The organism is Thermodesulfobacteriota bacterium (assembly GCA_036397855.1).
Lineage (GTDB): Bacteria > Desulfobacterota_D > UBA1144 > Nemesobacterales > CSP1-2 > DASWID01.
Genome location: DASWID010000067.1, coordinates 1 through 50,269, shown reverse-complemented (window position 1 = coordinate 50,269; position 50,269 = coordinate 1). Strand labels below are relative to the sequence as shown.

General features: G+C 39.7%; 50 protein-coding genes. 36 read left to right on the top strand and 14 right to left on the bottom strand.

Annotated elements, in window-relative coordinates; genetic code table 11:
- The first annotated feature begins 9 nt into the window (after window positions 1–9).
- The gene (locus VGA95_05305; protein HEX9665962.1) at window positions 10–144 is read left to right on the top strand and encodes a helix-turn-helix domain-containing protein; all 135 of its coding nucleotides are present in this window, start codon (window positions 10–12) and stop codon (window positions 142–144) included.
- 62 nt (window positions 145–206) lie between these two features.
- Here the strand turns inward: VGA95_05305 and VGA95_05300 are convergent, their stop codons facing one another.
- Together VGA95_05300 and VGA95_05295 are read right to left on the bottom strand one after the other, a co-directional pair.
- The gene (locus VGA95_05300; protein ID HEX9665961.1) at window positions 207–1,535 is read right to left on the bottom strand and encodes a hemolysin family protein; all 1,329 of its coding nucleotides are present in this window, start codon (window positions 1,533–1,535) and stop codon (window positions 207–209) included.
- Window positions 1,536–2,115: 580 nt separating this feature from the next.
- Window positions 2,116–6,366, bottom strand: a complete 4,251-nt coding sequence (locus VGA95_05295) for an isocitrate lyase/phosphoenolpyruvate mutase family protein (protein HEX9665960.1) — start codon at window positions 6,364–6,366, stop codon at window positions 2,116–2,118.
- Between the two features lie 255 nt (window positions 6,367–6,621).
- On the opposite strand from VGA95_05295, the gene VGA95_05290 reads away from it, so the two are divergent.
- The 4 genes from VGA95_05290 (at window position 6,622) to VGA95_05275 (ending at window position 9,096) form a co-directional block, all read left to right on the top strand.
- A complete protein-coding gene (locus tag VGA95_05290) occupies window positions 6,622–6,981 on the top strand; it encodes an RNA-binding protein (GenBank protein ID HEX9665959.1) in 360 nt (119 codons plus the stop codon).
- Window positions 6,982–7,352: 371 nt separating this feature from the next.
- A complete protein-coding gene (locus VGA95_05285; GenBank protein ID HEX9665958.1) occupies window positions 7,353–7,781 on the top strand; it encodes a PPOX class F420-dependent oxidoreductase in 429 nt (142 codons plus the stop codon).
- A 40-nt stretch (window positions 7,782–7,821) separates the two neighbouring features.
- Window positions 7,822–8,598, top strand: a complete 777-nt coding sequence (locus tag VGA95_05280) for an ADP-ribosylglycohydrolase family protein (protein HEX9665957.1) — start codon at window positions 7,822–7,824, stop codon at window positions 8,596–8,598.
- Window positions 8,599–8,745: 147 nt separating this feature from the next.
- Window positions 8,746–9,096: a DUF3147 family protein gene (locus VGA95_05275; protein ID HEX9665956.1), complete on the top strand. Its 351-nt coding sequence runs from the start codon at window positions 8,746–8,748 to the stop codon at window positions 9,094–9,096.
- 546 nt (window positions 9,097–9,642) lie between these two features.
- On the opposite strand, the gene VGA95_05270 is transcribed toward VGA95_05275, so the two are convergent.
- Window positions 9,643–10,062 carry a hypothetical protein gene (locus VGA95_05270; GenBank protein HEX9665955.1) on the bottom strand — a complete coding sequence of 140 codons (420 nt, stop codon included), beginning with the start codon at window positions 10,060–10,062 and terminating at the stop codon, window positions 9,643–9,645.
- 513 nt (window positions 10,063–10,575) lie between these two features.
- On the opposite strand from VGA95_05270, the gene VGA95_05265 reads away from it, so the two are divergent.
- Window positions 10,576–10,842: a hypothetical protein gene (locus tag VGA95_05265; GenBank protein ID HEX9665954.1), complete on the top strand. Its 267-nt coding sequence runs from the start codon at window positions 10,576–10,578 to the stop codon at window positions 10,840–10,842.
- Here VGA95_05265 and VGA95_05260 read toward each other — a convergent pair.
- A complete protein-coding gene (locus VGA95_05260) occupies window positions 10,837–11,799 on the bottom strand; it encodes a DUF1152 domain-containing protein (protein HEX9665953.1) in 963 nt (320 codons plus the stop codon). The two genes, VGA95_05265 and VGA95_05260, sit on opposite strands and share 6 nt — an antisense overlap.
- A gap of 908 nt (window positions 11,800–12,707) precedes the next feature.
- On the opposite strand from VGA95_05260, the gene VGA95_05255 reads away from it, so the two are divergent.
- The 5 genes from VGA95_05255 to VGA95_05235 all read left to right on the top strand — a co-directional run bounded on the left by VGA95_05255 (window position 12,708) and on the right by VGA95_05235 (window position 17,535).
- Window positions 12,708–13,196, top strand: a complete 489-nt coding sequence (locus VGA95_05255; protein HEX9665952.1) for a gluconokinase — start codon at window positions 12,708–12,710, stop codon at window positions 13,194–13,196.
- A 187-nt stretch (window positions 13,197–13,383) separates the two neighbouring features.
- Window positions 13,384–14,790: a H(+)/Cl(-) exchange transporter ClcA gene (gene clcA, locus VGA95_05250; GenBank protein ID HEX9665951.1), complete on the top strand. Its 1,407-nt coding sequence runs from the start codon at window positions 13,384–13,386 to the stop codon at window positions 14,788–14,790.
- Between the two features lie 219 nt (window positions 14,791–15,009).
- Window positions 15,010–15,927 carry a hypothetical protein gene (locus VGA95_05245; protein ID HEX9665950.1) on the top strand — a complete coding sequence of 306 codons (918 nt, stop codon included), beginning with the start codon at window positions 15,010–15,012 and terminating at the stop codon, window positions 15,925–15,927.
- A gap of 357 nt (window positions 15,928–16,284) precedes the next feature.
- On the top strand, window positions 16,285–16,887 hold the full coding sequence (locus tag VGA95_05240; GenBank protein HEX9665949.1) for a DUF1461 domain-containing protein: 603 nt from the start codon (window positions 16,285–16,287) through the stop codon (window positions 16,885–16,887).
- Window positions 16,888–17,067: 180 nt separating this feature from the next.
- The gene (locus tag VGA95_05235) at window positions 17,068–17,535 is read left to right on the top strand and encodes an FAD-dependent oxidoreductase (protein HEX9665948.1); all 468 of its coding nucleotides are present in this window, start codon (window positions 17,068–17,070) and stop codon (window positions 17,533–17,535) included.
- A gap of 35 nt (window positions 17,536–17,570) precedes the next feature.
- On the opposite strand, the gene VGA95_05230 is transcribed toward VGA95_05235, so the two are convergent.
- Window positions 17,571–17,852 carry a DUF427 domain-containing protein gene (locus VGA95_05230; protein HEX9665947.1) on the bottom strand — a complete coding sequence of 94 codons (282 nt, stop codon included), beginning with the start codon at window positions 17,850–17,852 and terminating at the stop codon, window positions 17,571–17,573.
- A 192-nt stretch (window positions 17,853–18,044) separates the two neighbouring features.
- Here VGA95_05230 and VGA95_05225 point away from each other — a divergent pair, with 192 nt between their 5' ends.
- From VGA95_05225 to VGA95_05190, 8 genes are all read left to right on the top strand, one after another.
- Window positions 18,045–19,856, top strand: coding sequence for a M28 family peptidase (locus VGA95_05225; protein ID HEX9665946.1), 1,812 nt, complete (start codon window positions 18,045–18,047; stop codon window positions 19,854–19,856).
- Window positions 19,857–20,077: 221 nt separating this feature from the next.
- On the top strand, window positions 20,078–20,494 hold the full coding sequence (locus tag VGA95_05220) for an Rrf2 family transcriptional regulator (GenBank protein ID HEX9665945.1): 417 nt from the start codon (window positions 20,078–20,080) through the stop codon (window positions 20,492–20,494).
- A 36-nt stretch (window positions 20,495–20,530) separates the two neighbouring features.
- The gene (gene sufB / locus VGA95_05215; GenBank protein ID HEX9665944.1) at window positions 20,531–21,967 is read left to right on the top strand and encodes a Fe-S cluster assembly protein SufB; all 1,437 of its coding nucleotides are present in this window, start codon (window positions 20,531–20,533) and stop codon (window positions 21,965–21,967) included.
- A gap of 71 nt (window positions 21,968–22,038) precedes the next feature.
- Window positions 22,039–22,809, top strand: coding sequence for a Fe-S cluster assembly ATPase SufC (gene sufC / locus VGA95_05210; GenBank protein HEX9665943.1), 771 nt, complete (start codon window positions 22,039–22,041; stop codon window positions 22,807–22,809).
- Window positions 22,810–22,823: 14 nt separating this feature from the next.
- Complete coding sequence (gene sufD / locus VGA95_05205; GenBank protein ID HEX9665942.1) at window positions 22,824–24,164, top strand: Fe-S cluster assembly protein SufD; 1,341 nt, start codon at window positions 22,824–22,826, stop codon at window positions 24,162–24,164.
- Window positions 24,165–24,266: 102 nt separating this feature from the next.
- Complete coding sequence (locus tag VGA95_05200) at window positions 24,267–24,653, top strand: iron-sulfur cluster assembly scaffold protein (GenBank protein ID HEX9665941.1); 387 nt, start codon at window positions 24,267–24,269, stop codon at window positions 24,651–24,653.
- Window positions 24,654–24,722: 69 nt separating this feature from the next.
- Complete coding sequence (locus VGA95_05195) at window positions 24,723–25,037, top strand: non-heme iron oxygenase ferredoxin subunit (protein ID HEX9665940.1); 315 nt, start codon at window positions 24,723–24,725, stop codon at window positions 25,035–25,037.
- Window positions 25,038–25,061: 24 nt separating this feature from the next.
- On the top strand, window positions 25,062–26,315 hold the full coding sequence (locus VGA95_05190; protein HEX9665939.1) for a cysteine desulfurase: 1,254 nt from the start codon (window positions 25,062–25,064) through the stop codon (window positions 26,313–26,315).
- A 43-nt stretch (window positions 26,316–26,358) separates the two neighbouring features.
- Here the strand turns inward: VGA95_05190 and rho are convergent, their stop codons facing one another.
- On the bottom strand, window positions 26,359–27,675 hold the full coding sequence (gene rho / locus VGA95_05185; GenBank protein HEX9665938.1) for a transcription termination factor Rho: 1,317 nt from the start codon (window positions 27,673–27,675) through the stop codon (window positions 26,359–26,361).
- A 297-nt stretch (window positions 27,676–27,972) separates the two neighbouring features.
- Between rho and VGA95_05180 the strand changes: the two genes are divergently transcribed.
- The 5 genes from VGA95_05180 to ruvB all read left to right on the top strand — a co-directional run bounded on the left by VGA95_05180 (window position 27,973) and on the right by ruvB (window position 32,037).
- Window positions 27,973–28,965, top strand: a complete 993-nt coding sequence (locus tag VGA95_05180; GenBank protein ID HEX9665937.1) for a hypothetical protein — start codon at window positions 27,973–27,975, stop codon at window positions 28,963–28,965.
- 103 nt (window positions 28,966–29,068) lie between these two features.
- Entirely contained in the window at window positions 29,069–29,815 is a 747-nt protein-coding gene (locus tag VGA95_05175) for a YebC/PmpR family DNA-binding transcriptional regulator (GenBank protein HEX9665936.1), read from the top strand.
- Window positions 29,816–29,820: 5 nt separating this feature from the next.
- A complete protein-coding gene (gene ruvC, locus VGA95_05170; GenBank protein ID HEX9665935.1) occupies window positions 29,821–30,366 on the top strand; it encodes a crossover junction endodeoxyribonuclease RuvC in 546 nt (181 codons plus the stop codon).
- The gene (ruvA, locus tag VGA95_05165; GenBank protein HEX9665934.1) at window positions 30,350–30,937 is read left to right on the top strand and encodes a Holliday junction branch migration protein RuvA; all 588 of its coding nucleotides are present in this window, start codon (window positions 30,350–30,352) and stop codon (window positions 30,935–30,937) included. The genes ruvC and ruvA overlap by 17 nt, the downstream gene beginning before the upstream one ends.
- A 77-nt stretch (window positions 30,938–31,014) precedes the next feature.
- Window positions 31,015–32,037 carry a Holliday junction branch migration DNA helicase RuvB gene (gene ruvB / locus VGA95_05160; GenBank protein HEX9665933.1) on the top strand — a complete coding sequence of 341 codons (1,023 nt, stop codon included), beginning with the start codon at window positions 31,015–31,017 and terminating at the stop codon, window positions 32,035–32,037.
- A 296-nt stretch (window positions 32,038–32,333) separates the two neighbouring features.
- Here ruvB and VGA95_05155 read toward each other — a convergent pair whose 3' ends face one another.
- Window positions 32,334–32,888 carry a hypothetical protein gene (locus tag VGA95_05155; GenBank protein ID HEX9665932.1) on the bottom strand — a complete coding sequence of 185 codons (555 nt, stop codon included), beginning with the start codon at window positions 32,886–32,888 and terminating at the stop codon, window positions 32,334–32,336.
- A gap of 51 nt (window positions 32,889–32,939) precedes the next feature.
- On the opposite strand from VGA95_05155, the gene VGA95_05150 reads away from it, so the two are divergent.
- From VGA95_05150 to VGA95_05115, 8 genes are all read left to right on the top strand, one after another.
- Window positions 32,940–33,974 (top strand): hypothetical protein, encoded by a 1,035-nt coding sequence (locus tag VGA95_05150; protein HEX9665931.1) that lies wholly within the window; start codon window positions 32,940–32,942, stop codon window positions 33,972–33,974.
- Between the two features lie 582 nt (window positions 33,975–34,556).
- Window positions 34,557–35,324: a protein TolQ gene (tolQ, locus tag VGA95_05145; GenBank protein HEX9665930.1), complete on the top strand. Its 768-nt coding sequence runs from the start codon at window positions 34,557–34,559 to the stop codon at window positions 35,322–35,324.
- An 11-nt stretch (window positions 35,325–35,335) separates the two neighbouring features.
- Entirely contained in the window at window positions 35,336–35,797 is a 462-nt protein-coding gene (tolR, locus tag VGA95_05140) for a protein TolR (GenBank protein ID HEX9665929.1), read from the top strand.
- Window positions 35,794–36,861, top strand: coding sequence for a cell envelope integrity protein TolA (tolA, locus tag VGA95_05135; protein HEX9665928.1), 1,068 nt, complete (start codon window positions 35,794–35,796; stop codon window positions 36,859–36,861). The genes tolR and tolA overlap by 4 nt, the downstream gene beginning before the upstream one ends.
- Window positions 36,862–36,920: 59 nt before the next feature.
- Window positions 36,921–37,550, top strand: a complete 630-nt coding sequence (locus VGA95_05130; protein ID HEX9665927.1) for a histidine phosphatase family protein — start codon at window positions 36,921–36,923, stop codon at window positions 37,548–37,550.
- An 85-nt stretch (window positions 37,551–37,635) separates the two neighbouring features.
- Complete coding sequence (gene argS / locus VGA95_05125) at window positions 37,636–39,315, top strand: arginine--tRNA ligase (GenBank protein ID HEX9665926.1); 1,680 nt, start codon at window positions 37,636–37,638, stop codon at window positions 39,313–39,315.
- 4 nt (window positions 39,316–39,319) lie between these two features.
- A complete protein-coding gene (locus VGA95_05120) occupies window positions 39,320–40,075 on the top strand; it encodes an SPOR domain-containing protein (GenBank protein HEX9665925.1) in 756 nt (251 codons plus the stop codon).
- A gap of 67 nt (window positions 40,076–40,142) precedes the next feature.
- On the top strand, window positions 40,143–40,826 hold the full coding sequence (locus VGA95_05115; GenBank protein ID HEX9665924.1) for a CDP-alcohol phosphatidyltransferase family protein: 684 nt from the start codon (window positions 40,143–40,145) through the stop codon (window positions 40,824–40,826).
- Window positions 40,827–40,956: 130 nt separating this feature from the next.
- Here VGA95_05115 and rplS read toward each other — a convergent pair whose 3' ends face one another.
- The 6 genes from rplS to ffh all read right to left on the bottom strand — a co-directional run bounded on the left by rplS (window position 40,957) and on the right by ffh (window position 45,157).
- Complete coding sequence (gene rplS / locus VGA95_05110; GenBank protein HEX9665923.1) at window positions 40,957–41,340, bottom strand: 50S ribosomal protein L19; 384 nt, start codon at window positions 41,338–41,340, stop codon at window positions 40,957–40,959.
- Window positions 41,341–41,361: 21 nt separating this feature from the next.
- Complete coding sequence (trmD, locus tag VGA95_05105; GenBank protein HEX9665922.1) at window positions 41,362–42,654, bottom strand: tRNA (guanosine(37)-N1)-methyltransferase TrmD; 1,293 nt, start codon at window positions 42,652–42,654, stop codon at window positions 41,362–41,364.
- Window positions 42,655–42,697: 43 nt separating this feature from the next.
- A complete protein-coding gene (rimM, locus tag VGA95_05100; protein HEX9665921.1) occupies window positions 42,698–43,210 on the bottom strand; it encodes a ribosome maturation factor RimM in 513 nt (170 codons plus the stop codon).
- Between the two features lie 16 nt (window positions 43,211–43,226).
- On the bottom strand, window positions 43,227–43,466 hold the full coding sequence (locus VGA95_05095) for a KH domain-containing protein (GenBank protein HEX9665920.1): 240 nt from the start codon (window positions 43,464–43,466) through the stop codon (window positions 43,227–43,229).
- Between the two features lie 62 nt (window positions 43,467–43,528).
- Entirely contained in the window at window positions 43,529–43,771 is a 243-nt protein-coding gene (rpsP, locus tag VGA95_05090; protein ID HEX9665919.1) for a 30S ribosomal protein S16, read from the bottom strand.
- Between the two features lie 51 nt (window positions 43,772–43,822).
- Complete coding sequence (gene ffh, locus VGA95_05085) at window positions 43,823–45,157, bottom strand: signal recognition particle protein (GenBank protein ID HEX9665918.1); 1,335 nt, start codon at window positions 45,155–45,157, stop codon at window positions 43,823–43,825.
- A 232-nt stretch (window positions 45,158–45,389) separates the two neighbouring features.
- Between ffh and VGA95_05080 the strand changes: the two genes are divergently transcribed.
- On the top strand, window positions 45,390–46,304 hold the full coding sequence (locus tag VGA95_05080; GenBank protein ID HEX9665917.1) for a hypothetical protein: 915 nt from the start codon (window positions 45,390–45,392) through the stop codon (window positions 46,302–46,304).
- A gap of 174 nt (window positions 46,305–46,478) precedes the next feature.
- Here VGA95_05080 and VGA95_05075 read toward each other — a convergent pair whose 3' ends face one another.
- Window positions 46,479–47,024 carry a hypothetical protein gene (locus tag VGA95_05075; GenBank protein ID HEX9665916.1) on the bottom strand — a complete coding sequence of 182 codons (546 nt, stop codon included), beginning with the start codon at window positions 47,022–47,024 and terminating at the stop codon, window positions 46,479–46,481.
- Window positions 47,025–47,430: 406 nt separating this feature from the next.
- On the opposite strand from VGA95_05075, the gene VGA95_05070 reads away from it, so the two are divergent.
- From VGA95_05070 to VGA95_05060, 3 genes are all read left to right on the top strand, one after another.
- Window positions 47,431–48,183, top strand: a complete 753-nt coding sequence (locus tag VGA95_05070; protein ID HEX9665915.1) for an MBL fold metallo-hydrolase — start codon at window positions 47,431–47,433, stop codon at window positions 48,181–48,183.
- The gene (gene purB, locus VGA95_05065; protein ID HEX9665914.1) at window positions 48,180–49,487 is read left to right on the top strand and encodes an adenylosuccinate lyase; all 1,308 of its coding nucleotides are present in this window, start codon (window positions 48,180–48,182) and stop codon (window positions 49,485–49,487) included. The genes VGA95_05070 and purB overlap by 4 nt, the downstream gene beginning before the upstream one ends.
- A 97-nt stretch (window positions 49,488–49,584) precedes the next feature.
- Window positions 49,585–50,160 (top strand): hypothetical protein, encoded by a 576-nt coding sequence (locus tag VGA95_05060; protein HEX9665913.1) that lies wholly within the window; start codon window positions 49,585–49,587, stop codon window positions 50,158–50,160.
- The last annotated feature ends 109 nt before the right edge of the window (window positions 50,161–50,269 follow it).

Genomic DNA, 50,269 nt, shown 5'->3' with positions numbered 1-50,269 from the left:
TATTATGAAATGAGCAAGGATAAAAAAGAGGCTATGGCACAAGCATATTTATATGGACGTTATACAATGAAGGAGATAGGTAAGTATTTTGGGGTTCATTATTCGACTGTGAGTAGGACAGTAAGGAGTTATGAAAATTTATAAAATGATGCGTGATTGCAAGACCTGACGCCGTTCTTTTATTTATTTTTCAAGGATTATTGATGTCACGCACGCTTTTCTCCATCTGAGACCTCTGCGATTTCATCACGTCTTAACCTTCTAATCCGGACTCTACGTACCCTTGTCGGATCAGCCTCTAGCACGGTGACCTCATGCTCCCCCAATACAGCGCTCTCATTCACTGTGGGTATATGACCCAACATTTCAATCAGCACCCCTCCAATCGTATCGGCATTTGAATCAGATAATTCAATTTCCAGTTTTTTTTCAATTTCGTCAACGGTGCAAGCAGCATCAACCTCAAAGCTGTCAGCTCCTATCTTCATTATTGATGGAGCTTCACTATCAAACTCATCCTGTATTGGACCTACCAGTTCCTCAAGCACATTTTCAAGCGTAATCATTCCTGATACAACCCCGTATTCATCAACAAGAATGGCCAAAGCTGTGTGTTTTTTTTGAAACTCGCGAAGTAATGCATCGAGTGCAAACGTTTCTGGAAGAAAAGTAGGTTTGCGAGCAACATCGACGAGAGCTTTAAGCTCCTGCTTCCTTGCAAGAGTCTGGAAGATATCCTTAACATGTACAATTCCAATAATATGATCAAGATCACCATCGCATAGAGGCAAGCGGGTGTGGCCAGACTCTGACGCAATTCGTAGCTTTTCCTCCATTGTATCATTCTTATCCAGATAAATGATCTGGTCCCTGGGTAGCATATATCGACGAGCAATTTTATTTTCTAAATCCAGCACATTTTCCATGATCAGCCGTTCCCCTAGAGTGAGGTGACCCACTGCTGCTGATTCAAGTAGGATTGCCCTTACCTCATCCTCCGTATGTACTTCACCGTGCTCCGAGGTGATCTGGATGCCAATTACCCTCAGCATCAAATTACTTATTGTGTTGAGGACCCAAATAAATGGTTTGAAAATCTTATAAAAAATGGCCAATGGCATTGATATCGTAAGCGCGGTCCGCTTATACTTCTTTATGGCTAAAATCTTGGGCACCTGCTCACCAAGTGTAATGTGCAGCAGGGTAATTATGATAAAAGCAATCGGGAAAGCTACAAGATGTACCCTGTCTTCTGGAATACCCAGGGAGTTAAAAGCAGGTTCAATCGATCTCGCGACTAACGGTTCGCCAACCCAACCCAAACCTAAACTGGCAAGGGTAATCCCAAGCTGACAAGCCGATAGATAGGCATCTAAATTCGCAACAATCTTCTCTACAAGCTTAGCGGTCTTACTTCCCTTACGCGCTAAGATTTTTATTTCTTGAATTCTAAGCTTTACGAGAGCAAATTCGGCAGCGACAAAAAATCCATTCGCGGCAACTAGTAAAAAAACTAAAAATATTTTCCAGAACATCTTACTCCTATATCCTCACCCAATGAAATGAATTCATGGTTTTCAAAAAATATAAATCTAAATATTCAACTGAAAATAATGAATGAAAAGATGGTCACATTTCAATAGTGTAGCATCAATCCGTGGAAATTCTTACCTTTAGAGACCCTATAGATATTTTATAAACTTTAAAAATCATACTCACTGAAATTTCCTTGACATTCATTCTAAACAGTATTTACTCAGGCTAACTTATTAAATTTACAACATATTATAAATCGCTAGCAATATCATTAAATGATATCAAATGGTCGAATTAACTCATAAGGTATCTTTGCGGAAATCGAAGGAATGAACCAAATAACGACCCCAAAATAAATACATTTACCAGATATAACCAATTTAGTAGTTGACACAAATCGACTATGCAAACTCACACGAAACTAATGAGTGTGGGAAATAAGGGATAACTCCAATTCCGAGTACTCTCAAAACTTTAAAAAAAGATCTGCCTTTTACTTAATAATATATCATTTATTTATTACGCATTTATAAAAAGCCAAACGGCTGCGCTATGCATTGTAAGGTGCCCGCACGATTCTCAATTCTTCTTTATTTTCGGTCTCTTCGCTTTTGATCTTTTTGTAATAAGGTTTTTTAGTTCGATCAGGTCAGGATTAAGCAGCTCTTTTACGCGGTCAGTATTGACTCCAGCTACAATAATATCACCTATTTCAGTGTTGACCTCGTCATAAATGCCTAAAGCTTTCATGCCCTTTGTTTGCTTCTGATTATCATCGGTGGGGTTAACATAATGTACCGAATCACTCTTATACCGATGAATCAAAAATAAATGGATTAATGTCATTAAACGCTTTTTACGGAAATCCTCATTAAATGTATTTTGATCTCTAACAGAAAGAATATTCTTGCCTCTGAGATCCTGTATTGATGCAAACACCGCATTAGCCATCTTATTTTTTGATTCATCTAGAATAGTCAATTCCAATAAATCCGAGCCGGCTTTGTGCGGCCGTAGTTCAACGCGCAAGGCCCCTGCAATTTTATAGTGTTCCGCCCAATGCTCAAGCCAACCTTCCAGAAGTTTGGGTGGAACCTCTGTCTGGACCAAATGCTGATACTGTGTGGATCCCTTTCCCATAGCCTTGGTTGTTGCGGTGCGTCCGGAAGTAGCCATAAGGGCACCATCGGCACGAGGTCCACCAACATAGGTTTGAGGTGTCTTATAGGGTGAATCGAGTAACCTGAACTTTCGTTGTAAGCGGGCCAGTGCAAGCATCCCATCTTCTAGTAAAGCACTTGCAAATTCTTCAGCCGCCAGTCCGTCTATTTGATGACCTCCATATGTGATGAAGTTAAAGACAAACCCGAGCTTCCCCAACTCTTTGGGGAAGTTTACCATTTCGTCATCGCTCATTCCCGTTGTGTCCCAATTAAATGAAGGTGACAAATTGTAGGCCAACATCTTATCTGGATATACACTGTGGATAGCTTCCGCAAATTCTGTCGCATCGGCTAAATCAGCCGTTTTTGTCTCCATCCAGAGGATGTCAGCAAAAGGGGCTACAGCAAGTGATTTTGCTATCGCATACTCGACTCCACCCTGGATCTGATAATAACCCTCGGGTGTTCTAGACAATTCACAATCCCACGAAGCTTCTATGCCCATTGACCTGGCTTTTTCACGGGCTTCATGAAATGAAACCTTCTTAGCAAATTCTAGCCATTCGTCAATTGTCAAATCATGTTGCCTTCCTTCTTCGATTTGAAAATCCATCAAATCTGCTACTGCTTCCCCGAATGTCTTAAGCCCTGATTCGACTTCCCATGTTTCGACGAACTTGGTCGCAACATTATCCAATGGCTTGGTGATGCTCCTTTCCCTGCCATCCTTTAAAGCTTGTACGTTTTCATCTATGTATGACATTAATCCCACCTGCTTAAACCACTCGTACGCCTCTTCATATTCGAAATCGGATATTCTGTATAGAAAGTGACCATTAACATCTTTTATTCCCTTCTCATTAAAAATTTTCAAAATTGCAAGATAACAATTCTTATAACCAGGCAGATTTGTTTTTGTAGCACCTAGAATAAAAGCATGATCCCGTTCATCACCTCTTTTATCTAGTAATGCGGCTGCTTCAGCGTCGGTTCGAGCAACAATGATTCCCGGTACCTTCATAACATCAAGTTGGAATCGTGCGGCATTCAGCCTTTTGATTTGTTCATCAACAGGTACGAGAACCTTACCGCCCTGATGCCCACATTTCTTTGTGCCTGGTTTTTGATCTTCGATGTGGTAACCTGCGACACCCGCTTCTACAAATCTCCTGATCAGGTTTCTGACATGAGCATCACCCCCATGTCCTGTATCGGCATCTGCAATTATAAAAGGCCTGTAATCAAATTTTGGAGTGGTCTTTCGTTCCTTGTCTGTCATTCTGGATCTGATGAATTTCTGATTCTTATCTGCAGAAAGGAGGGCTCGAACAAGTGTAGCTGCCTCATCCGGCACCTGACTGAGCGGGTAACTTGCTAAATCTGGACCTGGATCCTCGGTTGTCGATCCTTTGGCAGAAGTTGCCCAGCCCCCTAAGTAAATCCCCGCTATACCTGCCCGCTTCAGCATAACTACTTGCCCAGGAGAATATGGACCAAATGTTGTAATCTGCTCTCGTCTTGAGAACAATTCCCTTAAAAGACTATGGAATTCTTCAGATGCATTTCTTGCAATCGGGTAATCAGTTTCAATCGTCCCACGCTGCTGCACAACTTGACGGGCTGAATAAAGGCGGGTGATTCCTCTGAAGCGAGGGATCTTGAACCATTTCTTGGTCTCGAGAACCTCTTTTTCAAATGATTCCATTTCGTCTTCTGAAATGGTTTCAGTTTTTCTAGTAGGGATAAAATCTAAATTCTCGGTAATCCTGGTGCCATCTTCTTTAAATGTCTCCGTATACTGTCTAATTCTCCTTTTAGCTTCAGATAAATCATGATTATTTAGATTAATATTCAATAAATCGATATACCAGGGGGCTTTGACTTCATCTAAAACGTAGGTTTCAACAATCTCCCTGGCGATCGGTAAGGTTGTTCCCTTTGAATCGTCGTGAACATCTTTATCTTTTGCATTTTGAAGTTTTTCGTATTCTTCTGCTACCAACCTCCAAAATATATCGACTGTAAAAACGTCTCCCGCTTTTAACCCCGTTTCCGAATCGTCTTCGGTTAGTTTCGCACTTTTGTGAATCCATTCCCACAAGATGCTGAGACGAATTTCTCCTGTGGCCATATCTTCCATCAGATACAATATGTCATCATTACTGAAAAAGTCAGCTGGCTTTAGCGCTGCTGCCTGAAATCCCTGACCAAATGCATTTCCATATTGCAAACCAACGCTCAAAAGATTTCGAGCTCCCCTAATCGTTCTGGGTGCTGGTTCAAGAAGCGTCAGACCATCTGAGTCCTCCTGAGTATAGGTTAGAGGGGGGAAAGGTCTACCAAGTTGGTTGTCCTCACCAACCTTTTCCCAAACTGGTCGAATAATATGAACCATCCTCCAATGTGCTACCCATTTACCACTTGCACCTTCTTTCTGTTCACGCACGGCACCCTCAACTGCTTTCTTCATACCGCTGGTAACGCCTTCTTTCGAACCCACAGGAATGTTGGGCTCCATTCCACCCTGCCAAAGCGCAAAATTCCCATTAATATCGGGTGTGTTTACAGCCCTCCGCACCCTATCTTCGTAATTTCTCATGTAACCATAGGTCATTGTAATGGATTCAATGTTGGGATTCATAAAATCTATGTCCCAGGCCATAGCATCAGCGACGCTATTAATGTAATCCCATCTTCCTGTATTAAATCCAACGAAATGTTTGCCTAAAGCAGCCCTAATCTCCATCAACTGAAATGTTGCTTCAAGTTGTTCAACAAGAACATAGACTTTGATTGTGCCAACAGGGAGGTCAAGATATTGTTCAAGAGCTGACATCATTTCATTCCAAAGCGCCGCTTCCTCAGCAGTCTGGATTTTAGGCAGATACAATACTATGGAGGAACCCGATTTCATTAAATTCTTATAGTTGTTTACAACATAAAGTGTCATATCGACGATTGACGCTGAAAGGGCCACACCATTTTCATCACGGATATGTCTATCGTCTAAATGTAATCCCCGGCAGCGGAATATCTTTGTCGTAAAGTTTAATTGCTTCTCCCAATCTTTTATGATCTCTCTCTCGAAAAATCCCGATGACCATTCGTTCATCTCCTTTGCAACCTGCTCAGCCACCTCCAAAAAAATTGGATCTTTTTGTATTGCCAATTTTAGGTTTCTTTGATTGTCTAACGACATGGATGTAATTTGTCCCAAGGCATCTTCCCCATCAAACATCCAGCCATCAGCGCCCGAGAGTAATGCATACGCGACATTCCGTATGCTTTTTCCGGTCGGAGAGTTTGGTTTTGCAGCGGGGCCTGTACCCTGAATCCACTGTCGCTGTAAATCTTTTGGAATCTCTGAACCAACGAACTTCCCGTCTCTTGCGTCTTGCACCTCGATGTTCGTTCGAGGAATGTAGTCATTCGGATCCAAAAACTTAATTCTCTCTCTATTTCGAGCTCGTTCTGCCCTTCTATCGATTCTTTTTGCCATGACTATCTTTTGATCCCAATTAAATCTAGCCAATGATGCCAAAGCGGTCATAACATCAGGGGTATATACATCAGGGTAGGAATTCTCGAGATCATCGCGAATTTCTAATTTTCCATACCCGCTGATGACCTTAAAGGATCGATTATTTGTTTTACGAACGATACTCATCACCTGTTCTCCTCACTTGTCTTGTATCATTTTTCTGACTTTGAATAATAAGGCCAATAATTATACAGATTATACCGATTATTGCCAAATAATCTTGTTATTAAGTGTATGTTATGAGGAGTTTGTTTGCAAACATCGAATCTTTGATGCTGACTCATTAATACTATTTTCAGCCGAAACTAGTAGTTATAGATAAAATCACATATAATAGTTATGCAAATTTAAACTTAGAAACTGTTGTATAAGGAGATACGAATGAATATTTATGTAGGAAATTTATCATATGAGGTCACTGAAGCGGACTTACGGTCCGCTTTCGAAGAATTTGGGCAGGTCACGTCAACCTCTATCATAAAAGATAAGTATACTGGAGAATCAAAAGGATTTGGATTCGTCGAGATGCCATCTTTGCAGGAGGCTCAAGCTGCTATCAGTGCCCTAAATGGGAAAGAGTTAAAAGGAAGAGCAATTAATGTAAATGAAGCCCGTCCACGCACAGAAAAACGTGTTGGTGACCGAGGAGGCAGAGGAGGCTTTGGCAAGGGAGGAGGAGGCAGAGGAGGCTTTGGCAAGGGAGGAGGAGGAGGAGGCAGAGGAGGCGGCCGTCGATATTAATTAACTGTCAACAATAGTTCTCGCTATATCATATAGGGCTACGTCTAAATAATCGCTCAAGGGCGGCTTGAAAAACTAACTAGCCTCTCAGGTTGGTTAGACTCAATTCATTGCCTCAAGAGCACCGAGATGGTGAATTTCCATCTCAATTTATTAAATACTGCTGAGCATCAAATATTCTATAAAATTAGTGACCTAGCGGAAATCGTCAAAATTCCTTCCTATAAGAACTGTTATTAGAACATCGAACGTGCAGTATTATATTTTTACCGAGACCGAGAATCTAAAGATATATAATTTGTTATGATCTTAATAATCACCAAATCTCGAATTAGTGTTTAATATACCTCCCCAGGGAGGTTATCGATAATATGCAAGAAATGACCAAAAATGAATACAGAGAATTTATGTTAATAGGAACGAAAACTCTGAAGATTGCGACCGTAAAGAAGGATGGTAGTCCGCATGTAGTTCCCATCTGGTTTGATCTTCATAATGGGAATATAGTTTTTACAACTGGTGGAGATTCAGTTAAAGCGAAGAATATGAGGCGTGATCCAAGGGTAGGTTTAACCGTTGATGATCAAACCCCACCATATGCCTTTGTTCAAATTGAGGGAATAGCTACCTTTTCAGAAGACCTGAAAGAAATGTTGTACTGGGCTACTCGTATTGGCGGGAGATACATGGGTGACGATCAAGCCGAGGCCTTTGGTAAACGAAACGCTGTTCCTGGTGAGTTACTGGTCAGGGTTAAGCCAAGTAAAATCATTGCCTACAAAGATGTAGCTGCCTGGTAGTAAAGGTAATTAATATACTGTAAACGGAGAATGAAAAATCTTGTTAGGAGCAATAGCAGGCGATATAATCGGTTCTGTCTTTGAGAGTAGACCTATAAAGACCACCGATTTCCCCCTTTTTTCGCCTCGCTCAAGATTTACAGACGATACGGTATTAACGGTAGCAGTCGCTCATTCTATCATAAATCACGTAGATTATTCTACATCATTAAAAACCTTCGGAAGGAAATACCCTGATGCTGGTTATGGCATGAGCTTTTACGACTGGATATTCTCTCATGAGAGTAGACCTTACAATAGCTGGGGGAATGGCTCCGCCATGAGGGTAAGCCCCATAGGATTTGCCTGTAACACTGTTGATGAAGTATTGAGAGAAGCTAAGAGGAGTGCCGAAATTACGCATAATCATCCCGAAGGTGTGAAAGGTGCTCAGGCTACGGCACTTGCCGTATTCCTTGCAAAAGAAGGACGGGATAAGGGAGAGATTAGACAAGAAGTCAGCAACAGGCTTGGTTATGACTTGAACCGCAGTTTAGACGAAATCAGACCCCATTATAGTTTCGACGTTTCATGTCAGGGGTCTGTCCCGGAATCGATTATAGCTTTTTTAGAGTCTGAAGATTTTGAAGACGCAATTAGGAACGGTATTTCACTGGGAGGTGATAGCGACACGATAGCTTGCATAGCCGGAGGTATTGCTCATGCATTTTACAAGTATATTCCGGAAGAGATAGTCTCAAAGGTAAGAGAAAGATTGCCCGATGAGTTTTTATCGATCCTAGACAGATTTAATTCAAAATATCATCTAAAAAGATGATACAGCCTTTTTAAAAGACACTAATCTCAAGGGATATGCATTTTTAAAGTGATGTCCTGGTTACAGAAGTCCTGAAAAGTTAATTTTTCGTAAGAACATATTATTACTTCTTTGAGCTTATATGATGTTAGAATAACTACTGATCAAATGCTTTATTACATCGTTAAAGTTCTTATCACAGCAATTTTGGTTGTTGCGATCTCTGAGGTATCGAAGCGTAGTTCGCTTCTCGGTGGAATTCTTGCTTCGCTCCCTATGATTTCTATCCTCGCCTTCATTTGGCTTTATATCGATACGAAAAGTGTGGAAAAGATATCCGAACTCTCGACCAGTATTTTTTGGCTGGTAATCCCTTCTTTGTCACTTTTTATAGCACTGCCGCTTCTACTTAAATCCAAAGTTAACTTTTATGCAAGCCTCATAATTTCGTGTGCAATTATGGCTTCACTATATTTCACAATGATTTCCGTCTTAAAAAGATTAAATATAAACTTTTGATTGTCACTACTGTAGATGTCATGTAATTAACGGACAAGATTTCCGGATTTCAATCTTAATCCTCTTTTTCATAATTCCATCTAGAACTAAATAGTATCAATCGGCATTCCAAAAATTGCCTTAAGAATATAACTATATTAATCATGCTTAACCATGTCCTGACGATAGGTCAGTATCTATTCCGCATCAAGACAAAGAAATTAGAAATAAATTATGGATTCTTGATCGATATTTTGCTCTCTAATCTTTTAGCTCGAGAATATGAGCGTTAATTTACGGGAGAAGATATTTAAGCCTTCTTTACAATAGTATTCTTAAGATACAGATTTATGGAACGAACCGCTATCTGATCATCAACGATTCTATCGACTATATAACTTCCTCTTATAATCGCGATTTGTGTGCTCGATTAAATTCAACAGACAACAGTAGCGCCGACATCCATTTGGTTACTTGGGGTCCATCCTTGTAAGATTACCCTTGAAATGATTCGCCTGCGAGATGCAGACGCTACTCTTTATCCCTACAGATATTTTCGAATTCTGATTATACTCTGAATGAGTTCAGATAATCGTCGAATAACGAAAAAGCCTTCTCAACATTTTTATGCGTAAGATCACGTGTTTCCCTTGTAAGCTTATCAGACATGCTTCTTACAGCATTTATATATTCCTTCTGAAAAGCTACGATACGGTCAACTCCGTCATCTAAAGCCTTTGAATTCCCATTTCCAAAAGGATTAACTTCCTTTGGTAGGTTTGAATAGAATTCCTTCAAGGATTTTACATAATCCTTTTCAGCATTTATCAAATAATCAACCTGGCTATTCAAAGACTTGACATTTTCTTCCCAGAGGGATACGGCAAATTCAAAGCCGTTCAGGCAACTTTCTTTCACGAGACCGGTAAGCTCTTTTACCGGATTCGTAACGTCCTTGGATCTTTGAGTTTCCTTTTTCTCTGCCATTTATGGCCTCCTAAATAATTTATTTTAAGCTTAATATAACAACTCTCAACGATTTGTCAAGGATTTTCTTCGCAAATGCAAAATAATATAAATCCTAATTATATTGCGATTATTGAACATTGAGAGTATGCCCATTGATAAATTACGCATCTGCTAATTAACTCGCCTCATCAATGCGAAGGAAATTAACAGTAAACAATTCATATTTTTCTACCCCCATCTAACTATGAAAATCTTCAAGAGATGAAATCTCCAATAAAACCCATTTTCCCATTGACTATCCCTACAAAGATTCCTACAATTATAAGATGAGGTCTTCGCCAAGGAGACCTTAAATTGTTTTATATCGTCAATATGTCCGATTGGTATGTACGAAACGTGATGGACTGAACAACTTTCTTGAAAATTTCTCAATGTTGAAAGTATTTTTAATCCTCTGATATAGAAGTTGTGGAGGTCTAAGATTCTGCATCTTAAATTGATCGGAGGCATAGATACCTGACTGAAGAGAATTTGCTGTATAAAATAGAGGCCCTGTTTCGAGAAGCTGGAAAGGCTCATCATGAGGCTTTTATTAAAACGGACGGCACAGATCCTGAATGGCCTCTTTGGTATGCAGGTTATCTATTAAATAAACTCGGAAAATTGCTAAATGCCAAATTCACAAAGAGCGAACTTATCTACTTAATCGTATCGGCTGATAAGGAGATGTCTTTGATAGCACCGGGTGCAGACTGGCCTAGCTATTACGCTAATTTTTTTGTTGATAGATACTCATAATATAGGACCTGACCCATAACATAATCTCTCCAACTCGTAGTCGAGTTCGGTTTTAAGGCCTAATTTGTGAAGAGCCTCGTTTGCTTCAGCAAGGCTTCTACATTCAGAGACGGTCCTGGCCGGTTTCGATATTTTCTCAAAGACAACACTAGGAGTTAAATAGAAGGTGATGGTGGAAATAATGGATAGGGATACACTTCGCCTGCCGCTTCTGATGGTAGTTCTATCAAATATTCCCTTTGCAGCTTCTACAGGCAGACGGCTAGCTTCGGTAGGCACAATTTCAACTACCTTCTCGAGTTCTTTCAGTGTTTCATGTGTGATACCCCAGCTTCCGAGAAGACCTCCCTCCTTCGCTATTTTTCTAATAGATTTTTCTAGTTCAGGCATGGTGAGTTCACCGTCGCAGCCAAATCCAAAAACTCCCATGATGGTATCTATTCTTTTTTCTAGTTCTGAAAGTGAGGCGGTCATTATTGCATCCGCGAGTGGGCTCATAATCCCTGGCTCATTTCCAAATGCAATGGCGTCACCACCAACGTCAATCCCAACTATCAAATCTGCATCTAGCTTTTCAGCAGCATCTAATAGTCCATTAACAACTTCTTTCACGCCATAGTTAACATCAACTAACAATGTTTCCTTACCGTAAATTTCCGATATCCTGGACTCGGCGAATTTCACGCCAGTGCTTGTAGTTGTTTTATGGTTTGAATACCAAACTGTATCGTTTATCTTCCTGGCATTCCTAGTTTCATTGAATTTCCTAGGGCCGGGAACAGGATCTATTACAGATCTTTCCCAGGAAAGGCCGCCCATAACATGTCCAACTCCGAAGTTTTCCAGTAATTTTGCAGTAGGAATCGTACCAACAATGTCTCCACCACCACCGATACCTAGAAGTATAGCCCTTCTAGAGCTCTTAAGAATTGCCTCTAATGTTCTAGTTTTGCTCAATTCCGCTCTTTAAGTTCTGAACCTCTCTTAAAATTACATATTGTTAATAGTGAGTTAAGATAAGGCAAGTATTATACCCTTGTCTCTCGATAATTAAATAAATGATTAACATTATCAAGGGTGCTGGATTTTTAAGAATATTTGTCTTTTCAGATCTATATTTGGGAATGTAATCAAACTGATATTGAATCGGGACTTCGGCTTTTCGAGGAGCAAAAAGAGTATATGATCGGTGAATGCAGGGTCCTTCGTAATACCTAGATGGTCGGAAAAAGAAACGTGACATTTGACCATACAATAGGTGATTGGAGTCTAGGTTGCCCGGAATTACAATCACGGGATTACTGTATCTGTGTGACTCCATTGCGGGTCGAGTATATAAATTGCCCAAATCGGGAGCCTTGTATTCGACCCCGCAGCTGATTAAATAAACACAAACAATTAGGGATAGAATTCTGTTACTCTGCATTGAGTTCAGGCCTGCTAAAATAATTTTCCTAAAGTAAAACGTTGGAATTATAATTCTGCCGAATTTAACTTACCATCATATCTGCCTTTTGATATTTGTATTTTGAAATATTAGATTTAGTAGAATCAAGAAAGGATTCAAAATTGAACAATGCCTATCAATGGTTAAAGATAAATACGAACTTTTCGACTATTAATTCATACTGAAACTAAAAGGAGATAACCTTGGATGGATCGATAGAAAAAATTCTAATGTTCACCGGTCATTGCTGTAATTATTTGATGATGGTAATTGAGACGAGTGCAAACAACTAAGATTTTGGTGTACAATCACGTTAGCAGATTTTGAATTTAATGCTAATGATAATATTTGCTCTTCAATACTAAAGCTTATATTGAGAGTTATAAAATATTAAGAAAAGAGTTTTGGGATACATGACATGGTCATCATTATAATGGGTGTAGAAGGAACCGGTAAAACAACTATTGGGAAAATGCTCGCAGAAAAACTCGGCTGGAAATTCTATGACGCAGACGATTACCACCCGGTAGCCAACATAGAAAAGATGCGAAATGGCATACCGTTGGATGATGAAGAGAGGCGGCCCTGGCTTAATGAGATTCGTAACTTGATTAACTCTTCTTTGAATGGTAATGAACCATCTATTATTGCTTGTTCTGCTTTAAAAAATTCTTATCGCGAATTCTTAAAACAAAGCAAAGAACAGATAATATTCGTTTATTTAAAGGGCGATAAGAATACAATTTCCAAACGGCTGGCTTCGCGCAAAGGACATTTCGCCGGAACTCAACTACTTGAAAGTCAACTAAGAACACTCGAGGAACCCGAAGGTGTAATTACTGCAGATATTTCAAAGCGCCCCGAAGTCATAGCCGATTCCATAATTGAAAAATTAGAACTATTATAGTCATAGAATTATCTATTATTTTGTTATAAGTGGTTAATGGCTTTGTAACCATTTGTGAACATTGTATTTATTTACTTGTCTTAGGCCCGACCATCGATTTATAATGGTAACTACGATTGTGATTTTCGTTTATCTTACTGAACAATCGAGTCTTGATGTGGTTTAAAAGGAGGATTGGAGGATCCCCATGCCAGATATATACAATAATAAATCCGCGCAATCACTAACATATGATTCATCTACTCAACCTGATAAGGGACGACGAGCCTTAAAGAGATTCCTCGAGGCGGAAAAGAGGAATACCCCTGTACTCTTTTGGGCCCTTCTGGTTGGGAGCCTTGCTGGATTAGTTGGCGCTGTATTTCAAATCATATTGATCGAAATCACAAGGTGGAGGATATCGCTTATAGGCTGGGCTGAAAATTATGATTTCATAGCTTGGGGTCTCCCGATTTTATTATCGGCGGTAATGGTTTATGTTGCCCTGCTTATAGTTCGAAATTTTGCACCGGAAACTAGCGGAAGCGGTGTTCAAGAAATAGAAGGAGCATTGGACGAGGAAAGGCCTCTCCGTTGGAAACGTGTTCTTCCGATAAAGTTTCTTGGAGGGATATTTGCGCTGGGCGGAGGCATGGTTCTAGGTAGAGAAGGTCCAACAATACAGATGGGTGGTAATATAGGAAAGATGATGGGGGATCTGTTTAAGGTGCCTAAGGATGAACTACATATATTGGTAGCAGCGGGAGCCGGTGCCGGCCTTGCGGCCGCATTCAATGCGCCTTTTGCTGGTATCCTTTTTGTTATAGAGGAGATGCGACCCCACTTTAAATTCACCTTTCTTTCGTTTCAATCCGTTATGGTTGCTTCAGCGATGTCTGACATAGTTCTTCGTAGTCTAATGGGGCAAGGGCCGGACATAGTGATGCCTCAATATCCATCCCCAGCATTGTCTTCTCTCTGGGTTTTCCTTATTTTTGGCGCCATCTTTGGACTTTTTGGATATCTATTTAACCACTTATTGATCGTATCACTCAACTTCTTCGCAGGATTGCGTGGCTGGTTATATATGTTTACAGGGCTTATTGTTGGTGCAATTATAGGTCTTTTGGGATGGCTCTTTCCCAACACAATAGGAGGGGGTTACGATGTAATACCTAAGGCGATTCAGAACACATTTCCAGTAATGACCCTCTTGGTCCTGTTTATAGCCAGATTTGGAACTACGGCTTTCAGTTATGGTTCCGGAGCCCCCGGTGGCATTTTTGCACCGATGCTTGCTTTAGGGACACTTTTCGGTCTGTGGTTTGGCCATTTCACTCATGAGCTATTTCCGGCTCACGTCTTACATCCGGAAATTTTTGCCGTTGCGGGAATGGGTGCGCTATTTTCTGCCACCGTTCGAGCCCCTTTAACAGGAATTGCATTGACTATCGAGATGACACTGAATTATTCACAAATTCTGCCCCTTATCTTGACTTGCATGTCGGCTACCATAGTTGCCCAGGGCTTGGGAGGAAGACCAATATACACAATTCTTTTACATCGAACCCTGAAACTGGCCAAATCAAAGACTAACCAGGTTAAAGAGGGGTAGTAGGATATTTAGAGCTGAAATGATAGAAGTATTGACATGATTTATATTGATATAATATACTTACAAGGATAAACGATGTTAAACTAGCAATTTAATAGTGTAATAATTGATTTTCCCATTACATATATGATCTAACAATGTGATATATTTAGCTTAATAGAATATTTAATTTTAGACGAAAGGCAACCGGTTCTGAAAAACAGGAGTAATAACATGATCATGAATAATAAGTTCCTATTTCTTAATTTGGTATTTTCGTTGGTCATTATTTGTCCAATTATCAGTTACGGTCAGAGTCTGGAGAAACGGGTTAGTAAGCTTGAGGAAAAAATCTTAACCCAGCAGAAACAATTAGAGGAAGCCTATAACACGATATCAAAGCTCCAGGAAGAGTTGAATTCATTGAATGCAGACCTGGGTACTTTTCGTAATTTGAAAGGATACGTGAGGCTAGTTCCTGGAACTATGGAAGGGGTTAGGGGACCAAATTTGATTTTCGAAGGAGTGAATGTTCATGTACGCAATAAAAGATCTTCCACAAGTATGGTTGACGGTTTGGGAAATCTTATTATCGGTTATAATGAGATTGGCGATGAGGCGGGCTTATTTTATCCTCCTCCAGTCAGAGACGGTTCACACAATCTCATCGTAGGATCCGGTCATTCATATGGCAGCGCGGGAGGTTTTGTAGCCGGTTACAGAAATACTATAGGAAATAGTTTTTCAACAGTTACCGGAGGGTTTTTAAATGTGGCCAATGGAGAGTATTCCTCGGTGTCGGGCGGCCTGCTTAACATAGCCGGTGGAGAATTCTCCGCAGTATCTGGCGGAATGCAAAACGATACAGCTAGTTTTGCATCATCAGTCACTGGAGGGTCATACAATGAATCTGAACTAATGGTATCATCGACTAGCGAAACCTCTGATAATGCTTTAGACGGTAACAGCAATAATACTGAACCTGAAATAGAACTTACCTTTGAAAATGATGGCACAAAAAATGAGACCAGTGTCAACAATGATAGCTCTGAGAATGAGACGCGGGCCGATACAAGTAAAGATGTTATTACTGTATTGGGTGGTTCTAGGTCTCAGCCGAACGTAACAGATAACAAAGACAAGGGTCCCGAAGAGTAGGAAAGTTTTATTGATTCCCTAGGCAGAATTGCAATTCGGGCTGCTGTTCCAACTCTAATGTAAAGTCTGTGCCATAAGGCCCTCAACTGTTTGACCCAATCGAATGGAGAAAATTTTTCCCCAAACTGGATTATTCGATAAAAATCTGATATCAAAAAGAATGATTTATATAGTTAAGTGATATTTCCGACCACTGAAATACTGTATTTAACTAGCAAATTCCCAGTAGCTAGCTGCGAGGACTTTCACTATTACTTAATACGTATGCGTTAAAAAGCGAACGTAAGACTTATGAACTTGATTAGAAAGGCTTTATCAAGGTGTTGGAATAAGTCTCGACTAAAATTATAGACGAAAATGTACAGTACGTGGGTTTCTAGACTAAAGGGAATTATTTTGTTTCCAACTTTGTTCTACTTGACCGTTTACATACCATTGGCCTTCATTGTATATCTTCCATATTGGTATAAATTCAATTGTAACTGGAATGAACGCTGCGATACGATCGGTTATGAAAGGGCCGAAAAAGGAATCGATGATTTGACATCATTCTTTTTGCATAAAGGGGAATTAGTATCATTCTGGACGAAAAAAGAAAAGCTACATTTAGGAGAGGTTCGTGATATTTTTGATAATATGTTTATTATTGCCATCATCTGTGTCATATGTTTAATGCTGACGTTTGACAGGCTCCGGGTTTCTAGATTTGCAATTGTGAATGCATTAATCATCGTCGCTTTATTAGTTGTATTACCCTTCTTCACGACTTTTTGGAGGGATGTTTTCCATCCCCTACTCTTTAGCAATAATCTCTGGATGAATAACAGGTTTGATCTTTCATTCTACATAATGCCCAGACAATTCTTTAAATACACCACAGTGCTTTTAATCGCATCCAGTGTGATACTTAATCTTGGAATCTGGTCCGTATCTCGTAGACGTATCGCGAGCCCTCGATAATCTTGCTAATTTGATTTTTATTTTCATCACACTAATATCGAAATTTTTCCTATTAAAGGATTGATTGAAATACCACATAAAGTCGAAATTCAACAAATATTAAAAGGAGATGCAAAGGATGATCCTGAGACCCTGCATCATTATAGCTGAGATGCCAGCGCATTTAGAATAACCCCCGAATTGGTTGTTTTCCCCAAAGACGTTGACGACATAAATAAGGTGGTAAATAAGGTGGTAAATTATGTGACAGGCAAAAAGACAGCTGGCGACGATTCTATATCGCTAACTCCTCACTCCTGCGGTACTGACATGGCGGGTGGAGATTTAAATGAATCTATAATACTGGACGTAAACGCCCACATGAACAAAATAATCGACATTGGTTCTGAATCAGCAATAGTTCAACCTGGAGTGCCATTTAGATTATTTGAGAAGGAAAGCCCCAAATATAAAAGCATGCTTCCCAGTTATCCAGCTTCAAAATCAATGGCTTCAGTCGGTGGTACGGTTGCAAATAATTCAGGCGGTGAAAAGTCTTTGCGTTATGGGCAGACGAAGACTACGTCGAAGCTCTTAAAGTCGTCCCTAGAGACGGAAATGAATAAGAATTTAAAGAACTCAATAGAAAAGAGCTGGATGAAAAATTAACCCAGGATAACTTCCACTGCGCTTATTTATTATATTTATTTGACGACCTCGACACCATTCCAGAAGGCAACATATTTAGATATTTCCTTCGCCTCTTCTTTCGGTTCTGGGTAATACCAGGCGGCATTCCTGTTTCTATCACCGTTCACAACAACATCGTAATAACTGGCTACCCCCTTCCAGGAACATAGAGTATGGGTCTCACTTTCCTGAAAGTACTCTTTTTCGATACTCTCCGGCGGGAAATAATGGTTGCCTTCAACGACTATTGTATCGTCACTTTCGGCAATGACTGTGCCATTCCATATGGCTTTCATAGTTATGTCCCTCCAGAATCGTTAGTAAAATTCAGGCATTGTTAATCTAATTCACCAATGTTGGAGTAATAATTAAACCCAACAAAAATTGATTTGCTTAACCCTTTATATATGTTGAATCAGTAACAGTATTAGATCACTTTATGGTGATCTAGATTCAGTATTTCTTCTTCAATATGATATCTTATTCGAGTGATTAAAGAAGGTCTAGCATTTATTGCCCTGGTTTATATAACATTGTTTCCAGTATTCTCAATTGGAAAACAAGGTGGTGAAATAACTTCTCAAGAAATCATTTCACACATAAGGTATCTATCTTCTGATGAGCTTCAAGGAAGAAAGGCCGGGACTCAAGGTGCTAATATCGCCGCTAAATATATTGCAGAGGAATTTAGCAAGGCGGGTCTTAAACCATTAGGAGACCAGGGAACATATTTTCAGAAATTCCCAGTTTTATACGGAATGAAAATTGGTGATGCGAATTCACTCGCGCTAGAGTATGGGAAACGTAGAGAATCTATTAGGATAGGTGAAGACTATATTCCCATTAGTTTTTCCAGCACGGGGGAGACAACGGGGGACCTTGTATTTGCAGGGTATGGAATAAGTGCCCCGGAATTGAATTATGATGACTACGAGAGAATAGACATAAAAGATAAAATCGTATTGGTATTGCGCTTTACTCCTGAGAGTAATGTTAAAGATAGTCCATTTTATACGTATGCCCCACTCAGATATAAAGCCATAAACGCCAGAAAAAAGGGAGCAAAAGGCATAATATTCATGACTCCATCGTCAGTGGAAGAGGAGGCAGAATTGGGCGGCTTGAGATTTGACCCATCCTTTACAGATTCGGGCATACAAGCCGTAGTTCTTAGAAGAGATATAGGCAAAACGATTTTGAGTTATGCAGACAGAGACTTAAAATCCCTTGAACTAGCGCTATCCAACAAGAAAAACTCTTCGTTTAATGTCCCTGAAACAACGGTTTATTTACAGACAGACTTGATTGCAGAAAGAAGCTACACTACAAATGTTATTGGCTTATTGGAGGGCTCTAATCCAGACCATAAACGTGAAGTGATAGTGATCGGGGCTCATTACGATCATATTGGTCTTGGAGGGAATACCTCGAGGCATGGTGATGAAAAAAAGGGTGATAAAATATATAATGGCGCCGACGATAACGCTTCGGGTGTTTCCGGATTGTTAGAGCTAGCAGAGTATTTTTCTCACGAGAAAGAAAGTCTAGACAGTAGCCTACTATTTGTAGCATTTTCTGCTGAGGAACTTGGAATCTTGGGATCATCATACTATGTGAAGAACCCAAAAATTCCATTAGAAAATGCCAAGGCTATGATAAACATGGATATGATTGGGAGACTTAAAAATAATGAGCTTACAGTCTTTGGAGTCGGCTCATCGCCGGCATGGCAGGGTTTAATCAACAATGTTAATTCTGGAGTTGGTTTAGTGCTGAAGCTTCGAGATAGTGGCATCGCCCCTAGCGATCAGACCGTATTTTACACCAAAAATATACCGGTTCTCCATTTTTTCACCGGTATCCACTCCGATTATCATGCCCCAAGCGACGAGTGGCAAAAGATCAACCCGGAAGGAGAAGAAAAGGTCTTGATGTTGATATCGGATCTTATCCTCGAATTAAATGGATCATTAGATATGATTGCCTTCTCCAAAGTAAAAGGAGAAGAGAAGAGTCCGTCAGGTTTCAACGTATACCTGGGTACCATTCCTGATTATTCAGAAAATCCCGATGGGGTTCGACTGATGGGTGTTAGGGGTGGAAGTCCTGCGGAAAAGGCTGGACTCAAAGACGGGGACGTTATAATCGAGTTCTCTGGCGAGCGGATTACGAACATATATGATTATGTCGTTGCGTTAGGAGAAGCTAAAGCAGGTATAAAGACAGATATAATGATTAAAAGGGATAAAAAGCTCATGGAAATCATGATCGTTCCTGAGCCCAGAATAGATGGGGAATGAGTGTCACACAAGCTCGTTATATGTTAAAAATCAAGAATTGATCTTTCCTTCTTTCGAAATTAGACATGTAGCTATAATTATGGTAAACTGCCCATCATTAGTTTTTACCAGTTGCAAACCCTATTAGCCCACTTCAATCTTGACAAATAGAAGGATAGAAATATAATATATACATCATGGATGCATGATATCCATAATTCTTCGTTATCGGGTTAGAAATTATGCAAGTAAGTAGAACATTAGATTACGCTGTGAGGTCCTTGGCCTATATGGGGAAAAACCCTGTATTAACCTCAAGCATGAAAGAGATATCAGAACATCAACACATACCGAAAAACTACCTGGCTAAGATAATGCGGAGGCTTGTAAAAAGGGGTCTTATAAGATCAATGGTCGGCCCGGATGGAGGTTATATTTTGAGAAAATCTCCACAAGAAATTAACCTGAGAGAGGTATATGAGGCTATAGAGGGTGAACTGAGGATTATTGATTGTATGGATAAGGCTAAGATCTGTGCACTTTATGCGTGTTGTCCACAACTCCCTGTATGGGACAGGGTTCGGGTATCTATGATAAAGATACTTGAGGACACAACGCTCGACGATATGTTAAAGCAGATTGGAACTGATTTAAGTTAACGAAATATTGATATCTTTAAATTTGGAGGCTATTAAATGAGCGTAGATCTCGAACAGTTGTCAAAACAAGAATACAAATACGGATTCGTTACGAACATCGAGCAGGAAATTGCACCTAAGGGTTTGAATGAGGATGTCATTCGAATGATTTCAGCTAAGAAGAATGAACCCGAATGGTTGTTAGAGTGGCGTCTAAAAGCCTATAGGAATTGGCTGACAATGAAGGAGCCAAAATGGCATAACGTTCATTATCCCCCTATTGACTACAACGATATTAGCTATTATGCCGCGCCTAAACAGACAAAGAAGGCGAAGAGTCTAGACGATATAGACCCTGAACTAAGGGCAACATATGAAAAACTCGGAATTCCTCTCGAAGAGCAAATGATGCTTGCAGGTGTTGCCGTAGATGCAGTCTTTGACAGTGTTTCGCTGATTACAACATTCAAGGAAAAACTTGCTGAATTAAATATAATATTTTGTTCTATTTCAGAGGCGGTGCAGGAATATCCAGAATTGGTTAAGAAGTATATGGGGTTTGTAGTACCTCATAACGACAACTACTTTGCCGCCCTCAACTCTGCGGTGTTTACGGATGGTTCCTTCGTTTATGTTCCAAAGGGTGTTCGCTGTCCTATGGAATTGTCTACATATTTCCGTATAAATGCAGAGAATACAGGACAGTTTGAAAGAACGCTGATCATTGCGGAAGAAGGAAGCTACGTTAGCTACCTTGAGGGATGTACCGCACCAAAACGTGATGAAAACCAGTTGCATGCGGCTGTAGTAGAACTTATAGCTCACAATGATGCAACAATCAAGTATTCTACAATACAGAATTGGTATCCAGGTGACAAGGATGGTAAAGGGGGTATTTACAACTTTGTCACAAAAAGGGGAAGATGCATAGGGAGAAATTCTCATATTTCCTGGACACAAGTCGAGACCGGTTCTGCTATAACATGGAAATATCCAAGTTGTATTCTCGAGGGTGACAATTCCGTGGGTGAATTTTATTCTGTCGCATTAACTAACAATCGCCAGCAGGCTGATACGGGAACTAAGATGATTCATATAGGTAAGAATACGAGTAGCACTATCGTATCAAAAGGAATATCTGCTGGCTACGGTCAAAACACATATCGAGGGTTAGTTCAAATTGGTAAGAATGCTACCGGTGCGCGTAACTATACGCAGTGTGACTCCATGCTCATAGGAGATAAATGCGGAGCTCATACATTTCCTTATATAGAAGTAAAGAACTCTACAGCCCGGATGGAACACGAAGCAAGCACATCTAAAATAGGCGATGATCAGATCTTTTATTGTCGACAAAGGGGTCTCTCTGCTGAGGATGCGGTTTCACTCATTGTCAATGGGTTTTGTAAAAAGGTATTCCGTGAGCTGCCATTCGAATTTGCTGTAGAGGCAGAACGACTATTGAGTGTCAGTCTTGAGGGAAGCGTCGGATAGACAATCCAAACTGAACCTATTACTCATTGTCACGAAAACCATTATTTAATAGATAATTACATGGAGGAATTATGCTTGAGATAAAGAACTTACATGTGAGTGTGGACAACCAGGAAATTCTCAAGGGATTGAGCCTGGCGATTAATCCCGGGGAGATACACTCTATAATGGGTCCCAATGGTTCGGGAAAGAGTACATTAGCTCAGGTACTTGCAGGACGCGATACATACAAGGTTACGGACGGTGAAATTCTGTACGAGGGTAGAAACCTCTTAGAAATGTCTCCCGAGGAAAGGGCACGTGAGGGTATTTTCATGGCTTTCCAATACCCTGTAGAAATACCAGGTGTTGCAAATACATACTTCCTTCGGGAAGCATTGAATGCTATTAGAAAGCACAAGGGTCTCGAACCCCTTAAGCACGTCGAGTTTGTCAAGCTGGTAAAGGAGAGGATGAAATCTCTCGACGTTGATGACAATCTTTTACAACGCTCCGTGAATGAGGGCTTTTCCGGGGGTGAGAAAAAGCGGAATGAGATCTTTCAATTGCAGGTTTTGGAGCCCAGGTTTGCCATACTAGATGAGACTGATTCGGGGTTGGATATTGATGCCCTTAAGATTGTCGCCAGGGGTGTAAACACGATGCGAACAGATGAACGGTCCTTTTTGATAATCACTCATTACCAGAGGCTCCTTAACTACATAATTCCTGACATTGTACATGTACTGGTAGATGGGAGAATAGTAAAATCAGGTGGAAAAGAATTGGCATTAGAGCTTGAAGACAAAGGGTACGTGGGGGTTGGCGATGAACTGACTAACAGCAATGTGGCTCGAAATTAATAGGGTGATCGAAAATGGAAATTGAGATGCAGGATATTGATAGCTATCTTGAAGGCTTCCTTAAATATCAGGAGTACTCTGCCGGTAGAGAGATTAGATGGTTTAGGGAGAATCGAGAAAAAGCCATACACGCGTTTAAGAAATTGGGGTTCCCTACAATCCATGACGAAGACTGGAGATTTACAAACCTGGCTCCAATTGAACGCACTCCCTTCAGATTAATGCTTAATGGGAAATCAAATCTATCAAGGAATGATATAGAGCCATTTGTTTTTTCTGATTCGTTACAAAATCAACTAGTCTTTATCGATGGCAGATTTTCGGTTGAACTTTCTTCGCTAAATACTAGCGGCGGAGTTAGAATATCAAATCTTACAAAAGCATTGTTTGATTACCAGGATTTGTTGAGCGAGCATCTCACGCACTATGCTGACTTCGAACATGAAGCTTTTACAGCACTGAACACAGCCTTTATGGAAGATGGTGCATTCGTATCAATACCAAAAGGGGTTTTGCTTCATGAACCTATCCATTTGTTATATATAACGACCATTAATGACATTCCTTGTATTGCGAATCCCCGTAATTTGATAATTCTTGAGGATAACAGTCAGGCTAACATTATTGAACATTATGTTTCACTGGGTAGCAATGTATATTTCTCTAACGTCGTTACAGAGGTCGTTATTGGTGAAAACAGTACGCTTGATCATTATATGATTGAAAGAGAGAGCGTAAAGGCCTATAACGTTTCTACTCTACGGGTTGAACAGATGCGTAATAGCAACCTAAATTCCCACTCTTTACTGCTTGGTGGATCTCTTGTAAGAAATAATGTTCATCCAGTGCTTGCTGGAGAGGGCTGCCATTCATTTATAAACGGTTTGTTCATGTCTACAGGCAGGCAACATATGGATAATTACATGAAAGTAGAACATGTGAGTCCCCATTGCGACAGTCGACAACTTTATAATGGTGTCTTAAATGGCAAGTCAAGGGGAGTATTCCACGGCCGAATTATTGTGCATAAAGATGCTCAGAAAACGGATGCCAAACAGACAAATAGAAATCTTCTACTTTCCGATTCGGCACAGATAGATACTAAGCCTCAACTTGAAATTTATGCGGATGATGTGAAATGCACCCACGGTGCTACTATAGGACAGATAGATGAGAATGCCATTTTCTATATTCGATCCCGTGGCTTATCCGAAGAATCTGCTCGTGCAATGCTACTGTATGCTTTCACAAGCAAGAGCCTAGAGAGTATGAATGTGGAACAAATCAGAGATTACATCGAAAAGCTTGTGACAGAGTGGTTTGCAAAAGGGAACTTGATTCAACTACCAAGTTAACGTAAACGAAGTGTATTTAAAAGTATTCCATGAGCTCTATGTTTTTGGGAAATCCGGATTGATAGATAGGAACATCATTATTAAATTGAGAACAAAAAAAAGATGAATACTGAGCAATTTGATTATATTCTAGATCACTTCAAACACCCAAGAAACTATAAAAGGCTTAGTGAACCGGATATCTCTTATGAGGAAGGTAATCCTTTGTGTGGGGATGTAATACGTTTCGATTTTAGAATTAAAAATAACAAAGTTAGTGAGACAGGATTTTCTGGTAAAGGGTGCGCTATAAGCCAGGCTTCTGCATCAATATTAACTGAAATGATAGTGAATAAAGATTTGGAATCTGTAAGAGAAATTACTGCGGATGACTTGCTAGAAGCAATAGGGATGAGAATTAGTCCAGTCAGGTTAAAATGTGCACTGTTGTCTCTCAAGGTTTTAAAATCTGGACTTTTTGGGAAAAATGACTGGCCTGGAGAAGAATGAAGCATATAAAATAGCCAAGCCTGAGCAGAGCCATAACTTTGTTGCAAATGAGAAGGTAAGAAAATTTACATGAATAATGGGTTTATCAGGGTTGCAATTAAATCTGAGATCTTACCTGGGGAAGTTAAATCGTTTGCGGTAGACAATGAGATCATTGCAGTTTGCAACGTTGGCGGTTATTTCTATGCAATCAAAGACAAATGTACCCACATGGAATTTCCTCTTTCAGACGGAGTCTTGGAGAATGAGACTATTACTTGCGCTTACCACGGAGCGGAGTTCAATGTGAAGACCGGCGAAGCCCTATGTATGCCTGCTGTAGAACCAGTCGAAACATATGAATTAAAAGTGGAGGGGGATGATATATACGTTTTAGTAGATTGATAACGTATAAACTAGGGGCTAGATATGCAAAAGGAATATCTAAATTCTATAAAATTTGAATCCAATGAAATTAGAAAAGACTTTCCTATCTTCGAAAGAAAAATAGGGGGCAAACCACTTATCTATCTTGACAATGCCGCAACAACTCAAAAACCAAGATATGTGATAGAGGCCGAAAAAAGCTTTTATGAGACAGTAAATGCGAATATTCATAGGGCTGTCCATACGCTTAGTCACGAGTCTACTGTTCTATATGAAAATGCGCACAAGAGTGTTGCAAATTTCATAGGGGCAAAGAGTTGGAGAGAAATAATATTTACAAGAAATGCCACTGAGGCAATAAATCTTGTAGCATATGCCTGGGGTCTTCACAATCTTCAGAAAGGGGATGAGATCGTAACTACCATTATGGAGCATCACTCGAATATTGTTCCATGGCAAATGCTTAAAAGATTGAAGGGAATAGAGGTAAAGTTTTTGGACGTTGACGATGAAGGCAGATTGAGGGTTGAAGATCTTCCAAAGTTTATTTCAGAAAGGACGAAACTTGTGTCCGTAGTTCATGCATCAAATGTTTTGGGTGTAGTTAATCCAGTAAAAGAGATTGTTGACGAGGCAAAGAAGGTTGGGGCCTTGGTCCTGGTTGATGCAGCTCAATCAGTGCCCCATCTCCCCGTTGATGTTTCAGCGCTCGGTTGTGATTTTTTAGTAGCTTCAGGACATAAGATGTTGGGTCCAACAGGCACCGGATTTCTCTATGGACGAAAAGAACTTCTTGAACAAATGGAGCCCTTTAATTATGGCGGTGATATGATAGAGACTGTAACAATTGATAAATCAACATGGAATGAACTACCATGGAAATATGAAGCCGGAACCCCGAATATCGCAGGTGGGGTAGGATTAGGTGCAGCCATCGATTATTTGAATAGGATCGGCTTTGAAGAAATTCAAAACTATGAAAAATTACTTACTAGTTACACTCTTGAAAGACTCCTAGATCTGCCATGGATTGAACTTCACGGTCCAAAAGATGTTGTAGATAAGCTTGGAGTATTTACTTTTAACATAAAAGATATACATCCTCATGATATTTCATGGATACTGGATGGGGAAGGAATCGCAGTACGCTCTGGCCATCACTGCGCACAACCTCTTATGAGAAGACTTAATATAGATAACGCTGTTAGGGCAAGTCTATACTTATACAACACTATGGAGGAGATTGATAGTTTAATCGAGGCGCTAAAAAAAGCTCAGAATCTGTTTAAAAATTAAAATATAGCAATGAAGCCGAATCGAATGGAATAAAAAATAAAAATCACTGATTCATTAGATTGAGAAATTCCTTATTAGTTTTGGTTCCACTAATTTTGTCTAAAAGAAATTCCATTGCTTCAGTTGTATTCATAGGACTGAGTATCTTTCTAAGCAGCCATACCCTATTGATAACATCCGGTGGAAGTAATAATTCTTCCTTCCTTGTTCCGGATTTTAGAAGATCAATTGCCGGAAAAATCCTCTTATCGGCCAATCTTCTGTCTAAGTAGACCTCCATATTACCCGTGCCTTTAAATTCTTCGAAAATGACCTCGTCCATCCTGCTCCCAGTATCTATTAAGGCCGTGGCTATAATTGTGAGGCTGCCACCCTCTTCCGTATTCCTGGCGGCCCCAAAAAATCTCTTGGGCCTTTGCAGAGCGTTCGCTTCCATACCTCCTGATAATACCCTTCCACTGGCCGGAGTTACCGTATTGCTAGCACGCGCGAGCCTAGTTAGACTGTCTAGAAGAATCACGACGTCTTTTCCATGTTCAACGAGTCTCTTTGCTTTTTCAAGTACCATATCGGCAACCTGGATATGTCGCTGTGCTGGCTCATCAAAGGTTGAACTGACGACTTCCCCTTTTACCGATCTTTCCATATCTGTGACTTCTTCAGGACGCTCATCTATAAGAAGTACTATAAGGACTATTTCTGGGTTGTTCTTTGTTACAGCATTTGCGATTCTTTGCAGAAGAATGGTTTTTCCAGTTCTTGGCGGAGCAACTATGACGCCCCTCTGACCTTTACCAACGGGTATAAATAAATCCATTACTCTTGAACAGAATTCGTTGGGGTCATACTCTAAGTTGATTTTCTCATCAGGGTGAAGTGGGACGAGGCCCTCGAACGGAACCCTTTCCTTGCATGATTCAAGTGAATCTTGATTAACTAGTTCAATTTTTAAAAGCGCAAGATTCTTCTCCCCCTCTCTAGGAAGGCGAACCTGGCCGCCAACTGTGTCACCTGTTTTGAGATTAAATGAGCGGATCTGTGATTTTGAGACGTAAATATCATCAGGACCGGGAAGATAACTGTATTTTGGTGATCTTAAAAAACCGTAACCTTCCGAAAGTATTTCGAGGACACCCTCGGCATAAATCATCCCCTCCTTCTCGCTCTGGGCTTTTAAAACAGCATATATAAGATCTTGTTTTGACATTCTAGATGTTTCTTCGATATGTAGCTCCCGTGCGATCTTCATTAATTCTGAAGTTCTCCTATCTCTGAGCTCATTCAGGTTAAGGAAAGGAGACTCAGGTCCCTCTAGCACTTTTTCTTCGGTGGATTGTTGCGCTTTCGAAGCTCTTGCCATAAATACTTATGTTCTCGATTCAATAATAAATCTTAGGATAAAAGATCTCGACTCAATATAGAGGAAATTATTTAATGGTTCATTTAGAGTTGCATTTAGCTATGTAACTAATATTATGCACACTAATAATACGTCTTGTCAAGTGGAATTTATTCAAAAGTTAAATATTATCTATACTTAAATCTAGTATAAGACAAAATCTTATATTATTAGAAGCAAACAGGAAAAATTAATTCTATGTTATAATAACATTATATCTAAGATTAAAATTTATTACAATTGTTCCATTGAGAATTAATGACAATTAAAACCTATCCGGCGAAATATTTGATTTATTGTACACTCTTATTTCTTTCCTCCGTAACCATAGGGCTGGCTGATGCCTCTATGTATGAGAATTTAAATATTTTCGACAAAAATAATACGAAACAGAGTTTAATGGCCGCGGGAGAAAAAGGTAATGGATCAAGTGTGCAAACCCGTTCACATCTTCCCCTATACACGGAGATTCTTTTAACCTCAATTTCAGGAGAAATTTATCTAAACCCAAAGTACATCGGAAGAATCATATCCGTAACACCTCTCAGAACGGGCACTTCTACTTCAAGTGAATCCGAAATAGAATTCAATCAAACAAAGGATCTCTGGCCAGTAGTTATTGTTCCACAATCCATGTCAGATCTGGAAGGTTTGAACCTCACCGGTGAGGAAGGTAGCATGAAAATATCAAGATCAGGCGGAGAACAGGCTCTCGAGAATAATGAACTAAAATCCATTACAAAGCCTAAAATAGCATTTGGCCAACTAAGCTCAACGATTTTATTCACGGAGACGAACGTCAATAATCCGAGTAAATTTGAGATAGGTGTATTCGACTCAAAAGATAATAAGTTCATAAACGGTGATATCATAGCTCTAACAAACAATCAGATGGCGGCAAAGTTCGAGGATTTACCATTAACAGTAATTAGTAAGGACGGAAAGCTTAGATACAGTCTTAAGGAACAGGATGGAAGTTTCATTAACTCTGATACTGACGCCTGGGGTTGTGAATTACTAATACCCGATACTGAAATAGGAAAGAGTGTTCCTATAAAGGCCCAGATCTTTGGGCTTCCCGATGAATCCAAGGTCAAATTTACTTTTCAGCCAGTAGAGGGGCAAAAATTTTCCCTACCTGTAAGCACCCTATCAGTAAAGGAAATTAATTCCGGAGAACCTATTACGATGATTTCTACTTCAATCAACGGAAACCAGCTAATTAGCGTAACTGTTGAAGAGGCGTTATAGTAATTAAAAGGCCCGAAGTAGATGTTGCTACTTATTTCGTATTCCTATAAAATAATTAACTAAAACAGGATCATTTTAACGATAAAAAAAGGGGAGAGAACATATGTCTGGTCATTCCAAATGGGCAAATATAAAACACAGAAAGGCAGCCGTTGATGCCAAGCGCGGGAAAATCTTTACAAAGTTAATCAGGGAACTCACGATTGCTGCAAGGCAGGGCGGAGGTGACCCCGAATCCAATTCGAGGCTTAGAACAGCTATCGCCGCTGCGAGGAGCAATAACATGCCTGGTGATACGATAGATCGAGCTATTAATCGAGGTACCCGAAAGGGAGGTTCCGAAGAAATTCATGAAACTTATTACGAGGGTTATGGTCCAGGCGGAAGTGCAGTTTATATTCATGTCATGACAGATAATAAAAATCGTACCGTTTCTGAAATTAGAAGAGTATTTACGAAGTATGGAGGCAGCCTTGGCGAAAGTGGTTGCGTCGCATGGATGTTCGATACGAAGGGAAGGATTTCTTTTGACAAAAAAGGCGTCGATGAAGATAAGATTTATGAGATTGCTGTAGATGCAGGAGCAGAGGACGTACGGACTGAGGATAGTGAACTAATTGTTATCACGAATACTGAGAATTTTGAAAATGTTAAAGACCAAATTGACAAGAAAGGACTCAAGTATTTATCAGCAGAGATTACCATGATACCACAGAATAATGTTAGGGTCGAAGGCAAAGATGCTGAGCAGATGGTGCGTCTAATGGAAGCGCTCGATGATAGTGACGATGTTCAAAACGTCTATTCAAACTTTGATATCGAAGACGAACTCTTGGAAGCGTTGGGATAAAATTGATGAGAGTAATTGGCGTAGACCCTGGAACCAGGGTTTGTGGATTCGGAATAGTGGAGAGTATAAACGGAAGTTTAATACATGTTACAAGTGGCGCTATAGTTCCTTCTGCTAGCCATGCTATTACTTTCAAGTTGAAGACCATTCATGAAGGTCTAGTGCGGGTGATACAAGAATTTGCTCCCGATGTTATGTCGGTTGAAGGTCTTTTTTTCGCCAAAAATGCCAAAAGTGCAATCAAGCTAGGGGAAGCAAGGGGCGTTGCATACCTGGCAGCTGCCTTTTTTGGCTTATCAGTCTATGAATATGCTCCTACCGAAGTAAAACTTGCCATCACTGGTCGAGGAAGAGCGAAAAAAATCGAAGTTCAGAAGATGATTTCCACAATTTTCGGAATTAGTAGATGGGAGGGGACAGACGTGTCGGATGCAATAGCAATAGCACTTTGCCACATTAATCTATCTGAGAAAAAAGAGAGGCTCGGGATTGAAGTTCTAAGGACTAGAAGAAGGAGGAGGCGTTTTTCGATAAATGATCTCCCTTCTTAGAGGCATAATCGCAGAGAAATCAATAGGAAAGATCGTTATAGACGTTCATGGAGTGGGTTACGGAGTTACAGTGCCACTCTCTACATATTATCGTCTCCCAGACTCGGGTTGTGAGACTGAGTTAAAAATTTACACTCACGTGAAGGAGGACAGTATAGAGCTTGTCGGTTTTCTCACAGAAGACGAAAAAAGGATCTTCACCTTATTACTAGGTGTTTCTGGTGTAGGGCCTAAAGGGGCAACAAACATTCTTTCTAATATTTCTCCTCAGGAACTGGTTTCAGCAATTTCTTCTGGTGATCTAACAAGAAGAAAGGTACCTGGCATCGGACCAAAGCTCGCATCAAGACTGATAACCGAATTAAAAGATAAGATCTCAAGCATTAGACTCCTTCAAAAGTATCATCGTAATAATGGAAACCTGGATGACGTAATCTCCGCGCTCCTTAATCTAGGATATACAAAGTTCGAAATAGATGAGCAGATTATAAAAATTGAAGAGATAGCAGGAAAAGAAAAAGATATAGAGATTGCTTTGAGAGAATCATTAAAAGTAATGAGAAAGGAATGATGGTTATTATTCGATATTACCTATCTGATTTGTAACTAAGTTCGGGCTCAAATAATTTTAGCTTTATACATATAAATATGGAAGAACGAATTGTAAATCCAAAAACTCAGGAAGAAGATTCGATCTATGACCCCAATCTCAGACCCAGGCTTTTACGCGAGTTTTTAGGCCAGAGTAAGGTAAAAGAGAAAGTTGACATTTTCATTGAGGCAGCAAAACGTAGAAAAGAAGCTCTCGATCATGTTCTTCTCTATGGTCCCCCGGGGCTTGGAAAGACAACACTGGCTCATATCATGGCTAATGAACTGGAGGTAAAAATACATGCAACTTCAGGTCCAGTGATAGAGAGGGTTGCAGATCTCGCATCTATTCTTACCAATTTAGATGAAAGAGATGTGTTATTTATCGATGAAATTCACAGACTTCATCGTATTGTAGAGGAGTATTTATATTCAGCTATGGAGGATTATAAGATTGATCTTATGATCGGGGAAGGACCAACAGCTAGGTCAATGAAAGTCACTGTTAATAGATTTACTTTGATAGGCGCTACTACAAGAACTGGTCTTATAACATCGCCCCTGAGATCCCGCTTTGGCGTAAACTTGAGGCTCGACTATTATGATCCTCAGGAACTTGAGAGCATAATCAGGAGGTCTGCTGGAATTCTCGGCGTCGAAACTACGGGTGACGGTGAGTCTGAAATTGCCTGCAGGGCCAGAGGAACACCCAGGATTGCAAACAGATTGCTGAAGAGGGTACGAGATTTTGCGGAGGTGAAAGCTGACGGTATTATCGATCAAGAAGTGGCAAGAAACGCACTCAATATGTTCGAAGTGGACTCTGTCGGTCTTGATAATGTTGATCGTGCAATACTTCTGGCGATCACCGAAAAATTTAACGGAGGTCCTGTTGGAATCGAGACTATCGCAGCCGCGATAAGCGAGGATAAAGATACTATTGAAGAGGTATATGAGCCATTTTTGATACGCCAGGGATTCCTTGCAAAAACACCCCGAGGAAGAATGGTAACACCACAGGCATACGCACATCTGAATATTGCTTCGCTCCACAGACAAAAAGGCCTCTTTAAAGATTAGATCGTATTTTGTCAGGCCGTTCAGTTGAAGCCCATATAAAATAACGTGTGGGTCAAGGAAGTCACTCATAAATATAGTTACACGGCTATGGCAATTTAAGGCAGCGTGTCAATCCCAAATGCCTTAATTGGGAGTCCATTCCTTTGTTTTTTTGATGGCCGACGACTCCCCTCTGGTAAAACATCATTTTGCAATTCGTCATGCTGAATCCTAATTTGCATCGGGCCTGGCTAGTTTCGGCATCCGAAAAGAGATCCTGAAGTAAATTCAGAATGACTTTTTTTAAATTGCAGTTTTTACTTGCTCAACTTTATCTCCCTAATTAATTCATCCCAGTGTTCTTCTGTTATTCCTGAAATTTCTTTACTGACACTTTTGTATCCACCAGCATTCGGAAATAGCTTATTATATACTTCGTCCCTTTTCTGAAGCCAAGTATCTATAGCACTGTAATTTTTAAACCTGACAACTGATTTGTATGTCCATCTAGGGTCAAGGGTGTGAATCCTTTGTGAATACATCTTAATATCTCCATCGGTTAAACCCATTTTATTCATTTCGCTCCAGAAGGGATAAACTTTCTCTTTATAAATTTCTAAAAACTTATCTTGATTCTCAGGACTTACAACATAAAAGCTTTCCTCAATAACGACCTTGTACATATCTTCTTCGGCAGATGGGCCCGAATTGAAAAAAAATAGAGTGATTAACAATGCGGCAAAAATCATAGTTATAGATCGTTTCATCATACACCTCATTAAAATTGTATTTAAAGAAGTTATTAAACTAACATAAAAAATTTTTTCAACAACTTCGAAAAAGTAGCCGTATACTTCAAAACGAATAAGCATTTTCTACTATTCCTTAACTAGTACTTAGACACTGAAAGGAGGTTGACAAGCATGAATAAAGAAGTGGAAAAGAACTTCATTAAACGACATATATTGGTTCTTGGATCGTTATTTAAGGTTTTAAAATTTATTGTTTTAACATCACTAATTTTTGAACCAGCATCAGTATTCGGTAATACGATTAACAACATTATCTTTAATGAAGTTGACTCTGACACTCCTGGAACGGACATGCTCGAATTCGTCGAGCTATATGATGGCGGAATTGGGAACACCGATTTGACTTCATTGGTTGTTGTTTTCTACAATGGCACCACTGACACCTCCTATGCTGCCCTTGATCTAGATGGCCTTGCAACGGATGAAAATGGATACTTTCTAATTGGCCAGAGTGGAGTCTCACCAAATCCTGATATCATATTCAGCGGTGTTCAGAATGGAGCTGATGCCGCGGCCCTGTATATCGGCGATGGAAACGATTTTCCTAATGGTACCCCAGTCACAACAGAGTATCTGATTGACGCCATTGTCTATGACACAGACGACGATGATGATCCTGGATTACTAGCATTGTTGAATGATGGCCAGCCTCAGGTAAATGAAGACGGCGGTGGCGATAAGGATAACCATTCTAATTCAAGATGCCCAAATGGAAGGGGTGGAGCACGCAACACTGATAGCTATGTCCAGACAAACCCCACCCCTGCCTCGGATAACGTTTGTGATTCCGTCTTACTGATAGATATAGATGTAAAGCCTGGTATCGATACTAATCTCATCAACTGTAATAATATAAAGGGAGTGATACCAGTGGCTATTCTTTCCACGGAGGTATTCGACGCGACTACCGTTGTTCATACCACTGTGTCATTTGAAGGAGCATGTGAGACGCATGTAAATAATAAAACAGGTGAACTTCGACGACACGAGGAGGATGTAGACGGAAACGGTTATATCGACCTGGTATTTCATTTCCTGATGGGTGATAGCAATTTAGACTGCGATTCCACAAAGGGCACCATGAGGGGAGAGACCTTCGACGGTCAAGCCTTCGAAGGTTCGGATAGCCTTGAAATGTTTCAATGAAATGTTGTATTTTGCCGATAGCCGAGGTCTTCAAACCTCGGATTAATATTTCATTTTTTATCGATCAAGCTTGTCGGCGCATCTCATAAGCAGGGGACATTCGGGAGATAACATAGACTTGAGGACTAAAGTCCTCCTCTACGAGGAGATCTTATTAAATTGTAGCGAAAACCTTAAGGTCGCCGTGTGAATAACCTAAAATTTGCATGCGCCAAAGCCGATCAAATAATATTATTGGAACATAATGATATCTCTGCACTTGCGTCGTTTCCTACGATTTTAACGCCTTTCTTTGGATTTAATCGTCACCCCTGACTTAAGTTGTCTGTGTAAGTATCAGGTCGTTTTCATATTCATCCCCCCATCTTAATTCCCATTATAAATGGCGTGAACAGATGTTTTTTATGAAGCCGCAGCGTTGGGTAAAAGGATATAATCCAATTGAAGCGATTGGTATCAATTTGATTTTGGTAGTTTTGTATGGGAAAATATATTAAAGATGTGCAAAATTCCTTGCTCAAAATTTCCACCTGATTATCCATGGAAATTTGTAAATTCCTAAAACAAGTTGGTAAATAAAAGATGATTAATTGGTTACATTTTGTGCTGCAGACCGCAGAAGTTGTAGAGGTGAAGCAAGTAAAGGTATTTGGACTCATATCAACAGCTGGACCAGTTGTTAAAATAGTACTCTTATTGCTATTGATAATGTCGGTAATCTCGTGGGCTATCATTTTTTCAAAGCATTTCATGCTCAGGAAAGCAATGAAAAGGTCTGAAAAATTTTTAGATCTTTACCATTCAAGTGGAAACTTCAGTAATCTGTACCAGTCCACTAAACACTTAAAAGGTCCTATAGCAAATCTTTTCAGGTCGGGGTACGAAGAGCTTCTTAAAATTAAGAGGTCTGGAACCGGAGGTGCAGTAAGAAATCCCGAATCGCAGAACAATCCAGAGATGGTTATTGCGGCGGATCTAGGCGTAGTGGAACTGGTTGAAAGGGTATTAAAAAAGGAAATGTCGGCCGAGGTATCTAGACTTGAGGGTTCGCTGATCTTTCTTGCAACGACCGGGAGTACAGCTCCTTTCATAGGACTCTTTGGTACTGTATGGGGAATAATGACAGCTTTTATTGGACTTGCCAGCCGCGCTGATGTTCCAACTCTTCAAGCAGTAGCTCCAGGTATCGCAGAGGCATTGATTGCGACGGCAATAGGTCTTGCTGCTGCAATTCCGGCTGTTGTCGCGTATAATTACTTTATAAATAAGGTTAAGCGAATCGACGTCGAAATGGAGAATTTCTCCTCCGAGTTTCTAAACATAGTTGATAGATATCTTAAGAAGATATAGGTTATGAATCTATGGCTATAAGCGGCAATAATAATGGACGTTCCGTTCTTTCTGAAATAAACGTCACTCCTTTTGTGGACGTTATGCTTGTTCTTCTAGTAATTTTCATGGTTACAGCTCCTATCTTGTACCAGGGTGTCGAAATCAATCTCCCTAAGGTTGAATCGAGACCCATGCCCGCGGCTGAAAGGGAAAAAAAGATAGTTATTACCCTGAACGAAAATGGAGAGATTTACATAGAAAAGAAGAAATACCCGCTCTCTGAATTAAAGTTGGAGATTAGGTCACTTATTAGAAACCAGGGTAAAGAATTGGAGGAAGAAGATGTATTTCTAAGGGCAGATTCTAACGTACCTTATGGTACGGTCATGGAAATAATGGCTGAAATTAAAAAGGCTGGTGTAAATAAAATAGGCCTTATTACTGAGCCACCCTCGTCTAATAACTTCCAATTCAAAACAGATTATAAATGAGTTTACCTAACGGCGGTACCAGTGGGGGTATTAATTGGTTTTGGGGTGTAGTTCTATCCGTAGCATTTCACGTATTTATCTTCCTACTTATTATGTTTTGGGGATTTGGCAGTTCTAATTATTCAGCCCAACCAAATTTCATCGAGGGAAGACTGGTATCCCTTTCAGAATTAACTGACACAGAGGGCAACAAAGAAATTAAAGCCTCTCAAGTAAAGGAGGAAGTTCAAAAACAGCCTAAGAGGGAAGAAAAAAAGGTAGTGGAGGGACCAAAGGATGAGTCAAATAAAGAAAAGCTGAAAAAAGTCGAAAAGCCGATGGTTGAACCAAAAAAGGCGGAAAAGGAAATAAAACCACCTCCGAAAGCTGTAAAAAAAGAAGAGAAGAAGGAAGAACCTAAAAAACAAGAGGAACAGAAAAACGAGGAGCCTAAGGATAAAAATCTAGTGGCATTAGAAACAAAGAAAGAGGTGAAAGCGGCTGAGAAAGAGCCAAAACCGACAAAAGCCCCTGAGGTAAACAAAACACAGGCAACCAAAAAGAAAGAAAAACCTGATTTAGAAAATGAAAAATCAAAGGTATTAAAAGACATTCAAGAAAACGTTGAAGAGGAAAAGAGACGAAGTGTATTAGAGGAACTCCAGAAAAAACAAGGGGTTACGGATGAAAAGGTAGTAGCAAAAGCCAACACCACCGAAAAATCAGAAAGAAAGTCAAATAGTGGGAGAGGGCAATTGGGTGGAAGTCCACTTGGTGGAGGAACCAACGCAGTAGTAACCAATTTGTTCCTAGAGAGAATACGTAATGAAATAAGGCAACATTATAAGATTCCCCCAAATATACCGACGGATGGAAAATTAGAAACGTTTGTCTTCTTCAAAATCAATGAGAGTGGGAAGGTTTATGACGTTAGAGTCAATGAGTCTTCTGGTAATCCAGCATTCGATGATTTATGCATTAAGGCAATCTATAAGTCAGCCCCGCTCACTCCTCCGCCTCCTGAGTTGATGGAACAGGCTAAAACCGTTGGATTCTTAATACCTTTTACAAATGATCCGTCTTAGATGTAAAACTCACCTGTTATCAATTATAATAATGTGGTAATTATTGTTTGGAAGGAGGTTTGAAGATAATAAATCTAATTCTTATTCGTCACGGTGAGACAAATTGGAATTTAACTGAAAAATGCCAGGGATTTTCGGACATCGAGCTAAACCAGAACGGAAGAAGGCAAATTAACGAACTGGCAAAGTCACTAAAGAGTGAGGATATATCTGCTGTCTATTCCAGTGATCTCCGAAGGGCTAAAGATACCGCTGTCGAAATAGCTAAATTTCATAATCTTTCGATAAATGTTGATCCTGATTTAAGAGAAATGAATCAGGGTAATTTTGAAGGACTCTCATTTACTGAAATTAGGGAATTATATTCAGAATTGCTCACCCAATGGAGGAAGGATCCTGAATCCGTAAGAATACCCGGGGGTGAAACGCTCAAAGAGGTTCAGGAAAGGGCTTGGAAGAGCGTTCAGAGAATAATTAAGACACACCATAACCAGAATGTCGTGGCTGTAAGCCATAATTTTACAATTATTACTCTCCTCTGTAAATTCAAGGGAATCGGACTAAGGGACTTTTTTAATTTCAAAATTAAAGCGGCATCAAAGAATGTCGTAAGTATAAATAAAGGGAGTTTCAAGATCGATCTACAAAATGACACGACTCATCTAAGTCCTGAATCTCTGACTTTTTAGTTATTAAATCTTCTTTCCGTAACATTCATTCTACTTCTATTAAAGAATTGTAACTTGCAAATTAAGGTGTATTTTTAAAGAACGAATGAAAGAGGAAATAAGAGAAGCAGTCCACAAGTCTTTAGACAATCTAGGTTTAGATATCGAGCACATGGATATTAGGATAGAGTTAGAGGTACCTAAGAAGAGGGAATTTGGTGACTTTTCGACTAATATCGCTTTGATATTAGCAAAAAATGTAGGGAAAAATCCACGTGAAGTTGCAGGGCTGATTATTCACAATCTTCCTGAAGACGGGAAAAGCCTTTTCAAGAGGGTGGAAATCGCAGGTGCCGGTTTCATAAACTTCTTCGTCAAAGAACTTGCAATTATTAGTAAATTGACTGAAATCGAGAGGCTTGGAGTGGGCTATGGCCTTTCAACACTGGGCAAAGGGGAAAGGGTGCTCGTAGAATTTGTGAGTGCAAATCCCACTGGATATCTTCACATGGGTCATGCCAGGAACGCCTGCGTCGGGGATGCAATATCAAATCTGTTAAATGCCATCGGTTATAATGTTACGAGGGAATTCTTCATTAACGATGCCGGAAGGCAGATTGAGCTTCTTGGCCATTCCGTCTATCGGAGATATGAGGAATTATTCGGTATCAAGAATGAGAGCTTAGAGGACGGATACGAGGGCGATTATATTAAAGACATAGCCCTAAAGATAAAAAACGAGAAGGGTGATGCTCTTCTGGCAGATGAATCAAACAAGGGAGATTCTATCGCGTTTTGTAAGGATTATGCAATGAACATACTATTGGAGGAAATAAGGGAAGACCTGAAATTAATTGGTGCATCATTTGATACGTGGTATAGCGAGAGGGACGAGCTGTATAGTCCAATTCGTAACAAAGATAATGAAAATTTAATAGACGTAATTTTACATAAACTGGATGAGAGAGGAGTGATAAGTCATAAGGATGGTGCTATTTGGTTCGAGGCATCTAAATTTGGTGATTCCCAAGACTGGGTTCTTGTAAAGAAAGACGGAAGTTATACATATTTCGTTTCTGATATTGCATATCATTATGGAAAGATGAAGAGGGGATTCGGTAAATTGATAAACGTCTGGGGCGCTGATCATCATGGCCATGTGAATCGTATCAAGGCAGCAATGAGGGCTTTAGGGTTTGATGACTCTTATCTTAGGGTAGTATTAATTCAGTTTGTTAGACTGTTGACCGAGGGTAAGGAGGCGTCGATGTCAAAACGTTCTGGTAGCTATGTTACCATGCGTGATGTGGTAAAAGAGGTCGGTCGCGATGTTACAAGATTCTTCCTACTTATGAGAAGCTCAGACAGTCACCTTGATTTTGATCTTGACTTAGCGAAGAAACAATCCAGTGAAAATCCGGTTTATTATATTCAATATGCACATGCCCGAATTGGTAGTGTATTTGAAAATGCATTGGCTAGGAGAGTATACCCTTCAAGCGAGTTTTTGAAACTACTAAATCTTCCTGAAGAGATTGATATAACAAATAAGCTACTCCAGTTTTCAGAAGTAATAATGGATAGTGCGTTGTCTCTTTCTCCACACAAAATTGCTTTTTACTTGCAAAACATAGCCTCTGACTTTCATGTTTATTACAACAAGTATAGAATAATTACAGATAACCCGGAGTTAAGTAGTGCCAGACTGTTTTTTATTGACTGTATCAAGACGGTCCTGTCAAACGGTCTGAGATTGCTAGGAGTCAGTGCACCTGAGAGAATGTAACAATATGAGTGACTTGACGAAAAATCCAGGAAACAGACAGATCGTCTACTTTTTCTTAGGCTTTTTGATCTTTTTTGTCTTTTCTTTCAGTTTAGGTGTGATAGTTGGAAAACAGATAGGTAAGTCCAGGGATAGCCGTTTAGATGATGTATCAAAAAATATTGATATAAAAACCGGTATAGGTGGAAATATAACAGAGGATGGTCAAGAAACTTTCCTTGTTGAGCAAACAGAGACAATTAACGGCAACGGAATTAGTAGTGAGGACCGTAAGTTTCCTAACGAAAATGAAAAAGCATCAGGAGTCGCTAGCAAAACTGGGGAAATAAAAACGGATGGGTCAACTCCTCAATCAACCGGCTCTTCATCGGCCGAAATAGATGACAAGAAGGTTACTGCGGAAGCCGTTGACAAAGAGCCAACATCGTCAGACACTAAAGATCAAAAAATAAGTGATACAGCAGCGATTGACAAAAGACGCGAGGAATTAACATCACTACCCCCGATTGAACCAGACGGGAAATATACCGTCCAAGTAGGTTCATTCCTGGAGGAGAAGGCGGCAGTACAAATCTTGAATTCCCTAAAACTTAAACGATATCCAGCCTTCGTCAAAAAGGTTGTAATACCTGGTTATGGTGCCAGTTACAGGGTTAGGATCGGTACTTTTGGTACAAGAGAGAAAGCTTATCTTTATGTTGAAAACCTCAAGAAGTTAGAACCTTTTATCAAATCGGCATATATCACCATGAACGATTAGCGATATATCGTAAGATTGGAAAATTGTGGAGTTAAACTTTAATAAAAGAAAAGGGGCCTTTCTTATTATGTCTGTTCCCGAAGAAGTAGTTGATAGATCAAAGGGTGGAAAAGGACCGGCCTCCACTAGCCTCCTAGGAAGTGGAATTAAGAATTGGTGGATAATTTTAATACGCCCAATAGAGGATTATCTTATTGAAAAAAAAATTCACCCAAATGTACTCACAATTACAACTTTGTTGGTTTCAATCCTTACCGGGATATCTTTTCATTTCGGTTGGGCTTTTATAGCCGGAATTTTGCTGCTCGCTGGCTCAACATTTGATATTTTTGATGGACGCGTGGCAAGGGCTCAGGGTTTATCCAGTAAACACGGTGCTTTTTTCGATTCCTGTCTGGACAGATTTGCTGAGGCCTTCATATACCTCGGTTTGTTAAGTTACTTTCAAGGAACCATTTTCCCCTATGTCGTTTTCTTTATTCTGGTTTCAACAATGATGGTCAGCTATACACGCGCGAGGGCAGAAGGCCTAGGAATCGAATGTGAGGTCGGGGTAATGCAAAGAACAGAACGTGTTGTATATTTGGGCCTCTTTTCACTTTTAAACTTTTTTGTGAATTTATTTTCTTCAGCGATTGGATACAACCCTCGAGATATCTCATTAAAGTTTGCATTGATATTGCTATTGGTGTTTTCCTTATATACAGCTATTCAGAGAATGGTTCACGTTATGAGGAAACTAAAAGTTTGACAAGGCGATTGCAAGCCAAAGTCTGGCTCAAATTGATACAGCCTTTTGATTCTTATCTGTTATCAAGTGTCATAAGAAACCAGGTATTAGCCCAACACACAATAACATCTGTTAAGAACATAAAGTCCGACTACTCTTCAGATTGATTATTGGAAACTCTTTTTTCTTCAAATGTTGTACTTTCTTTTATTCTGCTTGCCTTTTTCGATCTTCCCCTGAGATAATATAGCTTTGCCCGTCGAACTTTCCCCTTCCTTTTGATTTTTATTTTCTCTATAAGTGGAGAATGAACCGGGAAAATTCTCTCGACACCCACCCCATAAGAAACCTTTCGTACAGTAAATGTCTCCCTCAAACCACCACCCTTTTTTGCGATTACCACCCCCTCAAAAATCTGAATTCTTTCCCTGTCGCCTTCTTTGATTTTGTAATGAACTGCTATTGTGTCTCCGGGGCGAAATTTTGCCAAGTCACTCCTTAACAGTGGTTTTTCAAGTTCATCTATAACGTTCATTTCAACTCTCCTTATTGATAACTAGATTGATAGTAACCTATCTAACACAATTGCTGCAGCACTCCTTACTGAGAGATGATTGTAATTCGTATAACCTACGATTGGTTTAAGAACATAATCCGCACTCTCCAAAACTTCATTGACTATACCCCATCCTGTCCCAAACAGTATTAAATATGGCTCGGTTCCCTTTTGTATTTTTTCTCTGAGTTCCTGATAACCAATCGTACAATTTCTATGCCTAGCATCCGTTACTACCACTTTCGGTTTCAAACCTTCTTGTTTTTCAATCTGGTCGACGGCTTCATCAATTGAGCTCCTTATCGAAACTAGTCTTAAAGCGTCAGTCCTCGTGGGGTTGAATGAAGAGCCCGGCCCCTTGATCCAGTGGCTCAGCACCGCTTCGACTAATTTTTGCTGTTCGTAGACAGGTTGTACTAAATAAAAACCCTTTACACCATAGGTTTTGCATACCCTTGACATATCATGAACATCTAGATTCGTGAATGCCGTAGTTATCTTTTTAAACGTTTTATTGTATACGGGATAATGAACTAATGCAACGTACACTTTTGTACGCCTAGGATCTTTATCTATGAGCCTCTCTACGTGGTTTATTTCTTCAAATGTCAGGTTTGTCCTGTCAATAAGATAAGGCTTTCGAGAAAGCGTTCTCGTTATACTTTCCAGCCGTCTCCACTTTTTTATTGCCTTATGATTTCCACTGAGGAGAATCTGAGGTACCCTTTTCCCTCTAAAAACATGAGGCCGGGTATACTGAGGATGTTCAAGTAAGCACTCATTGAATGAATCGTGATAAGGGGAAGCCTCATTGCCTAATACACCTGGTACAAATCTTGATATAGCGTCAATTATCACTGACGCCGCATACTCACCTCCTGAAAGTACGTAATCACCGATAGATATTTCTCTCTCCACGTACTTTTCCCTTATTCTCTCGTCGACGCCTTCATATCTTCCACATATAATGATTACCTGCTCAAATTCAGAGACTTCCTTCGCAATCCTATCTGAGAAAACTTCCCCATGGGGTGTTGTGAGTATTACAACTGATTTCAAATCTTCGTTCTTTATTGATTCTATGGCTCTGGCTAAAGGGGTCGGCTTGAATACCATGCCGCTACCACCACCGTAGGGTCTGTCATCAACTGATCTTCGCTTGTCCCTAGTATAGATTCTTAGATTGTGCGTATTAATTTTTATGATGCCCCTTTCCTGCGCCCTATTAAGGATTCCGACAGAAAAGAGCGAATCAAAGAATTGGGGAAAGATTGTGATTACGTCAAACTTCATTTTTTTTCGCAGTTGGGAGGGGAATTTTAAATAAATTAAGGTTTCAATCAAAAAGGCCTTCTATAGGTGTGATTATCACCTCCGATTCTTCAAGCTTAACTCCTTGTACGATCGTATCAACCATTGGTATTAGAAATTCCTTCTCATTATTCTCCACTACTAACAAGGCCTGCGGCACTCTGTCAATCAAGTTTTTAACCGTGCCTATAAACTTCCCTTCTATCGTAACAACATTAAGCCCAATTAATTGGAACCAGTAGTATTCATCTTCTTTTGGTTCAGGGAGGTCGCATTTGTCAACCATTACAATTGAACCCCGAAGCTCTGAGGCCTCTTCAATTGTATTAATTCCCTCAAGCCCAATTATGGTCGTATTATTCTGAATTCTTAAACTGGTAATCTTAAATTCTACCGGTTTTTCATGTTCCTTCTGGTAAATAAATAGCCTGTTTACCTTAGTAATACTATCTAAATTCCCGCTGTATAAAAAAACCCTAACTTCACCATTTAAACCGTGAGGTTTCGAAATCCTTCCAAGAGGTAATAGCTCATTCACATTAATACAATTATCTTTATTCCAGAATCTCCAGCACGGCGCGTTTTCTCAGCTTTGCAGCTGCAGCACCGAGTATCGTCCGTATCGCCTTGGCTGTTTTTCCCTGTTTACCAATTATCTTACCAAGATCCTCTTGCGCAACTTTGAGTTCCAATACTGCAGTCTGCTCCCCAGTCACTTCCTTTACCTCTACTTGCTCAGGGAAATCTACAAGTGATTGCGCTATGTGAATAACAAGCTCCTTAAGTTTATCCATTTAACTACCTCCTGCTTTATGACTGAATTCCTCTTCAAGCTTAACCTTAATAATCACACTCATCACTGCATGAGCTTTGAAAGTAATTTCTCCACCCGGTTTGTAGGTTTAGCACCATTATCTAGCCAATTCTTTACCCTCTCTGTATCTACTTCTAGTAGATGAGGGGTTTTTCTTGGATCGTAAGACCCCAAAATTTCAAGGAATTTACCGTCCCTTGGTGAACGCGCATCTGCGGCAACTATTCTGTAAAATGGCTTCTTATTTGAACCCAACCTCATAAGTCTAATTCTAACCAAACTCATTAACCTCCTTAATTCATTTAACTTAGGAAAATTTAGGGTAACAATGTATCTTTAAACAACTCTCATCAACCTCTTAGCAAGACTACCCATCTTCCCCATGTTTTTCATCATATTACGCATTTGCATATAATTTTTAATCATCCGGTTGACATCTTCTACACGAGTACCACTGCCCTTTGCAATTCTCCTACGTCTGCTGCCGTTCAGAATTATATGGTTTAGCCTTTCCTTAGGCGTCATAGAATCGATAATCGCGATCGTCTTTTTGATTTCCTTTTCAGCCATTTCCATAGCTCTGGGGTTCTTAATAATTTTTTTCATCCCAGGAATCATATCGGCCATGCTTTCAATCGGTCCCAGCTTTCCCATAGCAAGCATTGCCTCTCTAAAATCCTCAATTGAGAACTCCTTCTTGAGAATTTTCTTTGCTATCTCTTGAGCCTGTTTCTCCTCAAAAGCCGCTTGAGCCTTTTCAATGAAACTGAGCATATCACCCATACCCAGGATTCGAGATGCTATTCTTTCGGGATGAAAAACCTCCAGTGCGTCGAGTTTTTCCCCGGTACCAAAATACTTTATTGGCTTTCCGGTAACAGATTTGATTGATAGTGCGGCCCCACCCCTTGCGTCACCATCTATCTTTGTAAGAAGAGTACCACTGATATCGAGAGCCTCATTAAAGCTTGTCGAAACATTTACTGCATCCTGACCTGTCATAGCATCTGCTACGAGCAAAATTTCATGAGGATTTATCTGAGCCTTAATGTTTTTCAACTCCTCCATTAGCTCGGTATCAACATGTAGTCTTCCCGCAGTATCAATTAGTAGTACATCGTATCCACCGTATTGAGCGGCTTTCAGTGCATCTTTGCAAATTTCTACCGGGTTTCCTCCAGGCTGAGTATTGTAAACTCCCGCTCCAACCTGATCAGCGAGAACCTTTAGTTGATCGATGGCCGCTGGCCTATACACATCTGCAGGAACAAGGTATGGGTTTCTTTTTAATTTTTCTTTTAGCGTCTTAGCTAGCTTTGCAATTGAGGTGGTCTTACCTGAACCTTGCAGCCCTACGAGCATTATGATGACAGGGGGTGTTGTTCTAAGATCTAGCTCTGAGCTATGTTCGCCAAGTAGTGTTACTAGCTCTTCGTAAACTATCTTTATGAATTGTTGTCCGGGCGTGAGACTCTGTAGAACCTCTTGCCCCAATGCCCTTGCCTTTACAGACTCGATAAAGTCCCTTACTACTTTGAAATGAACATCGGCTTCAAGGAGATTCAGACGCACTTCGCGTATTGCATCCTGAATATTCTGCTCGCTTAGCTTTCCATACCCCCTAACTTTCTTTAGGGTATGACTTAGCTTTTCTGATATCCCCTCGAACATTGACTCTTAGAAGAAACACTTTATTAAAACGAAACAATAATAATTAGCATATGATATGTTAAAAGTCAAATGTTTACGTGTGTTCTAAGATATTAATAACAATAGAAATATTTCTATTATTATAATATGATCTGATGTTGCCAAAATCCAAAATTCTTTCAGATTATTTTAGACTTCAGTATGATTGTGACAATGGAATAATTCGAAGTTTTTTTAAAGGAGGAAGTGTCTTATGTTTACACACAGGTTCTCGAAATTCAGTATCTCATTATTTTTTATATTTTTTTTCTTCGGTGTACTAGGACTAACCGAGGAAAGTCATGACTCTAGGGAGTTTAAGGACTATTGGTACGTGGGAAAAGCCGAGATAACGAGCTATGAATTACAACAAGCACGATATGGTGAAAGGCACAGCGGAAATGCCGTGTTGATATTTGTGACGGAGGATCTTTCATTAAATAAACACGTAAAACTCGATAATCCAATCCGTGATAAAGAAGACGCGGTAAAGGTTTTGAAGCTAAACTTCATAAGGAAGTTTAATACCGGAATTTATCAATACTCGATGATGGACTCACTATTCACACCCATTAATATACGGGACTATCCTTATTCTCTAAAAGAGACGCTATCAGCTCACGAATGGTGTGGCAATTGGTTTATGCAATTAAACTTACGGGACGATGAATATCAGGTTCGCTTGAACTCTTATTTTGAATCTGAAGGTGATAGAGAATTTACTTTGAAAAAGGCATTTCTTGAAGATGAGATCTGGACGCGAATAAGAATTCAACCCAGCAGTCTACCATTAGGAGACATAAAAATTATACCCGCAGCTACGGTAGCAAGATTTACACATGAAGAATTAAAGGTTGAAGACGCAGAGGCTTCACTTGGCGATTTTTCGGATAAGCTCATGAGTTACAGACTACAATACAAAAGCAAAGGACGGACGTTGGTTATAAAATTCACTAAGGACTTTCCGTATAAAATAACTTCTTGGGAAGAAACTTACGGAAGCGGCAAGAGTAATATCGAGAGGTCCCTGACGACAAAAGCAACTATAAAGAAAACAATACTCGTAGACTATTGGAATAAAAATAAAAATGTTGATCTTGATATGAGGAAAGAACTAGGTCTTGATTAATAATTCACTAGTACTAATGGCAACTGCAAGGATGAATTGTAAAGAAGTGAACACTAGATTAATTAACTCTTCGTCCGTAATATAAGCATTGCTCTCATTTATTCTCTTAGATTTATTAACTCAGTTCCAAGTGTCATCAAGAAAAATTACTCAGATAGATAAAAAGCCAGAGCGCTAATCATTAATATGTTGAATCAAATCAACTATCTCATCTGTAACCCGGATATATTTGCTTCTACCATAACCTGGATCCTTAGCTCTCCCAGATACATCGGCATCCGTGATAATCAAACCTGTATTTTTATCGATAAGCTGAATACCGACATATACGACACCTTTCCCCTTATCATTAATTCCAAAAGAATACCACTCACAGTATTTACAACCCCTATCATAACCAGTCATTGTTCCTTGAACCAGCAGTATCCTTTCCCCCAACGAATCATCACTTTTTGTACGTAGTATCTTTCGAAAATGATTATTATTCCTCAACTCTTCAGCTACCATATCCGGTATCTCTGAATAAGAGTCAAGCGGAACCCATTCCTGATCAGTCTTACCGAAATCCGGTATCTCCACTACTTGGTAATTGTACGATTTACTCTCAGGTTTTTTATTAATTACAGTCCTAGAAGCGCCACAGTCCACAAAAGCCAGAAACAAAAAAACAAGGCACAACCAAAATAACCCCAACATCTTTAATCTATTAAACTTGGACATTTTCATCATTCATCCATATTAAGAAGATAATATATCAGATTGATACAATATTAATATAAGACTTGTATTAATCAATCATCGTATGGAGCTACATGATTGTATTACAAAGCCGTCTAAACCTATAATCTCCTGCCTGTAATGCATTATAATTTCCTGACCAACTTCACTTCAGATAAAATATGCTTGGAAAAAAGATTCAAATAAAAATACCTAATCTTCAACTATCAAGCGGCAATTCACCACTGAAACTACCAATTAGCTGACTTACTTGCACTGATTTATTTTATCCTAACAAAGATAATGAATTATATTCGAAATCAACATATAATTTAATTTCATGCATAAATTTGACAACCGTTCAAACACATACTAATACTACTATCTCGTTCTGTTCAAAGGACAATTTATGAAAGTCTGTACACTAGCTAGTGGAAGTTCCGGTAATTCCCTTTTTATCCAAACGAATTCTTCAAAGATCCTCATTGACGCGGGAATAAGCCTAAGGCAGATAAAAGCCAGGCTTAAAAAGCTTGATGTGGAATTGTCCGATTTAGACGCTGTGATAGTTTCACACGAACACTTAGATCACGCAATGTCAATTCCAAAAATTGAGAATCCCACGTACGTTGCTTCCGCGACGATACACCTCTGGAAAGATAAGGTTAAAAACCTCTACGAATTCAACACCGGTTCTTCTTTCTCAATTAATGATGTCTTGATCACCTCTTTTTCTGTTCCACATGATGCATTAGATCCGGTTGGATTTACAATCGAAACAGATCATAAGAAATTAGGGATTGTGACTGACATTGGAACAGCAACAAGCCTGGTCAAAGAAAGACTAAAAGGATCAAATATTCTGATTATTGAATTCAACCACGATGAAAATATTCTCAGGGAAAGCCATTATCCGTGGGAAATAAAGCAAAGGATAATGAGTAGACTGGGTCATTTATCGAATGTACAAGCTGCAAATCTCTTTGCTGGTTTGTTACACAGTGAACTTTCTTATTTATTACTCGCACACTTAAGCGAGACCAATAATAGATATGATATCGCATTAAGAGCAGCCTCATCGATAATCGAGAAATCAGGGGCTGATCAAGTAAGTATTTCGGTTGCCCCTAGAAAAACCTTAGGGGAGGTTTTAATCATTTGATTTCAAGATATTCACGCAAGGAAATGTCGAAGATCTGGAGTGAAGAAGCCAAATTTCGACAGTGGCTTCGTGTTGAAATTGCTGTTTGCAAAGCCTGGACTAAATACGGACGTATTCCGACAGAGGCCACTAATACAATCAGTAAACGTGCTAAAATTGATGTTGAGCGAATAAATGAACTCGAAAAAATCTTAAAGCACGACGTCTTAGCCTTCTTAACGGCTTTATCCGAGAATATTGGCGACGATTCGAGATACCTACATCTTGGGCTTACCTCTTCCGATATTCTCGATACAGCATTCGCCCTCCAATTAAAGGATGCAGCAACTCTGCTAATTGATGATATGAAAATGTTAAAAGGCGTCTTGAAGAAACTCGCTTTCAAACATAAGATGACTCCTATAATTGGAAGAACTCATGGGATACATGCCGAGCCAACTACCCTAGGTCTTATTTTTGCCCTCTGGTACGATGAAATGGCCAGAAACCTGGACAGACTGAACAGGGCTAGGGATATAATCAGTGTGGGAAAAATCTCCGGCGCCGTCGGTACTTATGCCAATATTCCGCCAGAGGTAGAACAATATGCATGCAAAGTTCTTAAACTAAAGCCAGCCAGCATCTCTACGCAAATAGTTCAACGCGATATTCATGCAGATTACTTCCTAACGCTCTCGATAGTGGCAACATCAATTGAGAAAGTAGCGACATATATTAGACATTTTCAAAGAACTGAGGTTCAGGAACTGGAAGAACCATTTACCGAAGGCCAAAAGGGGTCTTCGGCGATGCCCCACAAGAGGAATCCAATTCTATCGGAAAATCTTTGTGGATTAGCTAGGCTTGTCCGATCGTATGCCCTGACTTCGCTTGAAAACATTCCGTTATGGCACGAACGGGACATAAGCCACTCGTCAGTAGAAAGGGTGATTGGACCCGATGCCACAATACTTCTCGATTTTATGCTGAATAGACTTACCTATATATTGGACTCCGCAAAGATATACCCTAAAAATATCAAAAGAAACCTGGACCTAACCCGTGGACTAATACATTCGCAAAAAGTCCTGTTAAAACTAGTAGATAAAGGTCTATCAAGAGAAAAGGCTTATGAAATAATCCAAAAAAATGCGATTAAAACCTGGAACGCCAGATTGCATTTCCGTGAGATCCTGTTAAAAGATAAAGATGTTAAAAATCATCTATCGAAAGAGGAATTAGATGAGTGCTTTAAAATTGAAAACGACTTAAAATATGTCGATCATATATTTGATAGGGTATTTTCAAGGGATATCCAATCATAAAATAATCAAAAGCTACCGTTTCTTAATGATCGATCTTTGTTGATTTATCCATAAATGGTGTTATATTGTTCGCTTGTGAAATTTCTCGGGGGTAAAAATGCACTATAAATTTGTCTTCACTATAATCGTCATAGTAACCTTCTTTGTTTTTCAACCTAACGTAAATGCTCAGACAATATCTACAAAGGAAGCGGATGAACTTAGGGCCTTCCTCAAGGAAAAGATGGGGAATGTCGTACCGGATGACGCTACAATTGAGGTCAGTGGATATGATAAAACTCCTCTAAGCGGTTTCAAACAAGGGCGGTTCAAAGTAAATACCCCAAAAGGATCGGGAGATGTCCCCTTTCTAATAAGCGAGGATGGGAAATACCTTATTTTTGGAGAACCTGTTGATACTAGGACATTTCAAGATCTACCATTTGGAATGACGGAGAGAAAGATCCAAATTGGCACGATTCCAATCCCCGTAATGATGACTAAAGACGGCAGGTACCTAATTCTGGGAGAACATGTCGATACTACAACATTTCGAGAAGTCCCTTTTGGAATGAAGGAAGGAAAGATGCAGACTGGCTCGGGTACGCCGATCCCAATTATCATGACCAAAGACGGAAGGTATCTTATTCTAGGCGGAGAGCTAATTGATTTAAAGGCCAAACCGACCAAATAATTCTTTTAAAAATAAAGTGAATCAATGTTAGGAGGCAAGAGAATGCTTATTAAATGCACACTATTATCATCATTGTTGTTCTGTTTAGTCATGATCTTCCATGCTGATG

Excerpts from the sequence above, each read along its gene's own strand:
- VGA95_05305 (HEX9665962.1), top strand. The coding sequence starts at position 10 with ATGAGCAAGGATAAAAAAGAGGCTATGGCACAAGCATATTTATATGGA.
- VGA95_05270 (HEX9665955.1), bottom strand. The coding sequence starts at position 10,062 with ATGGCAGAGAAAAAGGAAACTCAAAGATCCAAGGACGTTACGAATCCG.
- VGA95_05150 (HEX9665931.1), top strand. The coding sequence starts at position 32,940 with ATGAATAAAGAAGTGGAAAAGAACTTCATTAAACGACATATATTGGTT.
- VGA95_05190 (HEX9665939.1), top strand. The coding sequence starts at position 25,062 with ATGCAAAAGGAATATCTAAATTCTATAAAATTTGAATCCAATGAAATT.
- VGA95_05175 (HEX9665936.1), top strand. The coding sequence starts at position 29,069 with ATGTCTGGTCATTCCAAATGGGCAAATATAAAACACAGAAAGGCAGCC.
- VGA95_05200 (HEX9665941.1), top strand. The coding sequence starts at position 24,267 with ATGAATACTGAGCAATTTGATTATATTCTAGATCACTTCAAACACCCA.
- rpsP (HEX9665919.1), bottom strand. The coding sequence starts at position 43,771 with ATGAGTTTGGTTAGAATTAGACTTATGAGGTTGGGTTCAAATAAGAAG.
- rho (HEX9665938.1), bottom strand. The coding sequence starts at position 27,675 with ATGGCAAGAGCTTCGAAAGCGCAACAATCCACCGAAGAAAAAGTGCTA.
- VGA95_05230 (HEX9665947.1), bottom strand. The coding sequence starts at position 17,852 with ATGAAAGCCATATGGAATGGCACAGTCATTGCCGAAAGTGACGATACA.
- ruvB (HEX9665933.1), top strand. The coding sequence starts at position 31,015 with ATGGAAGAACGAATTGTAAATCCAAAAACTCAGGAAGAAGATTCGATC.
- ruvA (HEX9665934.1), top strand. The coding sequence starts at position 30,350 with ATGATCTCCCTTCTTAGAGGCATAATCGCAGAGAAATCAATAGGAAAG.
- VGA95_05300 (HEX9665961.1), bottom strand. The coding sequence starts at position 1,535 with ATGTTCTGGAAAATATTTTTAGTTTTTTTACTAGTTGCCGCGAATGGA.
- VGA95_05220 (HEX9665945.1), top strand. The coding sequence starts at position 20,078 with ATGCAAGTAAGTAGAACATTAGATTACGCTGTGAGGTCCTTGGCCTAT.
- VGA95_05290 (HEX9665959.1), top strand. The coding sequence starts at position 6,622 with ATGAATATTTATGTAGGAAATTTATCATATGAGGTCACTGAAGCGGAC.
- VGA95_05095 (HEX9665920.1), bottom strand. The coding sequence starts at position 43,466 with ATGGATAAACTTAAGGAGCTTGTTATTCACATAGCGCAATCACTTGTA.
- argS (HEX9665926.1), top strand. The coding sequence starts at position 37,636 with ATGAAAGAGGAAATAAGAGAAGCAGTCCACAAGTCTTTAGACAATCTA.
- rplS (HEX9665923.1), bottom strand. The coding sequence starts at position 41,340 with ATGAACGTTATAGATGAACTTGAAAAACCACTGTTAAGGAGTGACTTG.
- tolA (HEX9665928.1), top strand. The coding sequence starts at position 35,794 with ATGAGTTTACCTAACGGCGGTACCAGTGGGGGTATTAATTGGTTTTGG.
- VGA95_05155 (HEX9665932.1), bottom strand. The coding sequence starts at position 32,888 with ATGCTTATTCGTTTTGAAGTATACGGCTACTTTTTCGAAGTTGTTGAA.
- VGA95_05180 (HEX9665937.1), top strand. The coding sequence starts at position 27,973 with ATGACAATTAAAACCTATCCGGCGAAATATTTGATTTATTGTACACTC.
- VGA95_05275 (HEX9665956.1), top strand. The coding sequence starts at position 8,746 with ATGCTTTATTACATCGTTAAAGTTCTTATCACAGCAATTTTGGTTGTT.
- VGA95_05075 (HEX9665916.1), bottom strand. The coding sequence starts at position 47,024 with ATGTCCAAGTTTAATAGATTAAAGATGTTGGGGTTATTTTGGTTGTGC.
- VGA95_05115 (HEX9665924.1), top strand. The coding sequence starts at position 40,143 with ATGTCTGTTCCCGAAGAAGTAGTTGATAGATCAAAGGGTGGAAAAGGA.
- VGA95_05195 (HEX9665940.1), top strand. The coding sequence starts at position 24,723 with ATGAATAATGGGTTTATCAGGGTTGCAATTAAATCTGAGATCTTACCT.
- VGA95_05255 (HEX9665952.1), top strand. The coding sequence starts at position 12,708 with ATGGTCATCATTATAATGGGTGTAGAAGGAACCGGTAAAACAACTATT.
- clcA (HEX9665951.1), top strand. The coding sequence starts at position 13,384 with ATGCCAGATATATACAATAATAAATCCGCGCAATCACTAACATATGAT.
- VGA95_05245 (HEX9665950.1), top strand. The coding sequence starts at position 15,010 with ATGAATAATAAGTTCCTATTTCTTAATTTGGTATTTTCGTTGGTCATT.
- ffh (HEX9665918.1), bottom strand. The coding sequence starts at position 45,157 with ATGTTCGAGGGGATATCAGAAAAGCTAAGTCATACCCTAAAGAAAGTT.
- VGA95_05285 (HEX9665958.1), top strand. The coding sequence starts at position 7,353 with ATGCAAGAAATGACCAAAAATGAATACAGAGAATTTATGTTAATAGGA.
- VGA95_05120 (HEX9665925.1), top strand. The coding sequence starts at position 39,320 with ATGAGTGACTTGACGAAAAATCCAGGAAACAGACAGATCGTCTACTTT.
- tolR (HEX9665929.1), top strand. The coding sequence starts at position 35,336 with ATGGCTATAAGCGGCAATAATAATGGACGTTCCGTTCTTTCTGAAATA.
- sufB (HEX9665944.1), top strand. The coding sequence starts at position 20,531 with ATGAGCGTAGATCTCGAACAGTTGTCAAAACAAGAATACAAATACGGA.
- ruvC (HEX9665935.1), top strand. The coding sequence starts at position 29,821 with ATGAGAGTAATTGGCGTAGACCCTGGAACCAGGGTTTGTGGATTCGGA.
- VGA95_05240 (HEX9665949.1), top strand. The coding sequence starts at position 16,285 with ATGTACAGTACGTGGGTTTCTAGACTAAAGGGAATTATTTTGTTTCCA.
- sufC (HEX9665943.1), top strand. The coding sequence starts at position 22,039 with ATGCTTGAGATAAAGAACTTACATGTGAGTGTGGACAACCAGGAAATT.
- VGA95_05060 (HEX9665913.1), top strand. The coding sequence starts at position 49,585 with ATGCACTATAAATTTGTCTTCACTATAATCGTCATAGTAACCTTCTTT.
- VGA95_05070 (HEX9665915.1), top strand. The coding sequence starts at position 47,431 with ATGAAAGTCTGTACACTAGCTAGTGGAAGTTCCGGTAATTCCCTTTTT.
- trmD (HEX9665922.1), bottom strand. The coding sequence starts at position 42,654 with ATGAAGTTTGACGTAATCACAATCTTTCCCCAATTCTTTGATTCGCTC.
- VGA95_05295 (HEX9665960.1), bottom strand. The coding sequence starts at position 6,366 with ATGAGTATCGTTCGTAAAACAAATAATCGATCCTTTAAGGTCATCAGC.
- tolQ (HEX9665930.1), top strand. The coding sequence starts at position 34,557 with ATGATTAATTGGTTACATTTTGTGCTGCAGACCGCAGAAGTTGTAGAG.
- sufD (HEX9665942.1), top strand. The coding sequence starts at position 22,824 with ATGGAAATTGAGATGCAGGATATTGATAGCTATCTTGAAGGCTTCCTT.
- VGA95_05080 (HEX9665917.1), top strand. The coding sequence starts at position 45,390 with ATGTTTACACACAGGTTCTCGAAATTCAGTATCTCATTATTTTTTATA.